Here is a 55,887-nt window from a genome sequence, read left to right as displayed (position 1 = left end):
CCTTGCTCCACACCCCACCGCGTGCCCTCCCAGCAGCACCGACGGAGCCGACCACGGCCGCCGGAGGCGATGCGGCTGCACGCGGCGGCAGCGGCCCTCGACCACCGCAGCCGCCGCGCGCACCATCCGCACGAAAGCCGATCGAGCAGCAGCCCGACGAAGTGCCGCACCGTCCGATACCGCTCGACCAGCTCAGCCCGCCACGCGGCAGCCGCGTCTTGGTCGGTCTCGGGCACAACCGCCGCATCGTGGCGACCGCCGCTGTCGGCTTCCCCCGCAGCACCACCCGCTCGATCACCGAAGGCGGAGCGCAGCTTGGACAGGGGTCCGGCGCCGTTCGGCCGTGCCGCCCCGCTCCACCTCGGCCAACAGGTTGAGGTGATCAGCACGTCCAAGGCGTCGTCGACCACGGCGGCCTCCAGGAGCCAGGCGGTGGCCGACGACGCCACGGTGCAGCAGGGGCCTTGGACGCTACTCCGTACCGAGTCGGCGCAGTCGGTCGGGGCCGACTCGACCTTCACCCGCCCTGCACCCGGCCCCCGCTCCAGCTCCCGCACCAGCAGCCGCCCCGACGGCGACCGTTGCAGGGGGCAGCGCGCCAGAGGCGACGTCCCCAAACCCATGCGTTACCGACACAGTTCTCGACCATCGCCTCAGCCGGCGGCACACCGCACAGCCTTCGCGGCGGGCGGTGCACCGCACAACAGCGCGACTGCGTCCCCCGGCACCAAGGCGGCTCCACGCCCTCGCATGGCGACTGCGGCTTCGGGCGGGATCTGACCTGCGGCTTCCTCACCACGTCGGGCAGCGGAAGAAAAATCTTGAAATTCGACGTCACGGAGCACCCCGCGGATCGCACTCATCGGTACCGGCCGCCGCGCATCCGGGCGCGGCGGGCCCCGACCGCGAAAGACGAGGTGTATGCCGATGCCCGTCACCGACATCAAGGTCAGCGAGAGCATTCTGAAGAAGCTGGGGGAGGAGAGGCTCGGCGAGGTGTGCTCGTGCCTATGGCCGGTCGACTGCCAGACCTGCGGCCGTTTCCTCGGTGACGCCCCGCCGGCCCTGGCGGTCGACGAGACCCCGCTGATGGCGTCCGCAAGCCTGCATCACCTCGCGTGCCGACCGCCCGAGTGGAACGACAGTGGGTTGATCATCGACATTCACGAGGAGCACCTGAGCTGGGTGTCGGTGATGCTGATGTTTCCCGTCGTCCCTCCCGGCGGCGGGCAGGGGTATTGGCCGATGCTGCTGGTCAACCCGGGCCTGGAGTCGGTACCGATCGTCAAGGACGACCGGCGCGGCTACCAGGTGCTGCGCAGCGGCGTCCTTTCCCTGCACGAACTGAACGCCACCGGGCTGGGCATGGATGTGTCCGCGCCGCTCGATGACGCGGTCGCGACCCTGGCGGCCGACTCGGTGAGCGTGTCGTTCACCAGCGGGCCGCACCGCACCTACACCGCTCCGGCCGACGAACAGTTCCTCGATGCCGCCCGCGCGCTCGGCGGGGTCCTGGTCGGCGTCAGCCACGCGCTGCATCCCGACCATCTGGACACCACGGTGTTGAACCAGGCCATCCTCAACGGCTGGATCGGTGTCGGCCGGGTCCAGCTGCACGGAGCCTCCGCGTCCGCTGCCCGCCCGCGGACGCCCGACCGCCCCCAGGCGCTCTACACGCTGGAGTGGAACTCCAAGCACATGTCGGTCGGCCGGGTCCTGGGGCACGACACCGCGGACCTGACGATCCCGGAGGCGATGCGGTGGGCCGACGGCCTCATCGGCGCCGACGTCTCCTCGATCGGCTGGACCCCGGTCGACGACGACCGGACGGAGGAGGGCTGGTTCACCCTCGATGCGCTGTCGCTGCAGATGTACTTCCTGCGCCGGCACCCCGACGGGTGGCGTCTGGTCCTCGCCTACGCACGGGTCGCGGGCAAGACCGACGTCGAAACCGACAACGAGGCCAAGGCCTGGGCGATCAACCATCTCAAGCGCAAGGGGCAGCCGACCAAGCTGACCTGGACGCCCGGGCCGTCGACCCCCGCCGCGCGGACCCTCTACGCCCGGGCCTGACCGGTGAAACCCACGGCGGATCCCTGCGACCAGGCCCGGCGGAAACCTGCCGGGCTCGGCGGTGACCACAACCTGCCACCCGAGTACGCCGAACCGGCTACCGTCGGTGGCGCGCCGGAACGCACAGTGGCAGGTGTGGACTTCAAAGCGGTGTTCATGGCCGAGTACAACAAACTGGTCCGCTTTCTGATCACTCTAGGCGCAAGCCAGCACGAAGCCGACGACGCCATCCAGGCCACGTTCGAACAGGCCCTGGCTCAATGGCACACCATCACCGACCCGCGTCCCCTGGCTGTACACGGTCGCGAAGCGCGTGTTCCTCAAGGGCCCCGTGCGGCTGCGCCAGCGCGAGACCCTGACCGACGATCCGGACACCCTGAACGCCGCGGCGTCCGACGACCCCATGGCCTACACCGTCCGCGAGCAGATGGTCATGGAGGCGATTCAGGCGCTGCCCTACGCCCAGCGCACCGTCATGGGCCTCACGATCGCCGAGTTCACCCCCGCCGAGATCGCGGCATCGTGGGCGCCACGCCCGAGGCGGTGCGCCAGAACCTGCGCCGGGCCCGCACCACACTCAACGAGCAGCTGAAGCACGCGTGGAAGGAAGCCTCATGATCGGCCAGGCCCCGGGCCGAGACGACGGCCACGACGACTTCACTCGGCTCGACGCCCTGCTCCAAGAGACGATGGGTGGAATCCTCGCCAAGTTGGAAGCGGCCTTCGACCCGCGCGAACGGTTCGCCCGCTTGGCGGCCGGCCCCGCTCGTCCCGCCGGTGAGCAGGCCAGGCCGCGCACGGGTCCTTCCGCCAGCTCGGCAGCCCTCACCGCGGTGTGCGACCAGATCGACGATCTCGACCACTGCCTGGTCCAAGCGAGCCGGTCCGCCGCCGAGGACCCGTTCCCTGGAGCCGCGTTCCTCGACGCCGCCCGTCGGCCCCTGCGTCGGCTGCGTGCCGAACTCGCCGGCCGATCGGCGACCCGGGAACAGGCCGAGCAGATCCTCGGCCTCGTCCAGCAGCACATCACCCACGCCGACACGATCCTCAAGGGCGCTCTGGACCGCGTGCTCGACCAGCGCATCCCCGGCCACGTCCGTTCCGCCGGAACGCTCAGCACGCAGCTCCGAGCACTGCACACCGCCATCGCCCGGCTGTACGACGACGCCCACGACCGCAGCACATTGGCACCGTCCCGGTAGCCGCCGAACAGGCAGCTCCACGGCCATCCGGCGCAACGTCGCTGCTCGTTTCACGCGTGGCAGTCGATCCCGTGGAACCAGCTGCCGACACGAGCACTGGACGGCCCGGCCTCCGCCTGGGCAGCAGCGGCTCCAGTACGGCCCACCCGGCATCGGTCGGCTCATGACGACGAACCACGCCTACGGGCAGGCGGCCCGCAAGGCGTCGCCTGCTGGTGAGCAGGCCAGCAGGTTTTGGGGGGCGGGCTCCTCAGCCGTACGTGTGCAAGGACCGCACCTGCCGGGCACGGGCGGCCGGCTTCAGGTGTTCGACCTGCACGGCACCGACGCCCCCGGCCGACGCGATCAAGCCCGTGGAGCGGGACGGCAAGGCGCTGAACTACGCGTCCCGGTGTGTCACCCACGACCCCCATGAGCACTACGCCACCTACGCCGCCGCCTACCGGGCGGCGACGACCTCGGCCGAGTGGTGCCCGGCCTGCACCATCACCCCCGCCGACGACGAGTACCCCTCGGACAACATGGCACCCCCGGCGCTGACGCGCCGGGGGTGCTACGACGTTGAGCGCGCCGCCTGCTCCCGGGACTGGACGCAACGCCCCAGACGACACGCACGGCGCGCCGGGGTCGCCGCCACATAACGGGGCCGACCAGCCTCTGCCGAGACCGGCTACGGGCCGCACAGCCTCCCAGGTCGGGAGTCGGTCACAGGGCCGCGAGCTTGGCGGCCAGCTTCGGGGTCGGGGCGTTCGCTCGGGGCCGCCAGGCGTAGCCGTCCACCTCTTCGGCCTGAAGCACCACCTTGGGCTCCTTGACCCACAGCGCCCATCGGAAGTCGGCGTGCCAGTGCTCGGGCTCGCCCTTGGCCGGGTTGGCGGGAATGGTGTGCAGGTCGATGTCCACCGGGGTCACATCGTGGCCGGGCGGGGCGACCGCGCCGTGCCAGGAGATGCCGGTCTCCTCCTCCAATTCGCGCAGTGCCGCCCCTGGCAGGGTGGCGTCCTCCGGTTCCAGGTGCCCACCGGGCAGGAGCCAACGGCCGAGCGCCTTGTGCCGGATGAGCAGCAGACGGCGGTCATGGTCGATCACGACGGCCCCGCACGTGACATGTCCGCCGTTGAACTCCTTGCGCGAGGTCAGGTCCGCCCCCGCGTTCAGAGCCTCGGACAGGGGCCGTAGGTGGTCGGCCTCGTCGGGGTGGCGGTCCAGATAGCGAGCCAGGGTGGAACGGATCTCGTCGGTGCTGATGCTCATGGCGTCCCATCGAAGTAGCGCAGCCACGTCGCGGCGATCAGGCTGCGTTCGGTCGCGTCCAACTCGTGCAACCCGGGCTCGTGACCGACGGTCGCCAACGACCCGAGGGCGGCCAGGATCTCGGCCTGCACGAGGAAGATGAAAGCACCCACACTCGCGCCGTGAAGGAAGTTGACGGCATTCCCATCGGCGAGGACGTAGAAGTAGTGCCCCGTCCGCGCATACCGGGTGATGTGCTCACCCATCGGGGTCTGCTCGTACAGTCCGTCGAGCGCGTCCAGCTCCAGTTCGTCATCGCTACTGGTCACGCTGGCGATGTACGCGCCGTTGGCGACTTGGGCGAAGTCGTCTTCGCGTAGTGCCAGGTTTCCGGTGGCGCACACGATCACCCCGGCCCCGGCGATGGCCCGTCCCAGCGTGGAGGCGGTCCGGAACCCTTGGGAGAGGGCCTGTGTGCGCTTGATGGGGTCGGCGTCATAGACGGTCACGCCGACATGCCTGGCGTGCAGCATCGCCGCCACAGACCGGCCGAGCTTGCCGTACCCGATGACCGCTGCCGGGCGGCCCTGCAAGATGTCGCCGCGTGCCCGGATCAGTGCCTCGGTGGAGAACGTCACCGACTGGCCCACCAAGAAGTCCTCGGGGTCCTTCAGGGGCGAGCGGGCCACGCTGAACACCGGGCACGGCAGCTTGTCCAACGCCTCGTACCGCTGGTGGCCGTTCTCGGTGTCCTCCACCACCCCGACGATCTGACCGGAGAAGCTGGAGCACAGGTGCTCCAGGGCCGGGGCGAAGTACCCGCCGACGTCCAGCAGCACGACCCGCTGACCGGCCACCCGTGACTCGAGGTACTCCAGGGCGCGGGCGGGGTCGGCGAACGCCGCCCGCTCCAGGTGGTCCACCTGCAACGAGGCGGTGACCTCCTCCAGCGCCCGCGCGTCGATCGACTTCGGCTTGGGCAGCACGGCCGCGACCTCCGCCAGACGCCCGACCGCCTTTAAGAACGCGGGCCGCTCGCCCAGCAAGTGGGTGATCACCAGTGCGGACACCGCCTCGCTCACCTCGTACCGGCTGGTGATTTTGCGGAAGAACGCATTCACCCGCGACAGCTCGAAGTCCTCCAGCGCGGTCACGATCCGACCCGCCGCAACGCGCCCTTGATCTGCACCATGGCCTCGGTCGGGTTGTCGGCCTCGCACAGCCAGATCCCGCCGCCCCAGGAGAACCACCAGCGGTCCCCGTCGTCGGGCCGCCGCAGACACGCCACCTCCACCGCCCGACTGTCCCGACCGGCCGACACCTGCAACCGGTCGGCCTTGTTTTCGGCGGTGAGCTCGTGAGCGTGCAGCAGCGAGGCCAGCCGCTCCAACAGCCGGGTCGCCTCCGGGGCGATCACCTGCTTTCCATCGGCCTCCCTCGGCCTGTCCAATGACCCCACGGAACCCTCCTTCCGGTCGGTGTAAGGCGAGACAACCGGACCGCTTCGCGGTGAGGCCACCGTGAGCTACCGTCATTCACGGTTCATTCACGCCATTCACCTGGACGGCAGAGCAGGGGTTGGACGGTTGAGCGACGCTGAGCAGAGTCCGGAAGCCGAAGGGTTCGGTGCGGCTGTCGCCCGCTGGCGCACCCGCCGCCGGATGACCAAGCAGGCCCTCGCCCGCGCGATGGGATTCGACAGGTCGTACATATCGCACGTGGAGGCAGGACGGCACCCGGCGTCGGCCGACTTCGCACGTAAGGCCGAGTCCTGTCTGAACGCGGGCGGAGAGCTGTGGGCCGCGTGGCAGGCCACTGGCAACACCCCCGGAGAGCAGCCCGCCCCGATCACCGCCCGGGGCTCCGGCGGCCTGATCGTGGAACTCGACCACGCCGAACTGCGCTACGACGGCCGCGTCTACACCGCCACCATGCGCCGCCGGATCGTCAACACCGGCCCCGACCCCGTCACCCGGTACCTCGTCCGGATTTCAGTCGATCGCCACCCGGGCGACCCCGAGGCGTCGAACCGTCTTTACCGGCAGCACCCACTGACCTTCGACGAACTCGGGCTGACCGCGACCTGCGACGGCGAGCCCATGACATGGCGGCCCAAACTCGACCGCGACTCGTTCAAAGAAGTCTGGTTGTGCTTCGAGAACGAACACGGACGCTTCCCGCTCTATCCCGGGGAGCGCGCCACCCTGGAGTACACCTACACCGTAGGAGACGACAAGTGGGGCCACTGGTTTCAGCGGGCCGTTCGTCTCCACACCCTGCACCTGTCCGTCCGGCTGATATTCCCCGCCGACCTCGCCCCGAGCGTGTGGGGCACCGAGACGTCCACCACCGCCGAGGCCACCCCGCTGCACAGCCCCATCACCCGGCACCGCGACGGTGATCAAGCGATCTACGACTGGAGCACCGCCGACCCGCCGCTCAACGCCCGATACCGGCTCGAATGGCGCTTCAAGGGTCGCAACGAGCAACCGGCCCCACGTCTGGATCTGCGGCTCGCCAGCGACCGCATGAAGGCCGCCGGGATCGTCCAACAGGGCGACCCGGTTCTTACGGCCATCGCCCGCCCATTCGACCTGCCCGCCGAAGCAGGAGACGCCCGCCGGTTGGTCGATGAACTGCTGGCCGCGATGCAACGAGTCCGCGAGCACCATGTGTTCGGCAAGGGCATGGGCCTGGCCGCCCCCCAGATCGGGGTGAGCCGGGCTGCCGCGATCGTCCAGCCGCCCGGCGACGACGCCACCCCGATCACCCTTTTCAACCCCAAGGTCATTTCCGAATCCCGCGACTCTGACGAACAGTACGAGGGCTGCCTGTCCTTCTTCGACGTGCGCGGCCTCGTCCCCCGGCCCCTTCGTCTGGAGGTCGAGCACACGACCTTGGAAGGCCGCCAGGTGATCACCGTTTTCTCCGACGGGCTCGCTCGGCTCGTCGCCCACGAGATCGACCACCTGTACGGCCACCTCTACCTCGACCGGATGCGGGAAGGCGTCGAGCCCATCAGCGTCGAGGAGTACAAGGGCACCGGTCATCCATGGGGGTACGGCGAAAAGGCTCCGCCCCGGTAGGTCAGCGGAGCGTCCGCTTACTCACGGTGCTCGCCCTGGTAGCAGCCGTTCGGCGACCGGCGTCGCCCCGCCTGGGCAGCGCATCGCCATCGACGCCGCCGCGCCCCTGGCAGCCCAACCGGTCTCTGAGGTGCGGCCGGTACCAGCCGCGTCGACTCGCGCCGACCTGCTGACCGATTCCTCGCCCGGGTCCGGGCGATGGCGGATGCACGACCCGCCCAAGATGCACACGACCGAACCGGCCGACACCGGCGACGACAAGCAAGTCCTGTGGCTGCTCGATCGAGTACCACCAGGCCACCACCAAGGCCGCTGACCACCGCCTGCAGGCGCTGCCCGCAGACCCGTCCCCCGACGGCGCTGAAGGACGCGCCGATCGTGCTGGTGGACGAGGTGACCTCCGTCCTCGCGTTCGGTGCCTGGCCCAAGAGCTGGCACTGCCGTGACATGACGTGTCCAGCGTCGGCTACTCCGCGCCCGACTGCGGTTCGCTGGCGGACCGCGGCGGGCCGGTAGCGGCCCATGTGCAGGACCAGCGATCTCACACAATCGGCATTGTGTGAATCTACTCAGAGACACTCTGATCCGATCCGATTCGATTCAGATCGGTTATACATCGAATCGGATCGTCTTGCTACGCTGATCTCGTGAGTGAGCGTGACGCGGTAGGGGAGTGGGAGAGCGCTGAGCGTGCTGAGCACGCGGGGGGAGCGCTGCGCGACGGTCCGGTGGACGGCGACGACCTGTCCCCAGACGCCGTCGAAGTACGCGCCGACGCCACGCGGGCCGCCGGGCGCCGCCCCTGCGAGCACTGCGGTCGTCCCATCCCGCGCGGAGCCCGCGCCGACGCCAGGTTCTGCAGCGACGGGCACCGCAACGCCCACAACCGGGCGCGGCGCCGCCGGGACGCCGAGGAGGTCGCGCCCACCCGGACGCTGCGGCAGGAGCGCGACCGGCTCGCCGCGCTGCTGGCCGAGTTCGAAGAGCGGGTGCGCGCGGTGCGGGAACGGCTGGACGACACCGTGGCCGACGCGCTGGCCGAAGCCGAGCAGGCCCGCCGAGACGCGCAGGCCGCGCGGCGCGCCGCCGAAGAGGCCGACGCCCGCGCCCGGCTGGCCGAGGAGCGCGCCGAACGCGCCCGCCAAGAGGCTCAGGCGGCGGCCGCCGACCGCGACAGGGGCATCCGCGAAGCCGAGGCGCGGGTGCGCGTCGCCGAGCAGCGCGCCGACGACGCCGCCGAGCAGACCGGCCGCCACAAGCAGGCCCGCGAGGCCGCCGAGCAGGAACTCGCCGCGGAAAGGCACCTGCGCGAGGTCGCCCAGGAGCAGGCCGCCGCCGCACGGCAGGCGCACGCCGAGGCCGCGGCCGAGGGCGAGCGGCTGCGGGACGCGCTGGCCGCCGCGATCGGCGAACGCGACACCGCCCGCGCCGAGCTGGCCGACATCCGGCGGCGGCTCGCCGAGGCCGACCGGCACGCCGCCGCCCTGCAGGCGCAGCTCGACGCCGCCCGGCACGAGGCCGCGCAGGCCGCCGTCCGCGCCGAAGCCGCCGAACGGCGCGCCGAGCAGGACCGCCAGGCCGCCGAGCAGGCCCGCATGGACCTGGCGACGGCCCAAGGGGACGCAGAAGCCGTCAAGCGGCTGCTCGCCCGCACCGAACGCGAACTGGAGCACGCCCGCACCACCGCCGACCAGCAACGCGAACGCGCCGCCGCCGCCGAACACCGCGCCCAGGCCGCCGAGGCCGACCTGGCCCTGCTCCGAAAGAGCACCGGCCCCGCAGCAGGTCGATAAGGGCCGACCACCAGGCCGCACCACAGACCACGGGACCAGTCGGCCACTCGGCGCGAGGGACGGCGAACGACCGCGGCCTCCCGTCGGCGCACGGGGACGAACCCGATCCCGACGAGGTGGGTGAGCGTTGACTTGGTGCAGGCCCCTCGCCGGGATCGCACAGGTTTCGCGAGAGCACCAGTTGAGGGCGTGTTCCGGTGTGGGCTCGCCGCCGGCGGGCTGTCAGTCGGTGAAAGGCAGGATCAGGCAGGTGGTGGTGGCGTGGGCGACGAGTTTCCCGCGGCTGTCGGTGACCTTCCCCTCGGCCGTGGCGGTGCGACGGCCGGCGTGGATGACGGTGCCTTCCGCGGTCAGGGTCGTTCCGTCGGTCGGTCCGGACGGCGCGGATGTAGTTGACCTTGAGTTCGAGGGTGGTGTAGCCGACGCCGGCGGGCAGGGGCGTGTGCACGGCGCAGCCCATCGCGGAGTCGAGCAGGGCCGCGGCGATGCCGCCGTGGACGATGCCGAGCATGCCGAGAGCCGGTCGATCGAGGGAATGTCGACGGGGCGCTCGTTCTGCACCCAGCGGACTGGTAGGAGCCGAGCGCGCTTTTGGCCAGTGTCGGCTGACTGTCAACCCGGTTCAGCCGAGGTGGTGTCGACTTGCGAGCCGCTGAGTCGTGGCGTAGCGGTTTCACACGGCAGTGAATCGATCCCGTGCCGTGCCGTGGAGGCGTCCCGGTGGGAGCTTGCGGCCATAGGCGACCAGCAGAAGGTCCTGGGCGCGGCCGGTCAGGGGTGTGCCGGTGCCGAAGGACCAGTTGAGGTCGTCGGCGCGCAGTTCGACGCCGTCGAGATGGGCTCCGAAGAATTTGAGGGTTCGGGGAGTGACGTGCTCCAGCAGAAGGCCCACGCGGTCCTCCGGGACGCGGCGGTCGATGCCGAGGGCGACGGTGATGTCCAAGCCGTGGATCACGTCGTGGGCCAGGGCGGCCGTGACGCCGCCGATCGGTGGTTTCCAGGGATGGTCTGCGTTGTCGCGGATCGCGCTGACCAGCTCGGTCGTGGACAGGGTGGCCGCGTCCTGGCGGGCCCGCCGATCTGCCATCCGGTTGATGTCACCGCGCGCCTTGACGAGTTCGAGCACCATCCTGGGCATCGGAACGCGGAATCCCATCGACATGTGAGCCGCGACTTCTCGTACGCGCCATCCGGCGCACAAGGTCGGTGCGTCCCACTGGGCGGGCGCCAGGCTGTCGAGCATCGCCGCCAGTTCCCGGCGTTCGGCCGCGATGGCGGTGGTGATGTCCATTGGTCGTGCTCCTTCTGATGCGTTTCAGTGCACCCGCCGACCGCTCGGCGACAGGGACGGCTCGCGGTGATCAGCGGTGGCCAAGTCCAGGTCGGCGGTCGGTCAGCCTTCGAGGAGGAAGGCCAGCGCGTCCGACGCGAACCGCTTGTCGGTGAATGTCGCGGCGTGGCTTGTGCCGGGGTAGCTGATCAGACGCGCGCCGGGGATGCCGCGAACGGTCTGGCGGGCCAGCTCCAGCGGGTAGACCAGGTCTTTCTCGCCCTGGATCAGCAACGTGGGGGCTTTGACGTCGTGCAGTCGATCGCGCAGGTCGTAGCCGTCCTCAGCGTTGAGCATGGTGGCGGCGTCAGTGTGGTCCTTGCGGCCGTCGGCCACCCAGCTCAGAGCCTTGACGAGAGCTCGGCCGATCGCCGACTCGGTCACCAGTTCGGCCAGAGCGGGGCTCGGGCGTTGTCCGCGTCGGGCCCGGTCGATGTAGGCGCGCTGGGCACGTCTGCCGATCGGCCCGAGCGTGCATGCCGTTCCGCCCAGGACCAGGCGAGCGACCAGTTCGGGGTGGTCGGCGGCGAGCTGGAGGGCTATCGAGCCGCCCGTGGACATGCCGAGCACGTTCACCGGCCCGGCGAACGTGGCCTCGATCGCCGCAGCGTAGTGGGCGGCCAGCTCGGCCATGGTCGTGGTCGGCGGCAGCCCTGGCCGGCGGTTGAGGACGTGAACGGTGAACCGCTCGGTGAAGGGCCCTACCGTTCGCATCAGGTAGCGGCGTCCCAGACCGGTCGGGATGGCGGCCTCCGGGGTGAACAGCAGGACGACCAGCGGCGGTCCCTCGCCGATCGATAGGCACGGCAGTCCGTTCATCATCACGTCGTCCGTTCTGTCAGGTGGAGGGCGGCGGTCAAGGCGGCACCCAGCTGGACGGCGACCAGCTTGCGCAACTCGATCGGCAGGCCGGGAGACTCCGCTTCGGCCTGGCCGTACCAGACCTCGAAGCGCTCGGCGAGCAGGTGCCGTTGCTCGCGGATGGCCGGCGTCAGGTTGCCCGCGGCGATCTCCGCGTCGAGCATGCGCAGGAACGTCCCAAGCAGTCGCAGCCGCATCAGGTGCAGCATCTGGCGGTTGCCGAACTCCTCGGCGACCGTGGACGGGCGGTCCCCATCGGGCACCGTCTCCTCCAGCTCGCCGAGTCGGCGGAAGGTCTCCAGCGTGTTCTCGGTCGAGCGGCGGAACGGCGAGCTCACGCTCAGGTCGCCGGCGACAGCCCGCATGCCCGCCTGGATCACGTCGATCAGCTCACGCCGGGCCGCTGCTCCCTCGGCGAGGATCTGCCCGTAGGTGCGGCCGGCCGGGCTCTGGTCGGCGACGCGTTCGTCGGCCCAGGTCGGCACCTCGGTGACCAGATGGAGCGCGCCGAATGCGGCCGCGTAGTCGGCGCTGCTGCCGCCCGCGCCGAGGGCCTTGCCCACCTGCGTCCCGGGCGGGGTCAGGTAGACGGCGGGGACGATCGGTTCGGCGCCGGGCAGCTCCGGGGCGCCATGGTGCAGCGGGAGGCCTTCCAGGCCGGGCAGGGAGGCCAGCCTCTGCGCCAGCGTCGCATCGTGGCGGTCGAGGTAGAAGAACGCGCCCTGGTACTCGCCGTTGTGCAGCGAGCAGACCAGCGACGGGCGTACCTCGTCCATGAGGCGCATCAGCGCCCGTGTTTCCGGCAGCGGCCGGTCGAAGCAGTAGTCCTCCGTGGTCAGCGGGAAGGTCCATTCGACCTGGTCGGCCAGGTCGGGGCGGTAGAAGTGCTCGGCGTAGGCGCGGCGGTCGCCGGGACTGCCGTACCAGCCCTCGTTCAGCCGGGCCCCGTCCGGATCAGCGCACGCCACGACGTGCCAGCGAAAGCCCAGCCCCGCCTGGATCTCCGGGTCCTCACAGAGCAGTTTGATCAACGTGAGGGCGGTCAGGGCCCCGACGGGCTCGTTGGGATGCGCCCCGGCGATGACCACCGCGTCCGCCCGCCCATCGCCGACCGTGGCAGCGTGCAGCGGCTCGCCTAGCCGCGAGGCGCCGATGTGCCGCAGCCGCATCAGGTCGGGATGGGCGGCTGCCAGCCCCCGCAGCTCGGCCTGGAGCGCGTCGACGGACGGGAACACGGCGCGGCCGGGGACGCTGCTCATGCACTCGGCAACGTTCATCACGGGATTACGGTAATAATAGGATTATGAGAATGACAAGGGCTGAGGCCAAGGAGCACAACCGGAGGGCTCTGCTGGCCGCCGCGCGCCTGATCGTCGCCCGCGACGGCCACCGGGCCAGGCTGGAGGAGATCGCCGAGCAGGCCGGCCTGACCACCGGCGCGGTCTACTCGCTGTTCGGCAGCAAGAACGGACTGCTCGTCGCCCTGGTCACCGACTACCTCGGCCCGCACTACGACGGCATCGAGGAGGCCGTCCCCGCCGACATGGGCCTCATCGAGGCGGTGGAGGTCTTCGCCCGCCACTACCGCCGCCTGTGCGACGACCCCGACGCGCTGCGCCATCTGTCGTTCGAGATCAGCCTGCAGGACCTGGCCCTGCGCGACCCCGAACTGGCACCCCGGCTCGCCGCCTCCGTCCGGGCGCACGAAGAACGCCTGACCGCGCTGTTGTCCGGCAGGCTCCACCACGGGACCGCACTCACGCCGCGACAGGCGCAACGCCTGGCCACGGCGCTGCGCTCGCTCCTAGTCGGCCTGAGCCAGGGGGTCATCCTCGGCCTCGCCACCGTCTCCGAAGACTATTTCGCCGCCACCGCCCGCGCCCTGATCACCCCGGACGTGCTCGGACCGCCCTGACCTCCCTGCCCGAAGCGGCGAACCCGACCGCGTGGCGGCGGCCGTCCCCCCCGGGCTCCGCCTCGGTCTGTTTCATAGGCGGTCGCCTATGAAACACCGCGAGCGCGCCCACCCGAGCAGCGGGTTCCCGGCGAAAGCGACACCGCGGGCGGCGACGCCCCTGGTGGTCCGGACGGCCGGCAGCACGACGCCATCTGAGGTGCCTGTGACGCCCCCAGAGCGTGTCGTCGAAGTGCCATGCAGGCCTGCCAGGGTCACGGCGGTCTGGTGGGCGCGGACGGACCCGCAGCAGCGGGTGGCGGTGACGCGCCCCTGCTTGGGCCGGTTCAAGCAGAAGTTCGACGACGTCCTGCCGCCGGTGCACCCGTGTCACCCCCGGACGGGCCACCGCGGTGTCCCTGTGCATGCGGCTTCATGGTTTTCGCCACGCGGCGGGCCTAGTCATTTCGTGACGCTGATGCGAGCGTTTGCGTGAGGAAAAGGCGTGGTGTGCGATGGCGTGCGAGGTGTGCGGCGGGCCGCTGCCGGTCCGGCGGCGGGGCCGTCCGGCGGTGTACTGCTCGCAGGCGTGCCGGGTCCGGCGGTCCGAGGGCGCGCCGATGGGCGAGCGGGAGGCGGCCCGGCTGGCCGCCTGGGAGGCGGCACAGGTGGTCGAGGCGGCGCTGGCCGAGAGGCGATTGAAGCTGGACCGGTACGGCGCCGACCGGCCCCGCGTCGAGACGGCCCCGGCGCGCTGACCGCTGAGCTGAAGCGGCGGGCAGGGCATGCATCGGCGCGGCGTGTGCAGGTGCCGCGTCCGGTCCCGGTCGAGCAGAGCGCAGCCGCCGCGTCACCGCCCCGGCGTGACGAAAACGCCGAACGCGTCACGAGAACTCGGCGCGCGGCGCGGCCGACGCGGGAGGCGGCGTCAGCGGCGGGCGGCTCACGACGGCGCCCACCGCGCGGCTGCTGAGCGAGCCGTCGTGGCGGGTACTGGCCGACCTGTACGGGGCCGGGCCGGACGGGCTGTCCTACGGGCGGCATCGGGGCGGCTGGCCGCACCTGGCCCGGCGCGGGCGCGGCGAACCGCTGGTCACCGATCGGGACCCGCGCACCGGGCGGGCGGACCCCGGACGGGCGGTATTGGCTCACCCCGGCGGGCCGGGCGCACATCACCGAGCACGCCACCTGGTACGCGGGCCTCTACCCGCAGGTGCCGTTGCGGGAGCCTGCCGAGGTGGCCGCCGAGCCGCTGACCGCGCCCGGCGACTGGCAGGCCCTCGTCGACGTCGCCACCGGCAGGCTGACCGCCCCGGCCGACACCCACCGCCGTGAGAGCGCCGCACGGTGGTGGCCGGTGCTCAACACCGCCGGCCACGACCTGTCGCGCGACATCCTCGCCTACGTCGACCGGGTCCGCGGCCACGGCCTGATCACCGACGGCGGCGAGGGCCGCCAGCGGCTCACCGACGCGGGCCGGGCGCACTACGCCGCCCACCACGCCGGCTACGCCCGCCGCTGGCCCGACATCACCGCCCCCCGCCCCGGCCGACTTCGTGCTGCCAGAACTTCCCGACCTGCCACAGGTCCGCTCCGTCGTGGACTGGGTGGCTCGCCGGCTGGCCATCGACTGGCTGCCCTTCCACGAGCGGGCGCAGTTGGGGATCTTCACCATGGACGAACGCGTCGACCAGGCCAGCGACTGGATGGCCCGCGAAGACGCCGCACTGTCCCGCTCCCAGGTCCCCACTGGCACCAAGCAGCCCGGAGCGGACGTCGACCTGACCGCCTTCCGGAACGACATGGCCAGCGGAATCGGTGTCCCGGCCCAACCACACCGCTGACACGACGAAACGCCCCGTCTCCTGCGGAAGACGGGGCGTCCGTGCGTCTGCCCCCGCTCGCGCGGGGCCGACCAGTTCCGGCTCTACAAGGTGGGGGAGCGGCCGGGACCATCCCCGCGTGCGCGGGGCCGACTCTGGTTGCAGATCGTGATGACGTAGGAGTCGGGGACCATCCCCGCGTGCGCGGGGCCGACACTTGCTGACCTGGAAGTCTATGTCGGCGGAGCACAGTTTTCATTAGTTGGATCTGCAAACCCTCAAGTGGTCGTCGCCACGTGAATCTGGGCTCGGCCGAGGAGGCGCGTCAGATCGCTGACATGGCCGCCGTCGCGGACGCCTGCGACCGCTGGAATGTCCCCCTCGCCGCGATGATGTATCCGCGCGGCCCCAAGATCACCGACCCGCGAGATCCGGCCCTGGTCGCGCACGCCGTCACGCTGGCCGCCGACCTCGGCGCCGACGTCGTCAAGACAGTGCTGCCCGAACCGGCCGCCGCGCTGACCGAGATCGCCGCGGCGAGCCCCGTCCCCGTCATTGTGGCCGGCGGGGCACCCCTGGCGGACGAGGACCAGGTCGTCGCACGCGTCCGCCTCGCCCTGCACAACGGGGCTGGCGGCGTCGCGATGGGACGCAACGTCTTCCAGGCGGAGAACCCCCTGAAGCCCGCCCGTCGCTTGGCCGGCACCATCCACCGCCGGAACCGAGGCTCGGAGCGCGACGAGCCCCGGCGGATCTTGGAACTCACCTGATCCGATCCACCTGCCGCACCGAGACAGCCGCCTCCCCACCGACACCCGGCTATCCGCCCACCAGGGTTGGGGTCCCTCAAAACCGGGCGGACGAGGTCTCATTGTCCGAGGGGGTTGGGTGTCACCCCAATGCAACAGGAGCAGTTATGAAAATCACCTGGCTCGATGTGCGCGGTCTCGGCGCCGCCAAGCCCGCCATCATCGAGGAGGCGTTGCACCAGCGCGTGGACGCGATCGTCAGCGACGACCTGACGGACCTCGTCGACGTGCCGCCGACCGTCCGCAGGGAGTTCTTCCCGCAGGGACGACCGCTGCCGGAGACCCTGGACGGCGCGGACCTGATCACCGTGGAGCCGTCGCGGCACGGTGACCCGGCGAGCCTGGCCGGGACCCACGAGGACGTGGAGTTCGGCGCGTTCGTCGAGATCGTCGACGCCGAGAGGCCTGGAACGGGCCTGTGCGGTCGCGCGCACGCAGGCGTGGAGCCTGCTGTCCTTCCGGGACCCGACCAAGATTCCGCTCGAAATCGTGCTGGCCGCGGCGGCCAACGCCGAAGGCAGCATCATCACCCAGGTGGCCGATGTGGAGGAGGCCACCATCGTTTTCAGCGTGCTCGAACGTGGCTCCGACGGGGTGATGCTGGTGGCCCGAGCCATCGGCGACGCCACGGCGCTGCGGGCGGCGGTCGCGACCGAGCCGGGGCGGCTGGACCTCGCGCAGTTGGAGGTGCGGCGCACCGAGCACGTCGGTATGGGGGAGCGGGCCTGCGTCGACACGTGCACCTACTTCCAGCAACGAGGATTCCTTTACGAGGCCATCGCGCACGTGATGGCCAAGGGACAGCCGGAGGTCGAGGTCCATGCCCGGCGCCTCCTCGGGGAGACCGGCGACAGCGGCACTGCCACCAGCCGAACCAAAGGTCACGGACCCGGAAGACCGCTCAGTCGCATAACCGGAGACTATGACTCAGGCCACACTGTCGGACCTTGACCTTGACGTATGCGTCAACGTCTTACCGTGGCCGCGCACGGCAATTGGAGAAGCGAGAAAACCCGGTGCGACGATGAATTCCAACAATGTGGACGAACGCGGCCCGCAGGGCATGGGATGGTTGTTCGGGCTGCTGCTCGCGACCTTCGCAATCGGCACCGATGATTTCATCATCGCCGGCATTCTCCCGGAGATCGCCTCCGATCTGCAGGTCGGCGAGGCGGTCGCCGGCCAACTGGTCACGGTCTTCTCGGTCACCTACGCCGCAGCGGCGCCGGTGCTGGCGGTCGCGACGGCGCGCGTTCCCCGCCGGCCCCTCATCGTCGGCGGGCTCACGGCGTTCGCGGTGGTCAACTTCGTCACCGCGGTCGTGACCTCCTATCCCCTGCTGATGGCGCTGCGCGTGGCGGCGGCCCTGGTGGCCGCCACGGTGAGCCCGGCCGCCTTCGCGGTGGCGGGCACCCTGGCCCCGCCCGAGCGGACGGGCCGCGCCATCGCGACGGTCGCCGCAGGGCTCACCGTCTCGCTGGTCGTCGGCGTACCGACGGGATCGTGGCTGAGCGAAACCTTCGGCTGGCAGTCGACCTTCATATGCGTGGGCATGCTGACCTGCCTGGCGGTGGCGGCGACCGCGACCACACTGCCGCGACTGCCGGACATGCCGGTGGTGGGAGTGCGGGCCCGGCTGGTGCTGCTGCGCAGACCGCCCGTGCTGGCGTGCGTGCTGGGCACGGTGGTCGGCGCGTCCAGCGGCCTGATGCCCTACATCTACATCGCCCCCGTCACGCACGACCTGACCGGCCTGGGCAGCGGCTGGGTATCGGTGTTCATCGTGGTCTACGGCGTCGCCGGCGCGGTCGGCACGGTCGTGGGCGGGCGGCTGACCGACCGCTGGGGGATCGACCGGGCGCTGCTGAGCCTGCTCGGCGTGGTGGTGCTGTCGACGGTGGCGATGACCGTGGTCGGTCTCCTCGCCGGCGGCCGCGCCGCAGTGTGGCTGATCTGCCTGCTGCTGGCGGTGTGGGGCATGGCCGGCTGGGCCTACAACCCGCCGATGAACGCCCGCGCGCTGCAGATGGCGGGCGAGGCGGGCACCGAGGCGGTGGCGCTCAACACCAGCGGACTGTACGTGGGCATTGCGCTGGCCGGGATGATCGGCGGCGGCGCGCTCAGCAGGACCGACGGGACCGGGGTCCTGGCCGCGGCCGCCGTCATCGGCGTGGTCAACCTCGCCTTCATGACCGCCACCGTGCGCCACTACCCCGCCCGGCGCCCTGAGACCGAACCCCGCGTCCCGGCGACGTCACCGTGACCCCGACCGCGAACTTCGAACACCTGGAATCGCTGGATTGCCATGACACCGCACCCCGGCGACGGCGTACCCCTGAGTGCCGCTTGGACCGGCTGGCCGCCAGGCTCCTGACGCGCCCGCGATCACCTGCTCTGGCGTCACGCTCACCCGGGGGAACTGGTCCGGCTTCGCGGTGCTTCAGAAGGCCATTGGAACCATCATCAGATCGACGGGAGTGTCCGGAGATGGGAGGTCGAGGCGTGCGCATCGGTGAGCTGGCCAAAGCGTCCGGGGTCTCCACCAGGGCCTTGCGCTACTACGAGCAGCGCGGCCTTCTGAAGCCGCGCCGCCAGGAGAACGGGTATCGCGAGTACGACGAATCCGCGGTGACACGGGTGCTCAATATCCGGGCACTGCTGGACGCCGGGCTCAACGCCGAAAGCATCAAGATGATGAACGCCTGCCTCGACGAGGACCCCGACCACGCGCCCGTGTGCCTGGAGGCGATCGCCGTGTACGAGCAGCGGTTGCGGGTGGTACGTGAGCAAGTGACCGCACTCACCGAGATCCAGCGCAAGCTTGAGGACAGACTCCGCCAGCTGCGTACAGGCATACCTCATTAGGCGGTCACCCGAAGGGCGGCCCGCGGCGCGGGTCGGTGCCGTACCGAGGAGCATGGGCAGGCGGACCCGGAGCACGTCGGAAGTGGTCGGCTCCACCGGCAGCACACGGGCCGAGCCATCACGACGCCTTCCGCGACGGGCGCCGCAGTCGACAACGTGCATCCGGAACGCGACGCGGCATCTCCTATTGGACCAAGAACCACCGCACCGGCTCGGAGGACGCCGACCCCGGCCGGCGCCGGTGACCGGCTGCATCAGCACCTGGCGGGCGTTGTCGACCGTCTCGATCCGCTCGGCCGGAGTTCAGTGCGGCGCGTCCGGCGGCGGTCGGCTCGGCCCGCTCGCCAGCCGCCGGGCGCCCGGCCCCAGCAGGCCCCGCAGCACCGGCACCGCCGCGCCGACCGCCGCAATCCGCCCGGCAACCACCGGCAGGAATCCGAAGGCGCCCAGGTCGCCGCGGTGGCCCGGGACTGGCCGGTCGACTTCGTGCTGCCAGAACTTCGACACGGTGGTGCCCGCAAGGCCGACGACCACTTGAGGGTTTGCAGATCCAACTAAATGAAAACTGTGCTCCGCCGACATAGACTCCCAGGTCAGCAAGTGTCGGCCCCGCGCACGCGGGGATGGTCCCGCCGAGGACGGGTTCCCGCGCCCTGCCTGGGTGTCGGCCCCGCGCACGCGGGGATGGCCGTGGACCTTGATGACGCCCTGTCCGCCGCCGAAGCGGTGGACGGGGCGTTCGCCGTATTCGAGGTCAGTTGTGGATCATTGCGCGGGCAGGTCCCACGACAGCCGCGCGTCGCCGGTGCCGACCCATACCGTCTGGACGCGTCCGTCGGTTCGGATCCGGAACCGCTCGTGCGGGGGACTGCCGACCTGACGCCACCGGCCGATGGCGTCCTCGACCTGGTCCCACAAGGGGACGGGCCCGCTCTGCCGGACCGTCCAGCCGCCGCCCGGCTCGGGGGTGAGCGAGGCGATCGATCCCGACCGCGTGTCGATGTAGTAGTCGACCCACGGGCCGGCGACGACGCGCCGGGTCAGCTGCTGAGCGTCCGGAACGGCGAGCTGCGCCACGAACGCGCCGGTCCAGTCCTGCCGGATGTCCGGCCCCACCGTGGCCGGTCGCGGGTCGGCGTCGGCGAGCGAGGCGATCATGTCGCTCCGCTGCTCGTTGTCGACGGGGGGCGCGGCGTGGGGGCGGGCGATCATGAACGAGATCGTGCCGGGGAGGAAGCGGCCCTCGGCGACGCCGTCCTCGCCCACCGTCAGCGACGCCAGGCCGTAGCCGTGCAGCCATCCGGCCATCGTGACCAGGATGCGGCCGCCCGGCCGCGTCTGCTCGATCCATGTGCGCGGGATGCGCCGGACCGAGCAGGTCGCGATGATCCGTTCGTAGGGCGCGTGCTCCGGGACGCCGCCCAGGCCGTCACCGACAACCAGGCGTGGCGCGTACCCTGCGGCGCGCAGTGCAGCGGCGGCGTTCGCGGCGACACCGGCGTCGACCTCGATCGAGGTGACATGCTCGTCGCCGAGCCGGTCGCACATCAGCGCCGTGGAGTAGCCGGTGCCGGTGCCGATCTCCAGGACGTTCATCCCGTCGGCGACGTCCAGCTCCTCGAGCATGCGCACGACCAGGCCGGGCAGCGTGGACGACGACGTCGGGTCGCCTTGCACGGGTTCGGCCGCATCGTGCGGGGTGACGCGCCCGTTGAGCTGGGTCACCCACGTTTCGTTGCGGTAGGCCAGCTCGAGCCAGTCGTCGTGCTCCCGGTCGTCTACTCGGGCCCACAGGGTGCCCCGGCCTGGCGCGTCGGTCGCCTGGAAGAACGCCGGCACGAACAGATGACGCGGCACGCGTTCGACGGCACGGCGCCACTGCGGCGACCGCAGATCGCCGGTGTTCTCCAGCTCGTCGGCGAGCCTGCGCCGCAGGCTTGCGGCCCGACCGTCCTGGTCGATCATCATGAGGTTCCCCGTTCGAGGAGATCGGCGAGCGCGGCGGTCATGGGCAGCCCGGTCTCGTCCTCCAGCCGCCGCCATTGGCCGTTCGGGTTGCACTCCAGGAATACCGGTCCGCCATCCGGCCGCAGGGCGAAATCGAAGCAACCGAACACCAGGCCGAACCGCTTGAGGTACGCAGCGACCAGGTCGGCCAGGCCGGGCGGCGGGTCGACGGCGGTGTAGGCGAGGGCGTCGTAGTCGTATCTCCAGTCGAGCTGGTCGCCGCTGTCGATACGCACGCAGAACACCCGGTCCCCGATCGCGGTGACCCGCAGGAACGCTTCCGCTGCGACGCGGGCCTGGAACAGGTGCGCGGTGCCGGCGATCTGCTCGTCGAGCTCGGCGGGGTCGACTTCCTCGACCCAGATCGTCAGGGATCGGCCGTCCCGCTGGTAGGGGGCGGTCCGCAGCGGCTTGTAGACGATCGGCGCGTATTGGGCCGTGAACTCCCGCGCGTTGTCGGGACTGTTGGTGATCAGGGTCGCCGGGATGGTGAACCCGACCTCGGCCGCGACCGTGAGCTGAGCGGGTTTGAACTCGGCGTCGGCGATGGCGCGGGGGTGGTTGACGTACAGGCAGCCGGGGAGCGACGCCAGTACGCCGCCGAGCCCGTAGCGCGCCTGCAGCGTGGCGAACCGGGCGTCTTGCTCGTCCAGGCCGGTGAAGGTGAAGCCGCGCGGGCGCCGGTAGTACAGCGACCGCACGGCGTCCAGTCGCGCGTTCCGGGATGGAGTGGCCAGGATGCCGTGGAGGCCGGTTGAGTCGATGCGGGCGTGAAGGGTGAGGGCGTGCGGGAAGTCGGCGGTGTCGAACCGCACGATCGGCACGCAGCGCTGGTTGAGTTGTTCGATGACGAGGTCGGCGGTCAGGTCGTCGGGTTGCGTGACGACCAGCACGGGGCGGGGTTCGCTCATCGGGTATCAGTCCTGTTCGGTGTCCTGGGCGTGGTCCTCGTCCAGCCCCGGCTTGTCGCCGTCACCCGTGCTGGTTGCCGTCTTGCCCTCGGTGGCGACGTTGCTGCGGCGGTGCTTGGCGGTGATGGCCTCCCCGTCGGGGCCGACACCGATCTGGGTGGCCGGGGCGATGCCGGTGGCCACGATGCCCGCGTTGACCGTGCGGAGGTAGGGCGCCATGCGGCGCAGCGCCCACGGACGCACCGGAGCGGCCGGGGGCTGTTCGGGGGCGGGGCCAACGGGGATCCGGTCGACGCTTCGGAACATCGGGCATCCTCCTCTGGGTTCGCCAGTCCGAGACTGGTGCGTGCAGGTGTGTGCGCCAAGAGACGGCGGGGTGACCCCCACCAACCTGACATTCGGTCGGGGCGGGGCGACCGGGCCGCGCTTCCGGTCGCACCGCCGTCTGGTGCCGCGGTCCCGGGGGGTGGATGTGCCGCCAGCCCCTAGGACCGCGGGGTCTACGACGTCAGCAGCCGCCGGGTGACCTCGGCGACCCCGTCGGGGGACGTGCATGTGCCGGCACTCATCGCCGATCCGCACGGCCAGCCACCAGCCGTCACCGACGGTCTACGGCGATCGCCGGCCGTCCGCCGGTGTCGTCGTCGAAGGCGTTCCAAATCTGGGTGTAGAGCCGGCGGAGGAGGACCGGCCGGCCGCCGATCCGCACGCGGATGCGCCGGCCGACGTCCTCGGGCTGGTCGCCGGTCACCATTCGTCGTCGTCGAGCTGGACTAACGCGCCGACAAGGCGCCGCCACAACGGCGGCCGGGGCGCTTCGTGCCGCCCGTGCAGCCGCACACGCCCCGGCACGGGCCTGGGCCCGGGTTCCTGCCGGGGCTGGGGGACGGGCCGCACCCCAGCGGCGGCCAAGCGCCGCTCCAGCTGGGCGGGCGTGACCGCGGCGACCACCTGGTCCCCGGCCGGGTGACCGGTCGGCCGCAACACCATCGCCATCCACACCGCGTTGCGGTCGTCCCACCACACCGGCACCCGGTACCGCCGCTGCAAGCGGGCGGCGATGGCGGCGGTGTCCCACAGCACCGGCCCCGCGTGCACCGATGGCGCGGTCACCGCGCCGCCTCTTCGGCGCGTCGGGCGAGGCGGCCGAGGATGTACAAGACCGCGTCCCGCTCGTGCCCGCCACCGGTCTCGGAAATCGGCTCACCCGCCCCGGTGAAGAACCACAGGCGGCCGCCGTCCTCCTCACGCGGCCGACAGGTGATCGTCACCGAGACACCGGCCGCGTCCGCGACGCGCAGCATGGTGGTGGCCGTCAGACCGTGCAAGGCCAGCTTCCGGCCGAGCGCGGCGAGGGGGTCGTACGAGTCGGGGATGCCCGCACGATCGTCCATAGTCGGACCTCCAGCGTCCGGCGAGGCCCCGGGACTCCCCGCTGTGCCCTCAACGGCCCGGGGCCGACGGCATTGTGCCGTCCGTCACAGACGATCCACCCGACGTGACCCGCACGGCCAGGAACTTGCTTCAACTTGCTCGAAGAGTCTTGAGTGCCGCGTGAATCAACTCGCGCGCGGCGGCGCCATAGACGGCGGAGGAGGCGAGCCAGTCGAACTCCTGGATGTACACCGCAATCTCACGCGGCTGCGTGATCGTCAGCTCTGCTGCGGCCGTGTCGACGAGGACGAGGCGCTCGTCGAACACCCAGAACCCGTGATGCGGTGCGCGGCGGTGCCGTGCTCGCGTCGGGATGATGCCGAGACTGAGCCGGGGCAGGGTCGATAGCGTGAGCAAGCGCTCCAGCTGGCCGATCATGACATCGTCGTCGGCCAGGCCGATCGTGAGCGCTACCTCGCATATCACCATGTGAAAGCGCCTATCGCGATCACCGCGGCGTAGTACCTCTTGACGATCCATACGGGCCTGGACGGCGGCGTCAACGTCGCCGCCGGTGCCGTGAAACGCGATGTTGTCGCGGAAGCGCTGAGCGGCATAGTCGCGGGTCTGCAGCAGGCCCGGGATGACCATCGGTTCAAAGATGCGGAACCGCGTGGTCTCGGCCTCCTGCGCGGCGATGGTCTGCTGACGCCGGTGCGCGCCAGCGCGCCACTCACGGCGCCACTCCCTGTACGCGCTGGCAACGTTCCGAACGGTCGCGATCAGGTCCAGGACGTGGTCGTCGGCGCCGACGAGTCGGCACCAGGTGCGGATGTCGTCCTCGCTGGGCGTCTGCTTGCCGTGCTCGATCTTGGAGACCTTGCTCTCATGCCAGTCGGCCAGCTCGGCGAGGCGACGCTGCGTGAGCCGTGCGTCCTGCCGCAGCTCACGCAGCCGCACCCCGAGCGCCTCCCGTGCTTGCTGGTGGGACGTGGACATGAGCAGCGGTCACAGGATTTTTAGGAATGCGGCTCGGCTGACGGACGCTTCCCACGCGATATCTCGCCACCGCTGGTGCTGCTCGACCGTCGCCGCATCGTCGAAGAGTTCGGCGCCGAGGAGCCGGTCATCGTTGTCGAAGCGCAGGACGGCGACACGTTCATCGTCGAACAGCCACGCGTCATGCGGAGGGCGGACCGGCAAGCCGAGCGCGGCGGCGCGGTCGCGGTCGAGGTATCGGATCTCCTCGCCTGCACGTAGGTTCCCCTGGGCGGACCAGAGGGCGTACCGGGAGTAGTCCCCCAGCGGTACCGTCACGACTCGGACACGTCGGAACGGGCGGCCCTCGGCTGCTGCCCGCCGTGTCATCTCGCCCCACTCATGTGCACCGAGGAGGTACTCCTCGTCGGGGTCGCCGGCGAGAAACCGTCGGATCCGTTCCTGTTCGGACGGCACGTTGTAGCGATCACGTGTTTCCAGCCGGAACGCCGAACGGCGGGCGGTGTGGAAGATCGCGCTGAACTGGTCGCCGGTCAGCAGATCAGCCACGATCACCCTTTCGCGTAGTGCTCGGTGTAGTGCTCGATCAGGTGGCGTACGAGCGGCGGGTCGATTTCGACAATGGTCTCGTCGGCGGCGAGGTCGCGGACGTCACCGAGCGCAGCCGGGTCGGTCACGATCTTGCCTTGGACCACGTACGTACCGCGGTCGGTGGCGTACATCGCCGGGCAACCGCCCTGGTCAGAGTCCGTCCCGAGGAACCGTAGCCGCATGGCCCTACCTCCGCCCAGTGAGTTGCTAGAACTTGCTTCGTAGCCAGGCTGCGGTCTCTCTGCGAGCGCCGTCAAGAACTTGCCGGAGGTACGTCTCAGTCGGCGAAGCCGAGGGCGTACGGCAGCGTCGCCAATGCGGGCCATGCGTCCCATAGGGGGATGCCCGCGGCCGCGACCAGGTGGACGAGCGGATCGCCGGTATCCAGGCCGTCCTGGCAGGGGCACACGCCCTGCAGAGCCCGGCTGGGCGGGGCGTGCTGTTGGCCGCCGTGGACGGCGCAGACAAGGCCAATGTTGTGGTCATCGGCAGCGGCAACGTCGGGGCTGTCGCCGCGCACACGGCGGCCGTGCTCGGCGCGACGTCACGGTGCTGACCCGCGGCGAGACCTCTAGCTAGTGGCCGTCACGCGGCCTTGGCCGGGTGAACCGGCCGCGGCGTCGTGAGGAAAGGCGACAGCGCGCGGATGCGGTAGTACATCGTGAAGGCCCCGTGGATTGTGAAGGGCCGCGGATCGTTGTGATCGCGGCCCTTCGGCGTCGGGCCCCGCTTCGCAGTCCTTCGCCGTGTCAGGACCCTGCCGGTGCCGGCTCCACCACGAACGGCACAGACTCAGGGCCGCGGGTCTGCCCGCCGGTCCACTCGATCTCTGCGCCGTCCGCGAGCCGGAAGTGGGGGATGGCCCGGAGCCACTCCTCCAGCGTCACCCGCAACTCCAGCCGGGCCAGGTTGGACCCGAGGCACCTGTGGGCACCGGATCCGAAGGTGATGTGGCGGTTGCGACGCCGGTCGATCCGCAGTTCGTCGGGGTCTTCGAAGACCTCCGGGTCCCGGTTGGCGGCCGCGAACGGGAGGATGACGCGCTCACCGGCGTGGATGCACCGGCCATAAGCCTCGACGTCCTTCTTGGCCAGCCGCCCCACGGTCACCGGCGCGTAGTAGCGCAGGAACTCCTCGATCGCGGTGTCCAACAGATCGGGCTCGTCCAGCAGCCGCTGCCGATCCGCCGGGTGGGACGCCAGGTGCCACAGCGTCGAGCCGATGGCGCTCCAGGTCGTGTCGGCGCCGGCGATGACGATGAGGAAGCCCGCACCGATCTTGTGCTTGCGGCTCAGCGGCCGGCCGTCGATCTCGACCCGGTTGAGGTAGCTCAGCAAGTCGGACCCGGTGTTGCCGGCACGCTCCCGTTCCTGGAGCAGGTTCTCGATGTAGTTGATGATCTCGTGGACGACCTCGGCGCGGACCTTCTGGTCCTTCGGGCCCACGCGGATCATGCGCACCATCCAGTCGGTGAACTGGCCGCCCGAGGGCACCCCCAGGATCGAGGTCAGCACCGACAGCGTCAGGGGCTGCGCGAAGTCCGCGATGACGTCGCCGTGGCCCTTGCGGGCGAGCTCGTCCACCAGCCGCCTCGCCTGGGCCCGGATGGCCGGCTCCATTTCGGCGACCTTGGACGGCATGAAATAGGGCATGAGCACGTTGCGGTGGGCGCGATGCTCTGGCGGGTCGGAGGTCAGAGGCGGGAGGTAGAGGCCTCCGGCCGCCTCCAGGGGGCCGGCGACCTCGATGGCCCGCGACGTGAATTGCTCCGCGTCGCGAGCCAGTTCACGAACGTCCTCATAACCGGCGAACATCCACGAGCCGCCCCACTTGTCGGAGTGTGCGACCGGGCAGCCAGAGCGCATTGCGCGGTAGTGGGCATGGGGGTCGGCGCGGAACTCCTCCGAGTAGAGGTCGTACCCGTCGACCGACTTGGCCTTGATCGTCATGCTCACATATTACATTGATGGGTACTTAGTGTCGATATCTGTAGATAGACGGTACCCGGCCGCGCGCATGATCGGGGCCGGCAGCCGGCTCAGGCGTCGGCTCCCGGCCCCGGGACTGCGCGAGGTTCACGACCGGGGCGCGTCGGCGCGGCCGGGCACCTTCTCCATGGGGATCTCCCCGGCGGTCAACTGGTCGCGGAGGACGAACTTTTGCACCTTGCCCGTCGGTGTCATGGGCAGTGCATCGATGAAACTCCAGTAGGTCGGGGTCTTGTGCGCCGACATGTGCGCCCTGCAGAAGGCCCGCATCTCCTCAGCGGTGGGACGCTCGGCGCCGGGGGCGAGGCGCACGACGGCGGCGATCTGCTCGCCCCACTTCTCGTCCGGCACGCCCACGACCGCGACCTCTCCCACCGCCGGGTGGGTCTGCAGGAACTCCTCGATCTCGCGGGGGTAGATATTGAGGCCACCCCGGATGATCATGTCTTTGAGCCGCCCGACCACCCTGATGAAACCGCGCTCGTCCATGTTTCCGAGGTCGCCCATGTGCAGCCAGCCCTCCGCGTCGATGGTGGCGCTGGTGGCCTCGGGCATCTTGTAGTACTCGAGCATGTTCTGGTAGCCGCGGCAGCAGATCTCGCCGTCCCGTCCGAGGGGCAGCACCTCCCCGGTGACGGTGTCAGCGATCTTGACCTCCAGGTGCGGCAGCGGTCGGCCAACCGTCTCCGACTGGTCCTCCGGGGTGTCGGTCAGCAGGGTCTGGCTGATCACGCCGTGCATCTCCGTCTGGCCGAACAGGATGCTGGTCCGGCACCCGAGGACCTCGACGGTGCGCCGCACCAGCGTGGCCGGGACGGCGCTCGCGCCGGTCATGATGGTCTGGATGCTCGACAGGTCGCGGCTCGCACGATCGGGGTGCTCGAGCAGGGCGATGAGCATCGTCGGCACCACCAGGGTGTGCGTGCCGCGGTAGGTCTCGAAGAGCTCCAGCATGAGCCCTGCGTCGAAGCCGGGAAGGATCACGAAGGTGCCGCGCTTGGCGAGCGTCCCGAACGAGGTCACCGCCCCACCGCCGATGTGGTACATCGGCATGGCGTTGATGTTCACGCCGCCGTCCGGCATGCCGGCCCGCTCCGCGACGAACCTGGCCTCGTTCACCAAGCCCTTGTGGTGCAGCAGCGCACCCTTGGGGAAGCCCGTCGTCCCGGACGTGTACTGGATCTGGATCGGGTCCGTCGGCGTGACCCGCGGCAACTCGGTCTCCGGGGATCCGCTGTCGAGGAAGGCGGCGAAGTCAGAGAACGAGATGACCTCTCTGAGCTCGGGGAGGTTGGGCCGGATCTCATCGATCACCGCCCTCATGTCGAAACCGCGGTAGGAGTCGGCGTGGACGAGACCCGCCGCACCCGACTGCTTCAGCGCGTACTCCATCTCGAACGAGCGGTAGGCGGGGTTGAGCGCCACGATGATCAGCCCGGCCAGACTGATCCCCTGCTGCAGGATGATCCAGTCGGCACTGTTAGGAGCCCAGATGGCCACCCGGTCACCGGGCGAGAACCGGGCGAGCAGTGCCCGTGCGGCACGTTCGGCGTCGGCGAGGAGCTCGGCATAGGTCCAGGTCCGCCGGGCCGAGGGATCCTCGACGGCGTCCACCAACGCCAGACGGTCGGGCACCGTCGTCGCAGCGTTTCTGAGGAGGTCTCCGATGGTGACGTCCCAGATGTCCTCCCCCTGTTCCCCAGGCCAATACGATTCGGTGAGCGGGCTTCGAGCTGTGGTCATCTATTTCTCCCGCGAGACCGGGTAGCGCGAACGGGCCGTCGACGACGGCTGCAACCACGCGCGGCACGGCGCCACCGCGCTGAAGCGAAGGTGAAGATGTTATACATCCTCATCGCTTCATTGCGGAAGAGTGTCAAATATGGAAACCTGTCGCAATGACGGAGCACGACAGCCCGGGCAGTCGCCGGCACCGGGCGCCGAGGGCGGGACGGCCGTTTCCGGCGGGACGCGCACGAACCGAACACCGCCCCCGTCCGATGCCGTCGGCCGGCTGCAGTTGCCGTCGCCGTACCCGACGCGAGTCTGGCGACCTCACTTGGAAGATCGACTTCCCCGCCGGACCGCCCGCACGACCGAACGAGGAGCCTGCGCATGACAGCGGCAACGGGAGCCGCGCCGGAACTGCCGTTTGTCGTCTGCGGCCCGGAGAAGGCCTTCCGGGTGGGGCCCGGTCACGGCCGAGGGCGACGTCATCCACGCGATGATGCGGACCGGGCCGTGGACGGAGGGTCCGGACGGCCGACCGTGCCTCGGATCGCTCGGCGTCCTGGTCGACGACATGCTGGGGTATGCCGTCGTCAGAGCGCGGCCCGAGGACCACTGGCCCACCAGCCTCGAGATCCATGTCGAGTTCAGCGGCCACATGCCGATCGACGGCTCACCGATCTACGCCGAGAGCCGGGCCATCGACCTCAGCCCCTCAGGCGGCCTCGCGCAGGGGCGGCTCTTCGACGCGGCCGGGCGTACCATCGCGATCGCCAGCCAGCGGCTGCGCTACATCCCCGGAACGCCCTCCGCAGTACTGTCGGCGGCGAGCACCGCAGAGGGCACCGCGGGGGAACCTGCGCGGGACGCCGCCCCGGCGACCGCAGCCGATTTCCGACCCGCCACCACGTTAGAGCAACTCGGGGGGACACTCACCCGGCATGACAGCGGAGCGCGGCTGGCCATTCCAGTGAGCCCCGCGGTCTCCAACCCGAACCGCACCCTTCACGGCGGCATCATGCTGTGCGCCACCGAGATCGCCGGCCACCACGCCGTCCAGTCCGCGGAACGGCCCCTGAGAACCGGTGCCGTGCACATCTCGTACCTGCGCCCCGGCCCTCTTGAGGGCGAGGTCGTCTTCGAGGCGACGACCGTCCACCGAGGCCGCAGCCTGGCGGTGGCACAGGTGGTCAGCCGCAACGGTCAGGGCAAGGTGTGCACGTTCGCCACCGTGACCTCGCACGCTCCCTGAGAACAACGATCTTGGAGACGGCACCCGGCTGGATGAGCGAGTCCGATGTGTTCAGTGGTCGTAGGCGATCAGCGAGCGTTTGATCGGGGCTCTGGTCTCCCGGTTGTGCCAGATCGCCGCCGCCGGGGCGAGAAGACGCCGGCCGGTGCGGGCGAACACTCCTGGCTCGGTGCGGCCGCCGTGCCGTTCCAGGATGAGCTGCCCTTTGACAGGGTCGATGATCGCCTCGATCCACTGGCGGCACCGGGCCGGGCGCCCGTGGCGGACAGGTTCGTCCTCGCGGTCGGGCCGCACCAGGTGCGCCCTGAGCCGCCCGGTCACGAACGCCTCGAAGGTCCTGCCCGCAAAGCCCTTGTCGGCCATGATCACCTGCCCGGCCCGGATGAGATGGCGGTCGCGTTCCAGCAGTGCGGCCATCACCTCCCGCTCGCCCGGCTCGGGTTGGCCGGGCACCAGGTGACGGGCATGCCCTCGGCGGTGGTCACCAGGTACAGGCGAAGCCCCCAAAGAAGCGGGAAGAGGAGCGGCAGTACCCGGACCGAGATCGAGGACAAGCACGAGCGCATGCCCGCGTTCCTGGAGCGTCGCCGCTGACGACGCCCGGACGTATGGGCCGGCGGCCAGGCGCGAGAACCGGAGGTGGTGCGGCGCAACGTCGCGACCATGTGCCTCGAACGAGGTGCAGGCGACCTCGTCGATATCAACGACCGACCAACCGAGTAACGGAGGCGATCGCCGTGACAGACCCCGTTCCCCCCGACCCCGCCGGTCCGGACGCCGGTCATGACCCGGACGCCGCGGGCGGGCCGGCACCGGCAGGTTCCGCCCAGCGCGGGCCGCTCGACGGTGTCCGCGTCATCGAACTCGGCGGCATAGGGCCGGCACCGTTCGCCGGGATGCTCCTGGCGGATCTCGGTGCCGATGTGGTCCGGGTCGACCGGCCGGCAGACCGCGGACGGGTCCCGTCCGACGGTTCGCAGATCCTGCACCGAGGCAAGCGGTCCATCTGCCTCGACCTCAAGAACCCCGCCGACACGGCCCTGTTCTTGAGGCTCGCCGCCAAGGCGGACGTGGTCATAGAGGCGTCACGGCCCGGGGTAGCCGAGCGTCTGGGAGTGGGTCCCGACGACGTGCTGGCGGTCAACCCCCGCATCGTGTACGGCCGTATGACCGGCTGGGGGCAGACCGGCCCCAAGGCGAAGACGGCCGGACATGACGTCGGGTACATCGCCGGCACCGGCCTTCTGCACGCCATCGGCGACAAGAGCACGCCTCAGATACCGCTGGCTCTGGTCGGCGACTTCGGCGGCGGCGCCCTGTATCTCGTCGTCGGCGTCCTGGCGGCGCTGCACACGGCACAGCGAAGTGGCACAGGGCAGGTCGTCGACGCCGCCATCGTCGACGGCGCCGCCCACCTCGGCACGTTGGTCTATGGCATGCTCGCCGCGGGCCACTGGCGGGACGAGCGGCAGTCCAACCTCATGGACGGCGGGACTCCCTTCTACGCCCTGTACGAGACATCCGATAACAAGCACATGGCCGTGGGACCGCTCGAGCCGAAGTTCTACGACGAATTCATCAACCTCCTCGCGCCGGGTGACGAGTTGCCGTCGAGGGGGGATCAGGCCGCGTGGCCTGCTCTGCGCGAGCAGATCGCGGCCCGCTTCCGCACGCGTACCCGCGATGAGTGGACCGCCGTCTTCGCAGGCTCGGATGCCTGTGTGGAGCCGGTGCTCTCGCTTGAGGAGGCGCTCGAGGACGAGCACCTCATGGCACGCGGAACGTTCGTCGACCTCGGCGGCGTGCGGCAGCCCGCCCCGGCCCCTCGTTTCTCCCGCACTCCGGACTCCATCGCTTCTCCCCCCTGCGTCCCGGGCGAGCATGCTCATGAGGTCTTGGCGGACTGGGGAGTCGAATCCGCCGCCGACCAGGCTCGGGCGACGTCATGGACATGACGTTCCCCTCCCCGCACTGGGGCGGTGCGCTCACCGTAAGCCGGTACCTGGACCCGGACCTGCGCTCCCCTGCCGAGGAGATGCTGACGGCGGTCCGTATGTCCGATGCGGGGGGAAACCTGGGTCGAGGGTGAGGGGCGGGGGCGGCGTCCGCCTTCGCCCTTGGGCAGCCGGGCGTGCTGATCGACCACCTGTGCGGGCGCGCGGCACTGCTGCGCCTCCCGCCAGGCATGGGGTGCCGCACGGCGAGCCTCCGAATCGCCGCCCTCGAGGACCGGCCTCACCGCGGCGACGTGCTGACGGCACGCGCCGAGGCACGCAGCGTCGGGAAGCAGCTCGCGGTGAGCACCGGCGAGGTCAGGACGGCGACGGCACGGTGGTCGCAATCGCCACCGGTCGTTTCGCCGTGGTACCGGGTGACCCGAGCGTGCCCGCCGTGAGAGCCGGGAACGCCGGAGCGCCGCGGCCGCCGGTCGGACCGTCGAGCCTGAAGCAGGCGGCCGAAGAGGCGCTGCTCACGTTCCTTCCCGACACGCGTCTGGCCAACGCGCGAAGCCGCGTGCACGGCGGGATCCAAGCCGTGCTCACCGGGGCGGCGCTCGACGCCGCCGTGCTGCCCGCCACCGCGGATCGTCCTCTTCGCCTGCTCGACATGACGCTGACCTTTCATCGCCCAATGACGCCGTCCGCGCCGAAGTGGCGGGCCCACTGCAGCCAGGGCGGTTTCAGCCTGCCCGACAACGGACGTGGACGTGCACGTCGATGAGCGGAGTGCCGTCGAGCATGTTCGAGCCCCTAGCGTTCCGTGACCATCGGCGTGTCCACGCCGATCGGGCCCGTCGTGTGCGAGCCCCCGGGCGCGCCGAGCGGCGCGTCCCGCCCGGGCAGCACCTCGGTGAAGAAACGGCGGTTGTCCTCGATGAAGTCGGCGTACTCGGGCGGGACTCGGCGGTCCTGGCTGATCGCCTCGACGGGGCACACGGGCTCGCAGGCGCCGCAGTCGATGCACTCCTTGGGATTGATGTAGAGCTTGCGGTTCCCTTCGTAGATGCAGTCGACCGGGCACTCCTCCACGCACGACTTGTCCATGACGTCGATGCACGGTGCGGCGATGACATACGGCATGTGGATCTCCTGATTGCGAAAGACGTGACGGCCGGGCCGCTCAGACCGGGAGCGACGCCGACGCCGGGTTGTCGGTCGAGTGCCCCGGGAACAGCTGGGCGTCGGGATCGATGTGCACGGCGGCGTTGTTGACGGCGGTCGCCACCTCGCCGAAACCGACCGCGATCAGCCGGACCTTGCCGTCGTAGTCGACGATGTCGCCGGCCGCGAAGATGCCGGGCACGTTGGTGCGCATCGCGGAGTCGACCACCAGGTGGCGGTTGTCGTGCAGCTCGAGGCCCCACTCGCGCAGCGGCCCGAGGTTGGCGGTGAAGCCCAGCGCCGCGACGAGCCTGTCGCACGGCAGGCTGCGCCTGCCTTCCTCACCGGCCACGCTGATCTCGATCTGCTCCAGCCTGCCGTCGCCGCTGGTCTTGGTGATCTGCGCGTTGGTGATGATCTCGACGGGCGAGGCCTTGAGCCGCTCGACCGAGCCGTGGTGCGCCCGGAAGGCGGCGCGGCGGTGCACGAGGGTTACGCTCCTGGCGATGGGCTGAAGCATGAGCGCCCAGTCCACCGCGCTGTCGCCGCCGCCCACGACCACGACGTTCTTGCCGGCGTAGTCCGCGCTGTCCGGCACGAAGTAGTCCAGTCCGTTGCCGAGGAACTCCTCACCGGCCGGCAGCGGGCGCGGCGTGAACGTGCCGATGCCACCGGTCACGACGACCGCACCGGCCGCGATCTCGGTTCCTGCACCGGTCTTGACCACGAGCAGGTCGGGCCGGCCCTCGCGGGGGACGCGGTCGAGCCGCTGGGCCTCCTGGCCGAGCAGGTACACGGGGTCGTACTGCGCGGCCTGCTCCACCAGGTTGGCGATGAGCCGGCGGCCGGTGACGGCGGGGAAGCCGGCGATGTCGAAGATCTGCTTTTCCGGGTACATCGCGCTGACCTGGCCGCCGACCTGGCTCAGCGAGTCGACGACCGCGGTCCGCAGGCCGCGCACCCCGGCGTAGTAGGCGCCGAAGAGACCGACAGGTCCGGCTCCGACGATCAGTACGTCGACTTCAAGGGCACTCATTCGCGCGCTCCTTCGGCAGGGGTTGGCGCCGCCTCGGCCGTCTGGTCCCTGACGAGGCCCGCGTACGCACACAAGGCAAACTGCAACGTTTTCATTGCGTTGCGAAAGGTAAACGTAGCAAGTCTTCCCGGACGGGGCTCCCCGCGCGGGCCGGACCGGCACTCATTATACATTCTTTGAAACTACATCGCGATCTGTGTAGAGCTTTGAGTCGGCTTGCCGGAGAACACGGAACGCGTGGTCGTCGTCGGCGGCCTGGCCGCAGCACGGACGGTCCAGCGGCTTCGGCGGCGGGGCCACGGCGGTCCGATCACGCTGGCCGGTGCCGAGCCGCACCTCCCACACGACCGGCCCGCCCTGTCCAAGGCGGTCCTCCTTGGCCGGCGCGAGACCACCGCACTGCCGTTCGCCCCCAAGGCGCCGGGCGTTCGGACCATGCTGGGCGTCACGGCGGAGGCCCTCGACCTGGACGGCGGCGCGGTGCGGACCTCGGAGGGCGAGGCGCCGTTCGACCGGCTGGTGATCGCACCGGAGCGCTCCCCGTCACGCTCCCCGGCACCGGCGAGCGGCTCACCCTCCGCACGATCGACACGCACTGGCGCTGCGCGAGCGGCTTATCGACAATGCGCGGGTCGTGGTCATCGGCGCGAGCCGGATCGGAGCCGAGGTCGCCTGCGCCGCGCTCGCCCTCGGCCGCCGGGTCACCTGCGCCGAGGTGGTCGGATCGCCGCCGGCCGCGGCGCTCGGCACCGAGGTCGGCACGCGCTTGCCGCCCGGGTGGACGGGGATCGACCCCAGGCTGGGCACCGCCGCGCGCGAGGTCGAGGACGGTGGGGTCCGCCCGGCCGACGGGACGTTCGTCCCCGCCGACGTGGTCGTCACGGGTGTCGGCGTGCCTCCCGCGACCGGATGGCTCGAAGGCCGCGGGCTACGCCTCGACCGGGAAACCGTCGTCGACGAGCACCTGCGGGCCGGTCACGACCGCGGTATTCGCCCTCGAGGACGTCGTCGCGCGGCGCCGGCCGCGTCACGGGAGCTGGTGCGCGTCCGGCACTGGGACTCGGCCGCCATCCTGGGCGCGGCCGCTGCGGGGCGGGTCAGCCCGAGTAGTGGTCGTCCCGGCTCCGGAACGCCGACCGGGTGCCCTGCCGCCGCCGCTGCTTGAGGAAGTTGAACTCGTCGTCCTCAAAGCGCAGGTTCGTGCCGAGGGTATGGCCGACATAGCCCCGGGCGAACTGCTGGGAGCCGCCCAGGCTGTCGAGCGCCATCTGCCACATCGCCTTCCCGGTCACCAGCGCGTCGCGCGGATGCTGGGCGATCCTGGCCGCCCACTCCTCGGTCGTCGCCTCGACCTCATCCTCGCGGACCGAGCGGTTCACCAAGCCCCAGGCCTCGGCCTGCGGGCCGTTGAACTCGTCGCCGAGCAGAAGCAGCTCCCGGGCGCGCTTGGGGCCGTACTTGAGGATCTGGGTGTTGAGGTGCCAGGTGTTGCCGGCGAGCCCGAGTCGCTGCTCGCCGTGGCTGAAGCGGGTCGTGTCCGCGCAGATCGCGAGGTCGACCAGCTCGACGAGGTAGAGGCCGACGCCCATGCAGACGCCGTGCACCTGGGCGATGACCGGCTTGAGCGAGTAGTGGAAGGCCTGGTAGCCCTCCCCGAGCCGGCGGTCGCGCAGGAGTCGGCTGCGCTGGCTGGGACGCCGTGGCGGGGCGCCGTCGGGGCCGGGCTCCAGGCCGTAGGAGCTGACCGCGTCGTCGTAGTCGTGGCCGGCGCAGAAGCTGCGGCCCTCGCCCTTGAGGACGATGACACGGACGTCGTCGTCCCGCTCGGCCTCGTGCAGCAGTCGGACGAGGAGATCGAGGTCGTCGAACCGCAGGGCGTTGTGCTTGTCCGGCCGGTTGAGCACCAGCCTGGCGACAGCGCCGTCGCGTTGCAGCAGCACGGGGTCGGTCATGGGCCCTCCGGAGCGCGATCGATGACAAAACACTACACTATTGGGTATTAAATACCCTAACGCGTAAACTCTCATGAGCTGCCGTCCTCACCTTAGGAGTCCGAGATGCCCGATTCCGCCGCCCACGGCGCCACGCCCCCGCAGCCCCTGTCCGGCATACGGGTCATCGAACTCGCCCACTGGATGGCCGGCCCGGCCGCAGGCGGGGTGCTACAGGACTGGGGTGCCGAGGTCATCAAGGTGGAGCCCGAGGGCGGCGAGCCCATGCGGCACATCTGGGGCTCCATGGGGGCCAATCCCGACGCGCCCAACGGCGCCTTCGTCTCCGCCAATCGCGGCAAGAAGTCGATCGAGCTCGACGTGCGCTCCGACGAGGGCCGGGACACGCTGCATGCGCTGCTCGACGACGCGGACGTGCTCCTGACCAACCTGCGCCCCGGCGCGCTGTCCCGGCTCGGCCTGTCGCCGGAGGAGGTCGCCGAGCGGCACCCCCGCCTCGTCTACTGCTCTTTGACGGCATACGGCTGGGGCGGCCCGGACCAGGACAAGGCGGGCTACGACCTCGCATCCTTCTTCGGCCGCACCGGCATCGCGCACGAGATCACCACCCAGGGCACGCCGCCGGCGGCGCTGCTGCAGGGCCTCGGCGACACGTTCAGCGCCATGACCGCCGTCGCGGGGACCCTCGCCGCGCTCCTGGAGCGCGAGCACACGGGTAAGGGCCGGCTGGTGGAGGCGTCGCTCATGCGCACCGGCATGTGGGCGCTGGCGGGCGAGCTCGGCGTCCAGGCGATGGGCGGCCACCCCAAGCCCCCCAAGCCGCGCGACAAGAGCTCGATGCCGATGTACAACTCCTACCGCACGAAGGACGACCGGTGGTTCTACCTGGTGGGCGTGCAGGCGGGCCGCCAGCTGCCCAAGGTGCTCGCCGCGATCGGCCGGCCGGAACTGATGGAGGACGAGCGGTTCAACAGCGCCCGCGCCATAGCGAAGAACCGGGCCGAGTTCATCCCCATCCTCGACGAGGCGTTCGCCGCCAAGACGCTCGCGGAGTGGGACGAGATCTTCACCGAGCACGATGTGTTCTGGGCGCCCGTGCAGACGCCCGCAGAGGTCGTGGACGATCCTCAGGCCCGCGCCGTCGGCGCCTGGATCCGCATCGAAGAGCTGGACGCCGAGTCGGTCGACTCGCCGATCCGCTTCGACCGCATTGCCCGGTCCAGCGCCCCGCGCCCGCCCCGTTCCGGCGAGCAGACGGAGGAGATCCTGGGCCGGCTCCGCGCCGAGGACTGACCGCCGAACGGGGGGCGTCCTCCTCGATGCGTCGCCGGCCTGCCGACGCATCAGGGGGGCGCCTTGGCGGAATCACCGGGAACACCCGGCGAGGGGGCGGCCCAGGCCGGACCGCCCCCTCGCCGGGTGTCGCTACGAAGGCCAGATGTCCTCGGCGCCCCGCGCCCGCCACAGGTCTTGCACCTCGCGGCGCAGCACCTTGCCGGTCGCGTTGGTGGGCAGCGGGGAGTCCCAGCGCCACCACTTCGAGGGCCGTTCGAAGGACGCGAGGACCCCGCTGACGTGCTCCAGCAGGTCCTCGCGGGTGGTCGAGGCGCCGGGCCTGAGCACGACCGCCGCCCCGACCTCTTCGCCCAGGTCCGGGTGGGGCAGTGCCACGACCGCCGCCTCCTGCACGTCGGGATGGCTCATCAGGGCGTGCTCGACGTGGGCGCTGGCGATGTTCTCGCCGCCGCGGATGATGATGTCCTTCACCCGCCCGGTGACGTACAGCCAGCCGTCCTCGTCGATCCGCCCGAGATCGCCGGTGGCGATCCAGCCGTCCTCGTCGGCCACGCCGGCCGGGTCGCCGAGGTAGCCGCCGGTCGCCGTGGGCGTGCGCGCTTGGATCTCCCCGACGCCCTCCGCGTCGGGGTTGAGGATCCGCAACTCGACGACCGGCAGCGCCCTGCCCACGCAGCCGGGGCGGCCCGACACGTCCTTGCCGGACCCGGCGGCGAGGACGCCGCCCGCCTCGGTGAGCCCGTAGAGGCTGGACGCGCGCGACTTCACGCCGGGGAAGGAGGCGGCGATGCGCTCCCGCAGCTCCGAGGGGACCGCCGCGCCGCCCATCGGAATGGATGTCAGGCTCGATGTGTCGGTCTCGGCGAAGTCGGGATGGTCGAGCACCCTGCTCACCATCGTGGGGATGCTGCCCCAGGAGCGCACCCGCTCGGACTCGATGAGGCGCAGGACCTGAGCGGGATCGAACTTGCCCTCCAGGAAGACCAGGCGCCCGCCGGACAGGAGGGTGGTGCAGCACACCTGGATGCCCGCCAGGTGGAACATCGGCACCGACAGCAAGCTGACCGTGCCGGGGTGCTCGTCGGGCAGCTCACTGGGGAGCCGACCGGTGAGGACCAGCAGGTTATGGATGTTGGCCACCACCGACCGCCGGCTCATCAGCACGCCCTTCGGCGCCCCCGTCGTGCCGGAGGTGAACATGATGATCGCCAGCGCGTCCTCGTCCTCGGACCACTCCGGCAGCGGCACGTCGGTGCCGGTGTCGTCCACCAGCGTCCGCAGGTCCTCGAAGGTGAGGGTGGGCCAGGAGACCGAGCGCGAGGTGACCACCAGATCGGGCCGCGCCTGCTCCAGCGCGCCGGCCGCCTCCCCATCCGACCACCAGGCGTTGCCCAGCACGGCCGCCGCGCCGACCGCCTGCACCGCCCAGAAGGACACCACCCACTCGATCGAGTTGAAGCCGAGCAGCGCCACCCGGCTCCCCGGCCCGATCCCCCGCTCGGCGAGGCACCGGGCGACACGGGCGACGGCGGCCTCGTGCTGCTCCACCGTGAGGCGGCGATCCCCCTGCACCAGCAGTTCCCGCCCCCGCCACCTGCGGGCCGACAGGAGGAAGTCGGCCACCGACCGCGGGCGCTCGGAGTACACGAGCACCGGGTGGCCGTTCACGGTCGCCTTCTCCACCGTCCGGCCCCATGCGGGGAGGACGGTCGCGGGGCCCTCAGGCATCGTCGTCCTCCACGGTGATGGCGAGCTCGGGGCAGTTGTCGACCGCGAGCAGGGCGATCTCGCGCCGGTCCTCCGGCACGACGCCGTCTCCTGCCGGCGAGGCGAAGCCGAAGTCGTCGAGCACGAACAGATCAGGTGCGAGAGCGCTGCACCGGTTGTGCCCTTGGCAGAGCGAGCCGTCCACCTTGATTCGCATGTCCACTTCCCATCTCGCTGAAATCCGCGGCAGCGCGCCCCGTTCCTGCCGGACCCACCCGCCACACAATACATAGCTTGTGCTTAAGTTGCCTTGTCTGTCTATTATGAGCGAAGCGACCAGTGCCGTAACAGCCCCCAGGAGCCCGACCATGACCGAGTCCGCCGTACTTGAGCGCCCGAACCAGCCGCTGCGCATCCTCGAGGTCGATCTCGAGGCCCCGCGCGCGGGCGAGGTGAAGGTCGAGATCGGCGCGACGGGGGTCTGTCACTCCGACATCTCCGTCTTCACCGCGAACCTGCCCAACCCCATGCCGGTGGTGCTCGGCCACGAAGGCGCCGGCACGGTGGTGGAGGTCGGCACGGGGGTCACAGACCTCGCCCCCGGCGACCGGGTCGTCCTCTCCTGGCTCGCCCAGTGCGGAGAGTGCTTCTTCTGCGTCAAGGGCCAGCCCCAGCTGTGCGAGACCGCCGGTGTCGCCTTCAGCAAGGGGGCGCTGCTCGACGGCAGCACCCGCTACAGCCGCGGCGGCCGGGGCATCTACCAGATGGCCGGGCTGGGCACGTTCTCCAGGCACTGCGTGGTACCGGCGCGGTCGGCGATCAAGATTCCCGCCACCATCCCCCTCACGTCGGCGGCGCTCATCGGCTGCGGTGTCCTGACCGGCTGGGGGGCCGCCGTCAACACCGCCGGCATCCGCGTGGGCGACACCGTCGCGGTCCTCGGATGCGGCGGGGTGGGCCTGAGCGCGGTCCAGGGCGCCCGGATGGCCGGCGCGAGCATCGTCATCGCCGTGGACATGCACGACGAGCGGCTCGACCTCGCCCGGCGGCTCGGCGCCACTCACACGATCAAGGCCGGCGGTGACACCGCCAAAGAGGTGCGGGCGGTGTCCGGCGGCAGAGGCGTCGACGTCGCCCTCGAGGTGGTGGGCCGCCAGGAGACGATCGACGACGCGGTGCGGATGACCCGGCGCGGGGGGCAGGTCGTGCTGGTCGGGGCCGGCGGCCCGGATGTCCGGGTCTCAGTCCCCGCCTTCACCGGAGTGGTGATGACCGAGAAGGTGATCCGCGGCTCGCTCTACGGGTCCTCCGACGTCAAGCGGGACGTCCCGCGTCTGATCGGCCTGTACGAGGCCGGGCTGCTCAAGCTCGACGAGCTCGTCACCGAGGTCTTCCCCTTCGAAAAGGTCAACGAGGCCGTCGACTACTGCCTGTCCGAGCGCGGCGCCCGTGCCGTCATGAGGTTCTGAGAACGGCCCCCAGAGGCACATGCGGACCGGACCGAGCCCGGTACGGAAGAGGCGGCGCCCGGGGTGCGCCGCCTCCCGCTCTCCCCGCCCGGCGACGGCCCGCGCGCGGTCGACGTCCACGCCATCATCGGACGGCGCACCAACACGCTCATCGGCGGCGGGTTGAAGAGCGACGGGAGGCACTCGCACTGCGCCGGCCTCTCATGGAGCGGCCGCCCCCACGTCGCCCGCCCTGGTGCTCGACGAGCCCGACCCCGGCTCCTTCCGCCCGCCCACAGGCCGGCGGGCGGAAGCGCGCACGCGCACCAGCGCCCTTTTCGCCCGAGCGTCCGCCGGCCGCCGGCCCGAACCGAGCAGGCCGTGCGGGGCCGGCGCCGCGACCGCCTCTGCGGTCACGCCGGCCCCGCGGGGAAAGGCGGCTGAGCGTGCTGGGCCCGTTCGGCAAGATGCCGGCCCGGCGGTGGTGGAGACGCCGGCCCGGCCTGAACGTGCTCTGCGCGCAGGGCCGCGCCCCCCCGGATGCGCGACGAGGCAGGTCTGCGGCTCTATCCGCTGGGCCTCCCCGCCCGAGGGCGGGGAGGCCCAGCGTCATCTCTGGTAGGGCAGGAAGTCCTTGCCGTACCGCTCCCGGGCGATGACGACCTTCTGGATCTGCGCGGTGCCGTCGGCGATCTCGACCGCCATGACGTCGCGGAGCCGCTGCTCGAACGGGAACTCCTGCGCATACCCGTAATGGCCGTGCAGCAGCAGGCAGTCCTTGACCGCCTGGCTCGCCATGAGCGGGCCGTACCACTTGCTCATGGCGGCCTCGGCGGTGTGCCTGATGCCCTTGGTCCGCCGCCACAGGGCGGAGTAGCACAGCAGACGGGCCGCCTCCAAGGTGGTGGTGTGCTCCGCGAGCGGGAAGGACACCCCCTCGAAGCGGGCCAGCGGCGCGCCGAAGGCCTGCCGCGAGCGCACGTACTCGGCCGTCTCGTCGATACACGCCTGGGCGCAGCCGATGCCGGTGAGGGCGAGCAGCGGCCGGGTGAAGTCGAAGCCGTTGAGCACGTTGCGAAAGGCCGAGCCCTCGGGGCCGATCAGAGCGTCCGCGGGAACCCGGACGTTGTCGAAGTGGACGACGCCGCGGCCCATCGTCTGCCACCCCGTGTCCGGGATGTCGGACTTGCTGATGCCGGAGGCGTCCAGATCCACCAGGAAGGCGGAGACGCCGAGGCGCTCGCCCTCCCGGTACGTCTGGGCCGTCACGATCATGGCACTGGCGTGGGTGAGCATGGTGACCGAGGTCTTCTCGCCCGACAGCAGGTAGCCCTCGCCGTCGGCCACCGCCTTGGTGCGCAGCGCCGCGGCGTCGGACCCCGAGCCCGGCTCGGTCAGCCCGAAGGACACATACGTCCGGCCCGCCACCAGCGGCGCGAGCCACTGCCGCCGCACCCGCCCCGAGCCGTATGCGTTGATCAGGGCCGACATGAGCATCACGGGAATGACGGCGTTGGCGACGTTGAAGTCGGCGTAGGCGAGCTCCTCCACCGCCAGGCCCGCCGCGACGAAGTCCTCCTCGTCCAGCGGGTTGTAGTCCGGTCCCGCCAGCAGGCCGAGGACGCCGAGGTCGGCGACGCGGCGGTGGACCTCCCACGGGAAGGCGGTCTGCTTGGCGCGCTCCAGGTAGCCCGGCGCGATCTCCTTGCGCGCCAGCTTGCGTACCGCCTCGCGCAGCGCGGTCTGGTCCTCGGTCAGTCCGAAGTCCATGGCGAACCTCTCAAACCTGCGGCCGCTGGACGGCCTGCAGCTGGGTGAACTCCTCCAGCCCCCACGGGCCGTTCTCGACGCCGATGCCGCTCCACTTCGAGCCGCCGAAGGGGACGTCGGGCGACAGGGCGAGGTGGTCGTTGACGAAGGCCGTCCCGCAGTCGAGCTGCTCGGCGACCTTGGTCGCGCGTTCGACGTCGCTGCTCCAAACCGAGCCGGACAGCCCGTACTCGGTGGCGTTGGCGCGCTCGATCGCCTCGTCCAGGGTCTTGTAGGTGAGCACCGGCATCGCGGGACCGAACTGCTCCTCGTCCACGATGCGCATGCCCTCGCGGACGCGGGTGAGGATGGTGGGCTCGAAGAAGTAGCCGTCCCGGTCCATCGGCCTGCCGCCCGCCACGGCGGTCGCCCCCGAGTCGAGGGCCTCCCGGACCAGCCCGCTCACTCGGTCGAACTGCATCCTGTTCTGGATGGGCCCGAGCTGCACGCCGGGATCGGTGCCCGGCCCCATGCGCACGGAACGCGCCCGCGCGGCGATGGCCTCCACAACGTCGTCGTGCATGTGCTCGGGGACGAAGACGCGCTTGATCCCTGCGCAGATCTGGCCGCAGTTGATGAAGCCGCCCCAGAAGACGCCCTTGGCGATGGCGGCCGGGTCGGCGTCGTCGAGGATGATCGCGGCGTCGTTCCCGCCGAGCTCCAGCGTGAAGCGCTTGAGGTCCGGGGCCGCCGCCGCGGCCACGAGCTTGCCGGTGGCGACCGAGCCGGTGAAGCTGATCTTCCGTACGTCGGGGTGGGTCGTGAGCCAGGCGCCGAGCTCGTCGCCACCGCTCACCACGTTGAACACGCCCGGAGGCAGGACCTCCTGGACGATCTCACCGACGCGCAGCGTCGCCAGCGGCGTGTACGGCGACGGCTTGAGCACCATCGTGTTGCCGGCACGCAGCGCCGGGCCGAGCTTCCAGCCGAGGAGCAGGAGCGGGAAGTTCCAGGGCGTGATCGCGGCCACCACCCCGAACGGACGGCGGAGCAGCTCCGTGCGGACGGAGGCGTTGTCCACGATCGTCTCGCGAGGCAGTTCCAGGTCAGCCGCGGCGCGGATCCAGCGCGCCGTCTCCCCCACCTCGTAGGCGGCCGCGCTCAGGGGCTTGCCCTGCTCGCTGGTGAGGATCGAGGAGAGCTCCTCGACGTTGGCGTCGATCGCGTCGGCGACGGCCTTGAGCGCCTCTACTCGCCGTCCCTCATCGCGCGCCCACTCCCGGCCGGCGGCGACGGCGGCGGCGACCGCCCGGTCCATCTGCTCACGTGAGGCGTCGGGCGCCGTGGCGAACTCCGCGCCCGTCGCCGGGTTGATCACACCGATCCGCTTGTCCGCAGACACGCGTTCGCCATTGATCGTCATCAGGGGATTCATGAACACCCGCCATGTATCGGCGCCCGTCGGCGCGACGTCTGGGTCTGAGGGCCGATCATTCTACACGCAAGATGCCTAAGTACCTTGATGTGTATAGAGTAAGGGTGTGCCGGAACGGCGACAACCCTGCGCCCCGAGGAGCATCGATGGAGCTGAAAGTCACTCGTTACGACATCGACGGTGATGGCATCGCGACCCTGTGGCTCTCCCGGCCCGGACGGGCCAACTCCTGGACCGGGCGCATGCACGACGAGTACCGCTGGATCTGCGCCAGGCTGGACGAAGACCCCGCGGTGCGGGTCATCGTGCTGACCGGTGAGGGCGACGTCTTCTGCGGCGGCGCCGACTACAAGGCCCTGGACCACTACACCAGGACCGACCACTACGACCCGGCCCTGTCAAAGAACGCCGACCGCCCGGGGTACGGGGTCCGCCCGGAGTTCGACTCCGACATGGCCTGGCAACTCGGGCTGCGAAAGCCCATGATCGCGGCGATCAACGGCTCGTGCGCCGGCATCGCCGTCGCCCTGGCCGCGTTCTGCGACCTGCGGTTCGCCGTGGAGGACGCTAAGATCACCACGGTCGCCGCCAGGATCGGGCTGCCCGCCGAGTACGGCCTGTCGTGGATCCTCCCCCGGCTGATGGGCGTGACCCACGCGGCGGACCTGATCCTCACCGGGCGGGTTGCGACGGCCGCCGAACTGCGGCACACGGGGCTGTTCAACAAGGTGCTCCCCCGCGAAGGCTTCATGGACGCGGTCTACGACTACGCGCGGCTGCTGGCCGCCGCCTCCCCCGCCGCGGTGACAGCGGCCAAGCGCCAGATCTGGTCCGACCTACTCCGACACGACCCCGCGGCGGCGGTCGAGGAGAGCAAGGAACTGATCGGACGGCACATGCAGACGCCGGACTACAAGGAGTCGGTGGCCGCCCTGTTGGAACGGCGCGCCAAGCGGTCCGTCCGTGCCGAGTGAGATTGCAATGTGATCGTCAAGTAGCATGCCGCAGCAGTACCGGTCAGGGCATGTGGCCACCTGCGGCATGGGGGGAGCGAGTGATGAGCGGCCGGGACGCAGCGACGGGCACGTCGGTATCCCTCAAGTCCGACTTCTCCAGCCTGGCTCCGGGAAGCGCCCGATCGCTGCTCCTGACGGTCCTCGGCGAGTTCGTCTGGCCCAATGGCAAGCCCGTCTGGACCTCGTCTCTGCTGCACGTGCTCAAAGGGCTCGGGATCGAGGAGCAGACGGCCAGGCAGGCCATCGCCCGCGCGGCGTCATCCGGGTGGATCGAGGGCGAGCGCCACGGCCGTGAGGTGCGCTGGTCGCTGACCGAGCGGGGCAAGCGCATCTTCGAGGAGGGCTCACCCCGCGTCCGTTCGATGAGCGACCCGTTCAGCAACTGGAACGGGACTTGGCTCACGCTCCTGGTCACCATCCCGCACACCCACCGCACCACCCGCAAGAAGCTCTACTCCGGTCTCACCTGGGCCGGCTTCGGCAACCCGGCCTCGGGCGTCTGGGTCAGCCCACACCCGGAACGCAGCGCCGAGGTGGCCGGCCTCATCGACCAACTGGAGCTGCGAGAGCACACCATCTCCTTCGTGGGAAGGGTCGGCGACGTCGGGATCCCCGAGGAGAGGATCGTCGAGGAGGGCTGGGACCTCGCCGCGCTCGAGGAGCACTACAAGAAGGTGCTCGACGCCATCACGGGCCTGCGCCCGGCACCCGGCGACGAGATGCTCTTCACCCACGTGCGCATGGTGAGCGAATGGCAGCGCTTCCCCCTCCGCGACCCGCAACTGCCGGAGGCGCTGCTGCCCGACTGGATCGGGCGCAGGGCCGCTCGCCACATCGAGGCGCTGCGCGCCCAGTGGTGGGACCAGGTGCAGGCACACTGGGCCAAGATCAACAGCGGTGGCGGCAAGAACTAGATGATTGATGGGGCGCCGACCTGCGCTCCTTCCACGACTGCTCTCAGGAAGCGGGACGCCCCCGGCGCCTCGACGGCGGCGTCGTCACAACCTCAGCTCGGAGTTGCGCCGCGCGACCTGTGTCGCCCATCGGCTGGTCGAGACCACGCCGGTCAGCAGCATCGTCGCGGCGCAGCCGGCGAGAGTGGACCAGGCGACGTGGCCGGCGGCCACGAAGGCGGTATCGGCATGGGCGGCGATGATCGATCCGGTCACGGCGACGCCGGCGGCCGAGCCGAACTGGCGGCTGGCGGCGGTCAGGGCTCCGGCCATGCCCGCCCGGTCGGCCGGCAGACCCGACATGGCGACGGTGGTGACCGGCCCGGAGGCCAGTCCGATTCCGGCGCCGACGGCGATGTAGCCGCCGACCAGGTAGGCGAACGGAGTATGCGCGTCGAGCCGCAGGAACATCGACGCCCCGGCCGTCAGCAGGACGGAGGCCAGCACGAGGGGCGGCCGGGGCCCCTTCGCCGCGATGAGCCGACCGGACACGGTGGAGAACACCGCTAACGCGATGGCCATCGGAACCGTCCGCACCCCCGCCCCCACGGCGCTCTCGCCGCGGACGTTCTGCAGGTACAAGGTGTTGAGGAACAGGAAGCCGCCGAGGTTGGCCGAGTAGGCCAGTGCGATGAGAACGGCCCCGCAGAACGGCGGATTGCGGAACAACCGCATGTCGATCAGGGGCTCGCGGAGACGGCGCTCGACCACCAGCAGCACCGCCGCAGATGCCACCGCACCCGCCAGCAGCGCGATGATCGGTCCGGAGCCCCATCCCAGCCGCGGTCCTTCGATGACGGCGGCTGTGGTCGAGACCATCAGCAGGACGGCGAGCACCTGCCCGAGGGGATCCAGGCTGCGGGGACGCACAGACCTGGACTCGGGCACGAAGCGACGTGTCAGCGCGATCGCCGCCACCCCGACCGGGACGTTGATCCAGAAAATGGACCGCCAGCCCAGACCGCTGACCAGGAAGCCGCCCAGAACGGGACCGGCCGCCAGGCTCAGCCCGCCCACCGATCCCCACACCCCGGCCGCACGTGCCCGGTCCTGGGGGTCGGGGAAGACGTTGACGATGATCGCCAGCGCCACCGGGTTCAGCAGCGAGCCGCCGACGGCCTGCACAGCGCGGAAGGCGATCAGCCAGTCCAGGCTCGGCGCCAGCGAGCACAGCAGCGACCCCGCCGAGAACAGCACCAGTCCCGTCTGGAACGCGCGGCGGCGGCCGACGCGATCGGCCACGGACCCCGACATCAGCAGCAGGGAGGCGAGCGCCAGCGTGTAGGCGTCGATGATCCACTGCAGGCCGCTGACCGACGCGTCGAAGCCGCGCTGGATCACCGGCAGAGCCACGTTCACGATCGTCATGTCGATGCCGACGACGAACACGCTCATGCAGCAGATCGCCAGCATCGGCCAACGCCGGGCCGACTCCGGGCTCGGCGGCGCCGCTTTCACAGACAACGTGGCACCTCGCCGGAACCTCCCTCGGCATTCGACGTCGCAGGCGCCCGCCCGGCCGTTCGCTCTCTCGCCAAGGTGTGCACGACACCGACCGGGACCTTCACTCCGGCCGCGACGGCGCGGATGACCCCTCCACGCGCGCGGCGAGCCGGAATCGCAGCGCGCTTGTCGCCGTCGACCACCGGGCGGCGGCCGCCGACCCGGTCCCGGCTGCGGGTCGCTTCCCGACCGTCCCCGGTCTCGGAGACGATGCCGCGGCGCCGGTCATCCGGCAGAGCCAAGGCCAGGGGCTCAACGGCCGCGATGCCGCGCCGGAACAGGTTGTCGAGGACGATCGGCCCTGCGAGGCGGTCGGCCTTTCGGACGGTCAGCATGCCGTCGCCGCGGATGTGTAACAGCGCCTCCGGCGTTGCGGGCCGGTCCTCGGTGGCGGGCCTGCCGCCGCTGTTCTCCTCGGCCGCCCTCCGGCAGATCTGATCCGGGGCGTCGTGCCGCCGCTGGGTCTTCTGCAGGTCGGTGCTGACCCGGACCAGGCCGACGAGCGCCACAGCGGCCGCCTTCCGTCCATCGAACGTGCTCCGCGAAGGAGACGACCCTACCGGGGGGACGAAAAGAAAATAAACCCCCGAACCGGACGCGACGGTGTCCCCCGCGCACGCCCGCCGCGTGCTCATCGAACGACCGTGAACGAACGCGGCGACGCCCGTGCGGTGCCCCTCCGCAGCACTCCGGCCGCCGCTCCCGCCGGCATCCGGCGTTCCGTCCAGGTGCCGGGCGGCTGCCGAGCGGAGCAGGACCGCGGGCCCGGCCGCACCCCATTCGGTGCGGCGGGGGCAGCGCGTCGGGTACGCGGTGCGGCGCGGCCCAAGCAGCCGGGAGGCTCGCGCCGCCGGCGGTGCCGGACGCGGGCGCCTGCCGCACCTGCACCGCGGCGCTGCACCAGGTCGCCGCGCACCGCCACCGGGGGCCGGAGCGAGGGCCGGCCTGCGAGGGGCGACCGCGCCGCACGCGGGTCGCGGCTGGTGGTCGCTGGTGGATCCGGGTCGCCTGCCGGGCCGGCGCAGCACCGGCTGTGCCTGCCTGCCCGGCTACGACGCGGCTGACGAGCGGGGGCGGGGGTGCCGGGTGCGGGCGTGGGCGGCCAGGCGGGGGGCGATGTGGGCGGCGTCGCGGCCGACGCCGCGCAGGCTGGCCGAGGACAGGCTGCGTTGCCATTCCAGCCCGACGTACCCCACTCCTGGGCAGGTGGTCGACAGCCCGCCCTTGTGCAGCGGGTGGCCGTCGCCGGTGAGCGCGCCGAGCGGGGCCAAGTAGTCCAGGTCGGGGCGGTAGCCGGTGGCCGGCAGGATCACCTCCACGTCCTCGCGGGTGCCGTCGGGCCAGGTGACGGTGGGCCCGTCGATGCCGGTGAACATCGGCCGCCGGTCCGGGCGCCCCGCGACCAGCGCGGCGCGGTAGCGGCCGTCGTCGAACACCGGGACGGTCGGCGGTCTTCCCTTGGTCCGTGCGACCCAGTGTCCGATGGGCAGAGCGTCGATGCCGGTGACACGGAACCAGAAGTGCAGGTCGCGGCCGAGCGGGCGCTGCGGGACGAACTTGATCGGGTCTCGGGTGGCCAGCGTGACGCGGGCGTGGTCGGCCAGTTCGGCGGCGATCTGCACCGCTGAGTTGCCCGCGCCGACCACGATGACGCGTTTGCCGGCGAACGGTGCGGGGGTGCGGTAGTCGGCGGCGTGCAGCACGGTGCCGGTGAAGGTGTCCAGGCCTGCCAGGGCGGGCCGGTGGGGCCGGGAGAAGCCGCCGGTGGCGGCCACCACCACCCGCGCCGCAAGCGTCCGGTCGCCGGTCAGGTGGGCGATGTAGTGCGGGCCGTCGGCGGTGACGGACTGCACACGGGTGCGGGTGCGGATGTCGGCGTCCAGGCGGTCGGCGTAGCGCTGCAGGTAGTCCACGACCTCGTCGCGGCGGGGGAGAACAGGGTGAGGCTGTCGTAGTAGCGCGGCCACGACCCGACCGGCCGGTCGGAGGCCTCGGCGATGACCGGGGCCAGCCCGGCGGCGCGCAGGGCGTGGGCGGCGGCCGGCCCCGACTGGCCGCCGCCGATCACCAGAGCGTCAATGGTTTCCATGTGGGGGTTGTCCTGTGTTTGGGTGTCAGTGGGCGGGGACGAGTTCGGCGAGCAGGGCGCGCACCCGGCGGTCGATCTCGTCGCGGATCGGGCGGACCTCCTCGATCGGGCGGCCGGCGGGGTCGGGCAGCTGCCAGTCCAGGTAGCGCCTGCCGGGGAAGATGGGGCAGGCGTCGCCGCAGCCCATGGTGACGACCACGTCGGCGGCCTGGACGGCCTCGCTGGTCAGCGGCTTGGGGAATTCCTTGGACAGGTCCAGGCCGATCTCGTTCATCACCGCGGCGACGGCGGGGTTGATCTGGTCGGCGGGCGCGGACCCCGCCGAGCGGACGCGGACCCGTCCGGCGGCGTGGTGGTCCAGCAGGGCGGCGGCCATCTGGGAGCGTCCGGCGTTGTGGACGCACACGAACAGCACCTCGGGGATTTCGGACACGGCTTCTCCTTGAGCACGGGCTCGGGCGTGAGCATGGGTGCGGGGGAGGCGGCGCGCAGCCGGTCGGCGGCGAACCGCGCGGCCGGCACCGGCAGGTGGGTGCGGATGCGGGCGGTTCCGTCCAGCAGGTCACAGGACGTCGGTGACCACCGCATCCACGGTCTCGGGTGAGAACACCCGCGCGCGGCGGCGGGCCAGGTCGGTGGCGGCGTGACCGAGGGCGGCGTGCACGTCCAGCAGGCGGCACTCTTCGGTGTCCCGGCACGACGAGGAGAGCGAGGAAGGGATGTCGTGTGGGGATTGGTCCTCACGTGCGGGCATGGGGCTGCTCCGATCCGGTGGAGGCCGTGGCACCGCCGGCGGTGCCGCTGGACGCGCGGCGGCGTAGTGCCAGGGAGACGTAGACCAGGGCGACCAGGACGGGGACCTCGATGAGCGGGCCGACGACACCGGCCGGCGCCTGACCGGAGGTGCTCCCGAAGGTGGCGATGGCGACCGCGATGGCCGGCTCGAAGTCGTTGCCCGCGGCGGTGTACGCCGGCGTCGCGGTCCGCTCATATCCCAGGCCGAGGACGCGGCCCAACGCGTAGGAGCCCGCCCACATGACCGCGAAGTACACCAGCAGCGGCAGCGCGATCCGTGCCACGTCCCACGGGCGGGAGGTGATCGCCTCGCCCTGCAAGGCGAAGAGGATCACGATCGTGAACAGCAGTCCATACAGCGCGGCCGGGCCGATCTTCGGCGGGAACCGCACCATCCCGCCCGCACCGGATGCCATGGGCCCGAATGCACTGTTCACCGGCCGCCGCGCCCTCATCCGCCGGCGCGCTCACTGGGACGCCACCGCGGCGACGCGCGGCCCCAGGATCACCGACAGGCGCTGCAGCACCTGCGGGTTCACCCAGTAGTACACCCACGTGCCGCGCCGTTCGGAGTCGATGAGCCCGGCCTGCTTGAGCACCTTCAGGTGGTGGCTGATGGTCGGCGGGGTCAGGTCGAAGGCGTCGGTCAGCTCGCACACGCACGCCTCGCCGCCCTCGTGGCAGGCGATCAGCGACAGCAGCCGCAACCGGACCGGGTCACCGATCGCCTTGAACAACGGCGCCAGCTCGGCGGCCTCCTCGGCTCCCAGCGGCGCACACGCCAGCGGCGAGCAGCACACCCCCGCGCCAGAGGCGGGATCGGCCGCGGCGTCCGGGGCGGGATCGATGACCGGGGTGTCCACGACCGACAGCTGTTGCTTCGACATATCTCTAATTTGACATCCATCTAGATACTGGCGCAACCTGAGGGCATCACTGGTTAGACATTCGTCGAATCAGAAGTCGGATCGTCGATGCACAGGAGGAAGCTCATGTCCCGTGTCCAGCTGGCCCTGCGCGTACCCGACCTGGAGGCCTCGGTCGCCTTCTACACCAAGCTGTTCGGCACCGAACCGGCCAAGCGCCGTCCCGGCTACGCCAACTTCGCCATCGCCGAGCCCCCGCTCAAGCTCGTCCTGATCGAAGGCGCCGGCGAGGACGCCACCCGCCTGGACCACCTGGGCGTGGAGGTCGAGGACTCGGCCCAGGTCAGCGACGCCGCCGAGCGGCTGAAGGCGTCCGGCCTGGTCACCCTGGAGGAGAACGACACCGCCTGCTGCTACGCCCTGCAGGACAAGGTCTGGGTCACCGGCCCCGGCGGCGAGCCCTGGGAGGTGTACGTGGTCAAGGGCGACGCCGACACCCTCGACAAGGCCGACGACTCGACCTGCTGCGCACCGGACCCCGCCGACACCGCCGCGCACAAGACGGCCGCCGGCGCCGCCGCAGGCTGCTGCTGACCCAACCGACAACCGTTGCGAGGTGCCGATCACAGGTCGGCACCTCGCTGCCGTCCCAGAAACGTTGGGTTGCGCGGCGGCCTGGTGGGAGATGCCACGCGCAACCGACTCTCAGAACGCAGGGGTCGTGAGAGAAGAGCCGCGAGCGGCGACCTACAGCAACGCCCCGGCCGGGTGCACGGCGCGTGCGACCTCGCGCGACCGGCATCGCGTTCTCCTCGTGCTGCGGGCCCGGGCGGCGGGGGTGAGCAGCAGTGCGGCGGCGAGCACCGCCAGGCGTCCGGTCATCGCCGCGCCGCCCGGGCCGCGCCGCGGCGGAACGACCGGCGCAGCAGCAGCGGCACCCCGGTCAGGGCGCTGCCTGCCCCGAACGCCCACCATCTCCTTGCGGTCCTCGATGCCGCCCTCGCTGGGACCGTCGGGCACCCGGCGCGCCTGCTCGATGCTGCGCTGCGCGTCGGGCGCGGTCACGATGCCGACGAACCGCGCGATCCGCTCCACGACCGTCCTCTTCGGTCGTCGCGGGCCTCGCGGAGGGCTTGCAGCTCCGCCTCGTACGCGTGGCGTTCGGCATGCAGGTGGTCTTCGTCGGCGGCGATGACGGCCAGGTCGTCGCGGATCGCCGCAGCCACGTCGGGGGGCACGAGCGGCCGCTGCGAAAGCGCACCGGCCGCAGCGTACTGCCGGCGCAGCACGGTGAACTCGGTGTCGGCTTCTTCGGGCCTCGGCAGGTCGGCTTCGGTGACGGGGCGGGTTCGCGGCGGGGGGACCAGCCAGCGCGGGGCGAGCCTGCGCATGCCGCCGCCCGGTCGTCTTCGCCCGGGTCTTCTTCGCCCGCCGTCCGCGGCGGCCACGGGCCGGTGGGCCCCGTTTCCGGCGGCCCGTTGGACGTCGCGGACGATGCCGAGGAAGGCGTACCATTCGCGGCGGTCTCGGCGGTGGCCGTCGAGCTGGGCGGCGGCGAGGTCGTCGGCTCCGGTGGCGGCGGCGACGGCGTCCAGGTCGGCGTCGCCGCGGCGCCAGCGGCCGTCGGCGGTGCGTTCGGCCAGGCCGTGTTCGGCGAGCGTGCGGAGCGCGTCGTAGGCGGTGCTGCGGGGGAGCAGCGCCGCGGTCGACAGTTCGGACGCCGTCACTTCGCCGCCCGCCAGGGCCTCGTAGGCGAACGCGGCGGGCAGGCCGAGGACGCGGAAGCACGGGTGCAGGGCTTCGATACGGCCCGCGCGCCAGGACCGCCAGGCGGCGTCGGCCGCGACGGCGTCGGGGACGACGAGCTGGTAGACGTCGGCGCGGGTCCCGCGGGCGTCCTGGACCAGGTCGATGAGGGCGTAAGGGCCCTGGCGCAGCTGCTGCAGCGCCCGCGCTACGGTGGTGTGGTCGATCCCGCCGGCCATGTACGCCAGCTGCCGGGTGCCGAACTCCACCACGGTGGAGCCGGACATCTGCGCGGCCGCGCCGATCGCCCGCAGGATCGCCCGGTAGGTCAGGGCCTTCCCGGCCCATTCCAGCTCCAGCAGCCGCTCGACGATCCGCACGGCCTGCCACCAGGTGCGGATGCGCTGGTACTCGCGCGCCTGCCACGGCACAGGCGACCGGACCTCCGTACCCCCCCAGCCCCCGGGCTTGACAAAGTAAAGGCCCCTGGTCCGGTGCTTCTCCGCGGTCCGTGACGGCTGAGGCCTGCGCGTACAGGTCGTGAGGGAATGAGGTTGCCCGAGAACCCGTTGGGGACCGGGGGGCGTGATCTTGATCCCCCTAGTGTTGCGGCCACGGACAGAATCCCCCAGTTCTCGCGCGGCAGGTGTTTTCGCGGGCGCGTCGGAGAGGGGCATGGCGAAGGCGACGGCCTTGGTCCACTCGGCGGTCAGCAAGGCGTCGTCGCGCCACCAGCCGGAGATGGCGGCCCACTCGCCGCCGGGCGCGAGCCGTGCGCGCACCTGCTCCAAGCGCCAGCCGCGCGCGGCCGCACTCGACAACACGGCCTGCCTGGCCTCGGAGCTGCTTACATAGCGTGCCCGATCGAACACGCCCGTGCGGGCGGTTTCCTCCAAATCCGCGCGGATCGCCGTCCGGCCGCCGCGACGCAGCCGATACGGCTCCCCGTTGGCGTCCAGCGGCGCCTGCGGGGCGTCCGGGTGACTGGCCACCACCGTGCGGCCGCCGGCCAGCTCCGCCAGCTCGGCGGCCAGCTCGACGTGCAGCCCCTCCCACACCCGCGGCCCGCACGGGCGCGAGCAGATCGCTTCGGCCTCCTCCACGCTGCAGGTCAGCGTCATGAACCCGGTCAGGCGCCCGCCCATGCTCTTGTGCGGGGCGCCCGGGCCGCGGATCTGCCCGTCGCTGTTCTCCATCGGCGAGGTGTCCACCACCGGCGCGAACCGCAACGCCAGCGCCCTGGCCAAAGTCCGCAGCTCGTGGAACGGGCGCGGCGCCGACCACAGCACGTACACGTGCGCCCCGCCGCTCGGCGAGCGGTCCACCAGCGCCCGGCCGCCGCACTCCTCGATCAGCGCGACCGCCCGGTCGGCCACCGCGCCGACATGACCCGCCCGGTCGGCCGCCGCCTCGGCGGGCACGCGACCGGCGTCCAGGTCCAGCACCAGCAGCCGCCCCGTACCGGTGTGGACGTCGAACGTCGGCACCGTCGTCGGCCGGTTCGGCAGCCGCGCCTGGATCGCGACCTCGTACCGGTACCCCTTGGACGAACTCCTGGGGAACGTCACGCCGCCGTCGGGGCTGCGCCGCATCACCGGCCGCTGCGCGATGTAGGGCACGGTGATGCGCGCCCAGGCCTGCGCGGCCGCATCCGCGCCGGGCACGCGCAGACCGCGGCCGCGTGTCGGCGGCCGCTCGCAGGGAACACCTGCGGAAACGAGGTTCAAGGCGGCCTGGCCGCCCTCGGTTTCAGAGCGTGCTAGGCCGACCCGGCGACTACGTGCTATCGTCGGCTCCAAGTGTGAAGTCTGGCTCTTGTCAGACTGAGGTCGGGCCCCTGAGGTCGAGCTCCTGTCAGGGCGTTGAGTCGGGCTCCTGTTGGAGCGCCACGTCAGGAGGCCGGGCCGTCGGTCCCAATCAGCGTCCAGAGGATTTGGCCGGTCATCCGGACACTGAGCAGGCCGATGATTCAGTTGTTGGGAAGCGCCCCTCTGGGGCGCTTTTCTCATTCAAGGGCGACGTCCAGGGCGGCTCCTTTCCGACGTGACGTACGACCGCAGGGCCAGAGTGCCACGAGGCACTGTCGATTCGCCGGTGAAGACGGCAACTTCGCTGGTGAAGACCGAAATGGCGTCGGCAGCGGGGGCGAGAGCCGGATCGGCGCGTGCGCGTCCGGAACGAAACGTGCGGCCTCAACGGGCGTGTCTGCCGTCGACGGGCCCGGCATAGCGGGTACCCTCAAGACAGCCTCCTCGGTTGGTGTGGTTACCGATGGGGCAGCGGGGCTCGAGCTTTCCTGGCAGTCAGCTCGGCTCCCCGCGAACGACGGCGACGAGTCGCTGTTCATCCGGCGCCACCCGGATGGGCGACGAGTCGTCGTCGTTGCTTTTAGGCCACTTACAGCCCGCCCTGACGAGCGGAGCGCAGCGACCTAACGGCGACCGTACCGATTCCGCGAGGCTTGTGGGGCGAGGCGCGCCGGGCGAGTCGCACTGTATGAGGGACCCAAGCCACCGCGCGCAGCGGTCCGCGCGGCCCGCCTCCGCAGAAGAGGCCGCTCACGGCCAGCCGAGCATCACCCGGTAGCCACCTGCCGAGAAGGCCGCCGACGTGGCGGCGCCTTGGGCCGGCGCACGGGCGTCGACCTGGACGCACCACACCCCCGGATGCTCGCACACCGTCCAAAAATCCAACTAAATGAAAACGCGCTGTTGCCGCCGTAGACTTCCAGGTCAGCAAGTGTCGGCCCCGCGCACGCGGGGATGGTCCGCTACGCGGCCTCACGTGCGCCGGCGCGTACGTGTCGGCCCCGCGCACGCGGGGATGGTCCTGCCGTCTTCACCAGCGATTCGTCCCTGCCACGGTCGGCCCCGCGTACGCGGGGAGGTCCGAAGTTATCCGCAGGGCGCCGCCCCCGCCCTCCGAGGAGGTGCGGGGGCGGCTTTGTCGTGCTGGCCGGAACCTGCGGCCGCGGGTTCCGGCCTCAGACCGGGTTGTCGGGCGAATCGAGGTAGACGTACTGGCGGTCGGGGTGGACGGCGACGCCGAACCGGTCGGTCGGCGGCCGCCCGATCTCTTCCCACCACCGGTAGGCGGCCTCGATCTCCTCCCACAGGCGGCGCGGTCCGTACTGGAGCACCCGGTGCGCGGTGGCGCCCTCGGCGACCTGCACGCATGCCCAGGACTGGCTGGCGAACGCCCAGAAGGTGAAGTCGTCGGTGCCGTCGTCGGCGTCGATGAACCTTCGGGCCACCTCGGGCAGCCGCAGCCCGACCGCGAATGAGGCGTCGTAGTCGTCCCAGGCGACCGCGTCGGGATGCAGGGTCGTGGACGATTCGGCCGCGCCGGTCAGGTCGGTCGGTGGTTCGGGGCGGGG

The 55,887-nt window shown here is 71.0% G+C and carries 56 protein-coding genes and 5 pseudogenes; 24 read left to right on the top strand and 37 right to left on the bottom strand.

Annotated elements, in window-relative coordinates:
* Positions 1–927 precede the first annotated feature (927 nt).
* From QSK22_RS29810 to QSK22_RS29795, 4 genes are all read left to right on the top strand, one after another.
* Complete coding sequence (locus QSK22_RS29810; protein ID WP_285497774.1) at positions 928–2,073, top strand: hypothetical protein; 1,146 nt, start codon at positions 928–930, stop codon at positions 2,071–2,073.
* Positions 2,074–2,386: 313 nt separating this feature from the next.
* Positions 2,387–2,665, top strand: coding sequence for an RNA polymerase sigma factor (locus QSK22_RS29805; RefSeq protein ID WP_285497773.1), 279 nt, complete (start codon positions 2,387–2,389; stop codon positions 2,663–2,665).
* A gap of 22 nt (positions 2,666–2,687) precedes the next feature.
* Positions 2,688–3,275: a hypothetical protein gene (locus tag QSK22_RS29800; RefSeq protein ID WP_285497772.1), complete on the top strand. Its 588-nt coding sequence runs from the start codon at positions 2,688–2,690 to the stop codon at positions 3,273–3,275.
* A gap of 353 nt (positions 3,276–3,628) precedes the next feature.
* On the top strand, positions 3,629–3,916 hold the full coding sequence (locus tag QSK22_RS29795; RefSeq protein ID WP_285497771.1) for a hypothetical protein: 288 nt from the start codon (positions 3,629–3,631) through the stop codon (positions 3,914–3,916).
* Positions 3,917–3,980: 64 nt separating this feature from the next.
* On the opposite strand, the gene QSK22_RS29790 is transcribed toward QSK22_RS29795, so the two are convergent.
* The 3 genes from QSK22_RS29790 to QSK22_RS29780 are packed head-to-tail and all read right to left on the bottom strand — an operon-like array spanning position 3,981 to position 5,967.
* Positions 3,981–4,529 carry an NUDIX hydrolase gene (locus tag QSK22_RS29790; protein ID WP_285497770.1) on the bottom strand — a complete coding sequence of 183 codons (549 nt, stop codon included), beginning with the start codon at positions 4,527–4,529 and terminating at the stop codon, positions 3,981–3,983.
* Positions 4,526–5,662, bottom strand: a complete 1,137-nt coding sequence (locus tag QSK22_RS29785; protein WP_285497769.1) for a Rossmann-fold NAD(P)-binding domain-containing protein — start codon at positions 5,660–5,662, stop codon at positions 4,526–4,528. Before QSK22_RS29785 ends, QSK22_RS29790 begins: the two co-directional genes overlap by 4 nt.
* Positions 5,659–5,967 (bottom strand): hypothetical protein, encoded by a 309-nt coding sequence (locus tag QSK22_RS29780; RefSeq protein ID WP_285497768.1) that lies wholly within the window; start codon positions 5,965–5,967, stop codon positions 5,659–5,661. Before QSK22_RS29780 ends, QSK22_RS29785 begins: the two co-directional genes overlap by 4 nt.
* Positions 5,968–6,094: 127 nt before the next feature.
* Between QSK22_RS29780 and QSK22_RS29775 the strand changes: the two genes are divergently transcribed.
* Complete coding sequence (locus QSK22_RS29775) at positions 6,095–7,594, top strand: peptide deformylase (RefSeq protein WP_285497767.1); 1,500 nt, start codon at positions 6,095–6,097, stop codon at positions 7,592–7,594.
* A gap of 647 nt (positions 7,595–8,241) precedes the next feature.
* Positions 8,242–9,387, top strand: a complete 1,146-nt coding sequence (locus QSK22_RS29770) for a coiled-coil domain-containing protein (protein ID WP_285497766.1) — start codon at positions 8,242–8,244, stop codon at positions 9,385–9,387.
* A 673-nt stretch (positions 9,388–10,060) separates the two neighbouring features.
* Here QSK22_RS29770 and QSK22_RS29765 read toward each other — a convergent pair.
* From QSK22_RS29765 to QSK22_RS29755, 3 genes are all read right to left on the bottom strand, one after another.
* Complete coding sequence (locus tag QSK22_RS29765) at positions 10,061–10,678, bottom strand: maleylpyruvate isomerase family mycothiol-dependent enzyme (RefSeq protein ID WP_285497765.1); 618 nt, start codon at positions 10,676–10,678, stop codon at positions 10,061–10,063.
* A 102-nt stretch (positions 10,679–10,780) separates the two neighbouring features.
* Positions 10,781–11,539 carry an alpha/beta fold hydrolase gene (locus QSK22_RS29760; protein WP_285497789.1) on the bottom strand — a complete coding sequence of 253 codons (759 nt, stop codon included), beginning with the start codon at positions 11,537–11,539 and terminating at the stop codon, positions 10,781–10,783.
* Positions 11,539–12,855, bottom strand: coding sequence for a M14 family zinc carboxypeptidase (locus QSK22_RS29755; RefSeq protein ID WP_285497764.1), 1,317 nt, complete (start codon positions 12,853–12,855; stop codon positions 11,539–11,541). The genes QSK22_RS29760 and QSK22_RS29755 overlap by 1 nt, the downstream gene beginning before the upstream one ends.
* Before the next feature lie 32 nt (positions 12,856–12,887).
* Here QSK22_RS29755 and QSK22_RS29750 point away from each other — a divergent pair, with 32 nt between their 5' ends.
* From QSK22_RS29750 to QSK22_RS29720, 7 genes are all read left to right on the top strand, one after another.
* A complete protein-coding gene (locus QSK22_RS29750; RefSeq protein WP_285497763.1) occupies positions 12,888–13,493 on the top strand; it encodes a TetR/AcrR family transcriptional regulator in 606 nt (201 codons plus the stop codon).
* A 494-nt stretch (positions 13,494–13,987) separates the two neighbouring features.
* Positions 13,988–14,230 carry a hypothetical protein gene (locus tag QSK22_RS29745; protein WP_285497762.1) on the top strand — a complete coding sequence of 81 codons (243 nt, stop codon included), beginning with the start codon at positions 13,988–13,990 and terminating at the stop codon, positions 14,228–14,230.
* Positions 14,231–15,070: 840 nt separating this feature from the next.
* Positions 15,071–15,316, top strand: a complete 246-nt coding sequence (locus QSK22_RS29740) for a hypothetical protein (protein WP_285497761.1) — start codon at positions 15,071–15,073, stop codon at positions 15,314–15,316.
* A 275-nt stretch (positions 15,317–15,591) separates the two neighbouring features.
* Complete coding sequence (locus QSK22_RS29735; protein ID WP_285497760.1) at positions 15,592–16,065, top strand: beta/alpha barrel domain-containing protein; 474 nt, start codon at positions 15,592–15,594, stop codon at positions 16,063–16,065.
* Positions 16,066–16,431: 366 nt separating this feature from the next.
* Positions 16,432–17,055, top strand: coding sequence for a 3-dehydroquinate synthase II domain-containing protein (locus tag QSK22_RS29730; protein ID WP_285497759.1), 624 nt, complete (start codon positions 16,432–16,434; stop codon positions 17,053–17,055).
* A gap of 73 nt (positions 17,056–17,128) precedes the next feature.
* The gene (locus tag QSK22_RS29725; protein WP_285497758.1) at positions 17,129–18,367 is read left to right on the top strand and encodes an MFS transporter; all 1,239 of its coding nucleotides are present in this window, start codon (positions 17,129–17,131) and stop codon (positions 18,365–18,367) included.
* A gap of 224 nt (positions 18,368–18,591) precedes the next feature.
* Positions 18,592–18,969, top strand: coding sequence for a MerR family transcriptional regulator (locus QSK22_RS29720; protein ID WP_352231502.1), 378 nt, complete (start codon positions 18,592–18,594; stop codon positions 18,967–18,969).
* A 303-nt stretch (positions 18,970–19,272) separates the two neighbouring features.
* On the opposite strand, the gene QSK22_RS29715 is transcribed toward QSK22_RS29720, so the two are convergent.
* From QSK22_RS29715 to QSK22_RS29670, 10 genes are all read right to left on the bottom strand, one after another.
* Entirely contained in the window at positions 19,273–19,503 is a 231-nt protein-coding gene (locus QSK22_RS29715) for a hypothetical protein (protein ID WP_285497757.1), read from the bottom strand.
* Positions 19,504–19,734: 231 nt separating this feature from the next.
* Positions 19,735–20,937 carry an ATP-grasp peptide maturase system methyltransferase gene (tgmC, locus tag QSK22_RS29710; RefSeq protein ID WP_285497756.1) on the bottom strand — a complete coding sequence of 401 codons (1,203 nt, stop codon included), beginning with the start codon at positions 20,935–20,937 and terminating at the stop codon, positions 19,735–19,737.
* Positions 20,934–21,887 carry an ATP-grasp ribosomal peptide maturase gene (gene tgmB, locus QSK22_RS29705; protein ID WP_285497755.1) on the bottom strand — a complete coding sequence of 318 codons (954 nt, stop codon included), beginning with the start codon at positions 21,885–21,887 and terminating at the stop codon, positions 20,934–20,936. Before tgmB ends, tgmC begins: the two co-directional genes overlap by 4 nt.
* 6 nt (positions 21,888–21,893) lie before the next feature.
* The gene (gene tgmA, locus QSK22_RS29700; RefSeq protein ID WP_285497754.1) at positions 21,894–22,193 is read right to left on the bottom strand and encodes a putative ATP-grasp-modified RiPP; all 300 of its coding nucleotides are present in this window, start codon (positions 22,191–22,193) and stop codon (positions 21,894–21,896) included.
* A 292-nt stretch (positions 22,194–22,485) separates the two neighbouring features.
* Positions 22,486–22,641, bottom strand: a complete 156-nt coding sequence (locus tag QSK22_RS29695; protein ID WP_285497753.1) for a hypothetical protein — start codon at positions 22,639–22,641, stop codon at positions 22,486–22,488.
* A complete protein-coding gene (locus QSK22_RS29690) occupies positions 22,635–23,000 on the bottom strand; it encodes a hypothetical protein (protein WP_285497752.1) in 366 nt (121 codons plus the stop codon). Before QSK22_RS29690 ends, QSK22_RS29695 begins: the two co-directional genes overlap by 7 nt.
* Complete coding sequence (locus tag QSK22_RS29685; protein ID WP_285497751.1) at positions 22,997–23,281, bottom strand: hypothetical protein; 285 nt, start codon at positions 23,279–23,281, stop codon at positions 22,997–22,999. Before QSK22_RS29685 ends, QSK22_RS29690 begins: the two co-directional genes overlap by 4 nt.
* Before the next feature lie 130 nt (positions 23,282–23,411).
* Complete coding sequence (locus tag QSK22_RS29680) at positions 23,412–24,221, bottom strand: helix-turn-helix domain-containing protein (RefSeq protein WP_285497750.1); 810 nt, start codon at positions 24,219–24,221, stop codon at positions 23,412–23,414.
* 48 nt (positions 24,222–24,269) lie between these two features.
* A complete protein-coding gene (locus tag QSK22_RS29675) occupies positions 24,270–24,809 on the bottom strand; it encodes a DUF6879 family protein (RefSeq protein ID WP_285497749.1) in 540 nt (179 codons plus the stop codon).
* Between the two features lie 2 nt (positions 24,810–24,811).
* Entirely contained in the window at positions 24,812–25,033 is a 222-nt protein-coding gene (locus QSK22_RS29670) for a hypothetical protein (RefSeq protein WP_285497748.1), read from the bottom strand.
* Positions 25,034–25,212: 179 nt separating this feature from the next.
* On the opposite strand from QSK22_RS29670, the gene QSK22_RS33905 reads away from it, so the two are divergent.
* Positions 25,213–25,407, top strand: coding sequence for a hypothetical protein (locus QSK22_RS33905; protein ID WP_352231501.1), 195 nt, complete (start codon positions 25,213–25,215; stop codon positions 25,405–25,407).
* Between the two features lie 193 nt (positions 25,408–25,600).
* Here QSK22_RS33905 and QSK22_RS29660 read toward each other — a convergent pair whose 3' ends face one another.
* Entirely contained in the window at positions 25,601–26,800 is a 1,200-nt protein-coding gene (locus tag QSK22_RS29660; RefSeq protein WP_285497746.1) for a cytochrome P450, read from the bottom strand.
* Positions 26,801–26,926: 126 nt separating this feature from the next.
* Positions 26,927–28,582 (bottom strand): AMP-binding protein, encoded by a 1,656-nt coding sequence (locus tag QSK22_RS29655; protein ID WP_285497745.1) that lies wholly within the window; start codon positions 28,580–28,582, stop codon positions 26,927–26,929.
* A gap of 559 nt (positions 28,583–29,141) precedes the next feature.
* Here QSK22_RS29655 and QSK22_RS29650 point away from each other — a divergent pair.
* Entirely contained in the window at positions 29,142–29,819 is a 678-nt protein-coding gene (locus QSK22_RS29650) for a PaaI family thioesterase (RefSeq protein ID WP_285497744.1), read from the top strand.
* A 51-nt stretch (positions 29,820–29,870) separates the two neighbouring features.
* Here QSK22_RS29650 and QSK22_RS29645 read toward each other — a convergent pair.
* A pseudogene (locus tag QSK22_RS29645) lies at positions 29,871–30,354 on the bottom strand (IS982 family transposase); the annotation flags it as partial.
* Between the two features lie 202 nt (positions 30,355–30,556).
* Between QSK22_RS29645 and QSK22_RS29640 the strand changes: the two are divergent.
* Positions 30,557–31,774: a CaiB/BaiF CoA transferase family protein gene (locus QSK22_RS29640; protein ID WP_285497743.1), complete on the top strand. Its 1,218-nt coding sequence runs from the start codon at positions 30,557–30,559 to the stop codon at positions 31,772–31,774.
* Positions 31,775–32,150: 376 nt separating this feature from the next.
* A complete protein-coding gene (locus QSK22_RS29635) occupies positions 32,151–32,540 on the top strand; it encodes a hypothetical protein (protein ID WP_285497742.1) in 390 nt (129 codons plus the stop codon).
* 29 nt (positions 32,541–32,569) lie between these two features.
* On the opposite strand, the gene fdxA is transcribed toward QSK22_RS29635, so the two are convergent.
* Entirely contained in the window at positions 32,570–32,899 is a 330-nt protein-coding gene (gene fdxA / locus QSK22_RS29630; protein WP_285497741.1) for a ferredoxin, read from the bottom strand.
* Positions 32,900–32,939: 40 nt separating this feature from the next.
* Complete coding sequence (locus tag QSK22_RS29625) at positions 32,940–33,956, bottom strand: NAD(P)/FAD-dependent oxidoreductase (protein WP_285497740.1); 1,017 nt, start codon at positions 33,954–33,956, stop codon at positions 32,940–32,942.
* A gap of 237 nt (positions 33,957–34,193) precedes the next feature.
* Between QSK22_RS29625 and QSK22_RS33900 the strand changes: the two are divergent.
* Both QSK22_RS33900 and QSK22_RS29620 read left to right on the top strand, forming a co-directional pair.
* Positions 34,194–34,511 (top strand): annotated as a pseudogene (locus QSK22_RS33900) (FAD-dependent oxidoreductase); the annotation flags it as partial.
* A gap of 40 nt (positions 34,512–34,551) precedes the next feature.
* Positions 34,552–35,121: an FAD-dependent oxidoreductase gene (locus QSK22_RS29620; RefSeq protein ID WP_352231503.1), complete on the top strand. Its 570-nt coding sequence runs from the start codon at positions 34,552–34,554 to the stop codon at positions 35,119–35,121.
* Here the strand turns inward: QSK22_RS29620 and QSK22_RS29615 are convergent.
* On the bottom strand, positions 35,054–35,908 hold the full coding sequence (locus QSK22_RS29615) for an enoyl-CoA hydratase/isomerase family protein (RefSeq protein ID WP_285497739.1): 855 nt from the start codon (positions 35,906–35,908) through the stop codon (positions 35,054–35,056). The genes QSK22_RS29620 and QSK22_RS29615 overlap by 68 nt on opposite strands.
* A 105-nt stretch (positions 35,909–36,013) precedes the next feature.
* Here QSK22_RS29615 and QSK22_RS29610 point away from each other — a divergent pair, with 105 nt between their 5' ends.
* Positions 36,014–37,201, top strand: coding sequence for a CaiB/BaiF CoA transferase family protein (locus QSK22_RS29610; protein ID WP_285497738.1), 1,188 nt, complete (start codon positions 36,014–36,016; stop codon positions 37,199–37,201).
* Positions 37,202–37,333: 132 nt separating this feature from the next.
* On the opposite strand, the gene QSK22_RS29605 is transcribed toward QSK22_RS29610, so the two are convergent.
* The gene (locus tag QSK22_RS29605) at positions 37,334–38,932 is read right to left on the bottom strand and encodes a class I adenylate-forming enzyme family protein (RefSeq protein WP_285497737.1); all 1,599 of its coding nucleotides are present in this window, start codon (positions 38,930–38,932) and stop codon (positions 37,334–37,336) included.
* Positions 38,925–39,128 (bottom strand): ferredoxin, encoded by a 204-nt coding sequence (locus QSK22_RS29600; protein ID WP_285497736.1) that lies wholly within the window; start codon positions 39,126–39,128, stop codon positions 38,925–38,927. The genes QSK22_RS29605 and QSK22_RS29600 overlap by 8 nt, the downstream gene beginning before the upstream one ends.
* Before the next feature lie 151 nt (positions 39,129–39,279).
* On the opposite strand from QSK22_RS29600, the gene QSK22_RS29595 reads away from it, so the two are divergent.
* Complete coding sequence (locus tag QSK22_RS29595) at positions 39,280–40,380, top strand: Zn-dependent alcohol dehydrogenase (protein WP_285497735.1); 1,101 nt, start codon at positions 39,280–39,282, stop codon at positions 40,378–40,380.
* Positions 40,381–40,968: 588 nt separating this feature from the next.
* Here the strand turns inward: QSK22_RS29595 and QSK22_RS29590 are convergent.
* Complete coding sequence (locus QSK22_RS29590) at positions 40,969–42,129, bottom strand: acyl-CoA dehydrogenase family protein (RefSeq protein ID WP_285497734.1); 1,161 nt, start codon at positions 42,127–42,129, stop codon at positions 40,969–40,971.
* A gap of 10 nt (positions 42,130–42,139) precedes the next feature.
* Complete coding sequence (locus tag QSK22_RS29585; RefSeq protein WP_285497733.1) at positions 42,140–43,531, bottom strand: aldehyde dehydrogenase family protein; 1,392 nt, start codon at positions 43,529–43,531, stop codon at positions 42,140–42,142.
* A 158-nt stretch (positions 43,532–43,689) separates the two neighbouring features.
* Here QSK22_RS29585 and QSK22_RS29580 point away from each other — a divergent pair, with 158 nt between their 5' ends.
* The gene (locus QSK22_RS29580) at positions 43,690–44,517 is read left to right on the top strand and encodes an enoyl-CoA hydratase-related protein (RefSeq protein ID WP_285497732.1); all 828 of its coding nucleotides are present in this window, start codon (positions 43,690–43,692) and stop codon (positions 44,515–44,517) included.
* A gap of 83 nt (positions 44,518–44,600) precedes the next feature.
* Positions 44,601–45,473 carry a PaaX family transcriptional regulator gene (locus tag QSK22_RS29575; protein ID WP_285497731.1) on the top strand — a complete coding sequence of 291 codons (873 nt, stop codon included), beginning with the start codon at positions 44,601–44,603 and terminating at the stop codon, positions 45,471–45,473.
* 84 nt (positions 45,474–45,557) lie between these two features.
* Here the strand turns inward: QSK22_RS29575 and QSK22_RS29570 are convergent, their stop codons facing one another.
* The 8 genes and pseudogenes from QSK22_RS29570 to QSK22_RS29540 form a co-directional block, all read right to left on the bottom strand.
* Positions 45,558–46,907, bottom strand: a complete 1,350-nt coding sequence (locus QSK22_RS29570) for an MFS transporter (RefSeq protein ID WP_285497730.1) — start codon at positions 46,905–46,907, stop codon at positions 45,558–45,560.
* Between the two features lie 59 nt (positions 46,908–46,966).
* Positions 46,967–47,524, bottom strand: a complete 558-nt coding sequence (locus QSK22_RS29565; RefSeq protein ID WP_285497729.1) for a recombinase family protein — start codon at positions 47,522–47,524, stop codon at positions 46,967–46,969.
* A gap of 540 nt (positions 47,525–48,064) precedes the next feature.
* Positions 48,065–48,928, bottom strand: a complete 864-nt coding sequence (locus tag QSK22_RS29560; RefSeq protein ID WP_285497728.1) for a flavin-containing monooxygenase — start codon at positions 48,926–48,928, stop codon at positions 48,065–48,067.
* 201 nt (positions 48,929–49,129) lie between these two features.
* Complete coding sequence (locus QSK22_RS29555) at positions 49,130–49,537, bottom strand: arsenate reductase ArsC (RefSeq protein WP_285497727.1); 408 nt, start codon at positions 49,535–49,537, stop codon at positions 49,130–49,132.
* An 89-nt stretch (positions 49,538–49,626) separates the two neighbouring features.
* Positions 49,627–49,692, bottom strand: a pseudogene (locus QSK22_RS33895) (hypothetical protein); the annotation flags it as partial.
* Entirely contained in the window at positions 49,667–49,858 is a 192-nt protein-coding gene (locus QSK22_RS29550) for a hypothetical protein (protein ID WP_285497726.1), read from the bottom strand. The pseudogene QSK22_RS33895 and the gene QSK22_RS29550, both read right to left, overlap by 26 nt.
* A pseudogene (locus tag QSK22_RS29545) lies at positions 49,845–50,285 on the bottom strand (arsenic resistance protein); the annotation flags it as partial. The pseudogene QSK22_RS29545 and the gene QSK22_RS29550, both read right to left, overlap by 14 nt.
* 81 nt (positions 50,286–50,366) lie before the next feature.
* Complete coding sequence (locus QSK22_RS29540) at positions 50,367–50,786, bottom strand: ArsR/SmtB family transcription factor (protein WP_285497725.1); 420 nt, start codon at positions 50,784–50,786, stop codon at positions 50,367–50,369.
* Between the two features lie 105 nt (positions 50,787–50,891).
* Between QSK22_RS29540 and QSK22_RS29535 the strand changes: the two genes are divergently transcribed.
* Entirely contained in the window at positions 50,892–51,359 is a 468-nt protein-coding gene (locus QSK22_RS29535) for an ArsI/CadI family heavy metal resistance metalloenzyme (protein ID WP_285497724.1), read from the top strand.
* 153 nt (positions 51,360–51,512) lie between these two features.
* Here QSK22_RS29535 and QSK22_RS29530 read toward each other — a convergent pair whose 3' ends face one another.
* From QSK22_RS29530 to QSK22_RS29520, 3 genes and pseudogenes are all read right to left on the bottom strand, one after another.
* Complete coding sequence (locus QSK22_RS29530) at positions 51,513–51,860, bottom strand: hypothetical protein (RefSeq protein WP_285497723.1); 348 nt, start codon at positions 51,858–51,860, stop codon at positions 51,513–51,515.
* Positions 51,827–54,175, bottom strand: coding sequence for a helix-turn-helix domain-containing protein (locus QSK22_RS29525; RefSeq protein ID WP_285497722.1), 2,349 nt, complete (start codon positions 54,173–54,175; stop codon positions 51,827–51,829). The genes QSK22_RS29530 and QSK22_RS29525 overlap by 34 nt, the downstream gene beginning before the upstream one ends.
* 1,319 nt (positions 54,176–55,494) lie before the next feature.
* A pseudogene (locus QSK22_RS29520) lies at positions 55,495–55,887 on the bottom strand (hypothetical protein); the annotation flags it as partial.

It is taken from the genome of Actinomadura sp. NBRC 104425 (genome assembly GCF_030269545.1).
Classification (GTDB): domain Bacteria; phylum Actinomycetota; class Actinomycetes; order Streptosporangiales; family Streptosporangiaceae; genus Spirillospora; species Spirillospora keratinilytica.
The sequence above is the reverse complement of the archived record's forward strand: the minus strand, read 5'-3'. Positions and strand labels throughout refer to the sequence as shown.

What these genes read in the sequence shown, in the direction of transcription:
- QSK22_RS29570 (WP_285497730.1), bottom strand. Translation starts at nt 46,907, where the DNA reads ATGAGCGTGTTCGTCGTCGGCATCGACATGACGATCGTGAACGTGGCT.
- QSK22_RS29540 (WP_285497725.1), bottom strand. Translation starts at nt 50,786, where the DNA reads ATGTCGAAGCAACAGCTGTCGGTCGTGGACACCCCGGTCATCGATCCC.
- fdxA (WP_285497741.1), bottom strand. Translation starts at nt 32,899, where the DNA reads ATGCCGTATGTCATCGCCGCACCGTGCATCGACGTCATGGACAAGTCG.
- QSK22_RS29580 (WP_285497732.1), top strand. Translation starts at nt 43,690, where the DNA reads ATGGAGCTGAAAGTCACTCGTTACGACATCGACGGTGATGGCATCGCG.
- QSK22_RS29810 (WP_285497774.1), top strand. Translation starts at nt 928, where the DNA reads ATGCCCGTCACCGACATCAAGGTCAGCGAGAGCATTCTGAAGAAGCTG.
- QSK22_RS29585 (WP_285497733.1), bottom strand. Translation starts at nt 43,531, where the DNA reads ATGACGATCAATGGCGAACGCGTGTCTGCGGACAAGCGGATCGGTGTG.
- QSK22_RS29625 (WP_285497740.1), bottom strand. Translation starts at nt 33,956, where the DNA reads ATGAGTGCCCTTGAAGTCGACGTACTGATCGTCGGAGCCGGACCTGTC.
- QSK22_RS29660 (WP_285497746.1), bottom strand. Translation starts at nt 26,800, where the DNA reads ATGACGATCAAGGCCAAGTCGGTCGACGGGTACGACCTCTACTCGGAG.
- QSK22_RS29615 (WP_285497739.1), bottom strand. Translation starts at nt 35,908, where the DNA reads ATGACCGACCCCGTGCTGCTGCAACGCGACGGCGCTGTCGCCAGGCTG.
- QSK22_RS29550 (WP_285497726.1), bottom strand. Translation starts at nt 49,858, where the DNA reads ATGCCCGCACGTGAGGACCAATCCCCACACGACATCCCTTCCTCGCTC.
- QSK22_RS29790 (WP_285497770.1), bottom strand. Translation starts at nt 4,529, where the DNA reads ATGAGCATCAGCACCGACGAGATCCGTTCCACCCTGGCTCGCTATCTG.
- QSK22_RS29575 (WP_285497731.1), top strand. Translation starts at nt 44,601, where the DNA reads ATGAGCGGCCGGGACGCAGCGACGGGCACGTCGGTATCCCTCAAGTCC.
- QSK22_RS29765 (WP_285497765.1), bottom strand. Translation starts at nt 10,678, where the DNA reads ATGGACATCACCACCGCCATCGCGGCCGAACGCCGGGAACTGGCGGCG.
- QSK22_RS29745 (WP_285497762.1), top strand. Translation starts at nt 13,988, where the DNA reads ATGGCGTGCGAGGTGTGCGGCGGGCCGCTGCCGGTCCGGCGGCGGGGC.
- QSK22_RS29605 (WP_285497737.1), bottom strand. Translation starts at nt 38,932, where the DNA reads ATGCCTGAGGGCCCCGCGACCGTCCTCCCCGCATGGGGCCGGACGGTG.
- QSK22_RS29800 (WP_285497772.1), top strand. Translation starts at nt 2,688, where the DNA reads ATGATCGGCCAGGCCCCGGGCCGAGACGACGGCCACGACGACTTCACT.
- QSK22_RS29695 (WP_285497753.1), bottom strand. Translation starts at nt 22,641, where the DNA reads ATGGTGACCGGCGACCAGCCCGAGGACGTCGGCCGGCGCATCCGCGTG.
- QSK22_RS29750 (WP_285497763.1), top strand. Translation starts at nt 12,888, where the DNA reads ATGACAAGGGCTGAGGCCAAGGAGCACAACCGGAGGGCTCTGCTGGCC.
- tgmC (WP_285497756.1), bottom strand. Translation starts at nt 20,937, where the DNA reads ATGATGATCGACCAGGACGGTCGGGCCGCAAGCCTGCGGCGCAGGCTC.
- QSK22_RS29535 (WP_285497724.1), top strand. Translation starts at nt 50,892, where the DNA reads ATGTCCCGTGTCCAGCTGGCCCTGCGCGTACCCGACCTGGAGGCCTCG.
- QSK22_RS29655 (WP_285497745.1), bottom strand. Translation starts at nt 28,582, where the DNA reads ATGACCACAGCTCGAAGCCCGCTCACCGAATCGTATTGGCCTGGGGAA.
- QSK22_RS29650 (WP_285497744.1), top strand. Translation starts at nt 29,142, where the DNA reads ATGCTGGGGTATGCCGTCGTCAGAGCGCGGCCCGAGGACCACTGGCCC.
- QSK22_RS29760 (WP_285497789.1), bottom strand. Translation starts at nt 11,539, where the DNA reads ATGATGAACGGACTGCCGTGCCTATCGATCGGCGAGGGACCGCCGCTG.
- QSK22_RS29720 (WP_352231502.1), top strand. Translation starts at nt 18,592, where the DNA reads ATGGGAGGTCGAGGCGTGCGCATCGGTGAGCTGGCCAAAGCGTCCGGG.
- tgmA (WP_285497754.1), bottom strand. Translation starts at nt 22,193, where the DNA reads ATGTTCCGAAGCGTCGACCGGATCCCCGTTGGCCCCGCCCCCGAACAG.
- QSK22_RS29600 (WP_285497736.1), bottom strand. Translation starts at nt 39,128, where the DNA reads ATGCGAATCAAGGTGGACGGCTCGCTCTGCCAAGGGCACAACCGGTGC.
- QSK22_RS29670 (WP_285497748.1), bottom strand. Translation starts at nt 25,033, where the DNA reads ATGCGGCTACGGTTCCTCGGGACGGACTCTGACCAGGGCGGTTGCCCG.
- QSK22_RS29725 (WP_285497758.1), top strand. Translation starts at nt 17,129, where the DNA reads ATGAATTCCAACAATGTGGACGAACGCGGCCCGCAGGGCATGGGATGG.
- QSK22_RS29755 (WP_285497764.1), bottom strand. Translation starts at nt 12,855, where the DNA reads ATGAACGTTGCCGAGTGCATGAGCAGCGTCCCCGGCCGCGCCGTGTTC.
- tgmB (WP_285497755.1), bottom strand. Translation starts at nt 21,887, where the DNA reads ATGAGCGAACCCCGCCCCGTGCTGGTCGTCACGCAACCCGACGACCTG.
- QSK22_RS29595 (WP_285497735.1), top strand. Translation starts at nt 39,280, where the DNA reads ATGACCGAGTCCGCCGTACTTGAGCGCCCGAACCAGCCGCTGCGCATC.
- QSK22_RS29590 (WP_285497734.1), bottom strand. Translation starts at nt 42,129, where the DNA reads ATGGACTTCGGACTGACCGAGGACCAGACCGCGCTGCGCGAGGCGGTA.
- QSK22_RS29610 (WP_285497738.1), top strand. Translation starts at nt 36,014, where the DNA reads ATGCCCGATTCCGCCGCCCACGGCGCCACGCCCCCGCAGCCCCTGTCC.
- QSK22_RS29685 (WP_285497751.1), bottom strand. Translation starts at nt 23,281, where the DNA reads ATGGACGATCGTGCGGGCATCCCCGACTCGTACGACCCCCTCGCCGCG.